The organism is Pseudomonas peli (assembly GCF_050563605.1).
Taxonomy (GTDB): Bacteria; Pseudomonadota; Gammaproteobacteria; order Pseudomonadales; family Pseudomonadaceae; genus Aquipseudomonas; species Aquipseudomonas peli_A.
The window spans coordinates 113,407-167,760 of sequence record NZ_JBNXUH010000006.1 but is presented as its reverse complement, the minus strand read 5'-3'; the positions used below and the strand labels follow the sequence as shown (position 1 = coordinate 167,760).

Genomic DNA, 54,354 nt, shown 5'->3' with positions numbered 1-54,354 from the left:
ACCGCTGGAGAACATCGGGATGCCGGCGCCCAACAGATAGGGCACCAGGCTGACGATCAGCTCGTCGAGCAGACCGGCGGCGAAGCAGTTACCGGCCAGCGAACCACCGCCTACCAGCCAGATGCGTTGATGGCCTTGTTCGGCCAGCTCCATCAGGGCTTCGATTGGCGTGCAGTGGCGCATGTTCACACCCTGCGGCAATTGCTCGTGCGGGTTGCGGGTCAATACCAGGCAGGGCTTGCCGGGGTAGGGCCAATCCACCTCGGAATCCATCAGCGCGTCGAAGGTCATGCGGCCCATTAGCAGGGCATCGATGCCGTCATAGAAGGCGTGGTAACCATGGTCGTCCCCGGTGGTCTGGATCGATTCCAGCCAATCGACTCGGCCATCCGGGCGGGCGATATAGCCGTCCAGACTGGCGGCGACGTAGTAGATCAGGGTGGGTTTCATGCGATGCCCCCAGTCACAAACACAGGGCTCGGCTGAGGCCCTGATCAGTTGAGTGGCAATAGGGGGCAAAGTTTCCTGGCGGGCTTTAGTCCAGCACGTTCTGCAGAATCTCGTAGATCAGTCCCGTAGCCAAGGTGACGAGCACCACGTCGGTGCCTACTTGCTGCCATTCGTAGCCTTCGTAGCGCGGCAGTTGGTCGAGCAGGCGATTGTCGAAGCGCTTGGCAATGCCCGGCGGCAGGGGCTTACCGCGCGCCAGGTTCTTGCGGATGCCCGGCGGCAAAGACTGGGCTGGGCCGATCAGCGCTCGGTTGTCGCCAAGAATGATGCGCACTCGGCCGATATCGATGCTCGGGCCGCGCATATCAACCTGTATATCGTCATCGCCACCGTGCTTGTCATGCTTGTCGTGTTTGGGGGCGGCGCTGGCACTGTTCAAGGCAACTGCCAGGGCCAGGCTGGTGACGGTTAGCAACAAGGAGCGGTACATGGCGGTACTCCGCGAGAGGGAGGGTTAAACAACTCGCGCAGCCATCGGCTGCGCTCTCTTCAGTGTGGCCCAGAATTGGCCGGCGTGGCGGGTGGGGTACTGTCATCGCGCCCAGCCAACATGCGCAGAATGGCATTGAGCAGCATGCCGTAGAGCGGTACGAACAGCAGCAGGCTGACGACCAGCTTGACCCCGTAATCGACAGTGGCGATTTCCACCCAGTGCTCGGCCATAAACGGGTTGCTGCTATTCCAGAACGCCACGGAGAAGAATGCGTAGGTGTCCAGCAGGTTGCCGAAGATAGTCGACACCGTCGGCGCCACCCACCACAGCGACAACTGGCGCAGGCGGTCAAATACCTGGATATCGAGAATCTGCCCCAGCACGTAGGCGAGGAAGCTGGCGATGGAGATGCGCAGCACGAACTCGTTGAACTCCAGCAGTGCGCCGAAGCCGCGAAAGCTGGCCTCCTGGAACAATACCGAGACGATGTAGGAAATCAGTAGCGCCGGCAGCATTACCCGGGCGATCACCAGGCGCGCCGTGCGTTTGCCGAGCAGGCGCACGGTCAGGTCGGTGGCCAGGAAAATAAACGGGAAGCTGAACGCGCCCCAAGTGGTGTGCCAGCCGAACAGGGTGATTGGCAGCTGCACCAAGTAGTTGCTGGCGATGATGATCAGGATATGGAACAGCACCAGGGCCATAAGCGCATTGCGCAGGCGCTGAGGGGCGGTAATGAGCATGACGGAACCTTTTTGCTGAATGGGGTTAGGGAACCCATGCCATCCGGAATTGAATGGCGGCGCGCATTCTACCGGCGCGACGCGGCGCTTGCGTAGTGGCCTGACGGGAGGCCTCGATCTGCGCCGTTTTAGTGTCCTGCTGCCGGGCTGCCAACTAGGCTACAGACGCCGTTGGCCAGGCCGTTCGGGCTTTTAGCCGGCAGAACCGGTAATCTATGCCGCTGTATTGCTGATTTTTTGTCGAGGTATACCCGTGTTTTCCCAATTCGCCCTGCATGAACGCCTGCTCAAAGCCGTGGCCGAGCTTAACTTTGTCGAGCCCACCCCGGTGCAGTTGGCGGCCATTCCGCTGGCGCTGCAAGGAAAAGATCTGCGGGTTACCGCACAAACCGGCAGCGGCAAGACCGCGGCCTTTGTGCTGCCAATGCTCAATCGCCTGCTCGGCGATGGCGCTTCTCAGCCACGCATGAGCGTGCGCGCGATGATCCTGCTGCCAACCCGCGAGCTGGCGCAGCAGACCCTCAAGGAAGTCGAGCGCTTCGCTCAGTTCACCTTCCTCAAGGGCGGTCTGATCACCGGTGGTGAAGACTTCAAGGTGCAGGCCGCCATGCTGCGCAAGGTCGACATCCTGATCGGCACGCCTGGCCGTCTGATCGAACACGCCAACGCCGGCAATCTGCTGCTCGATGAAGTTGAAGTGCTGGTGCTCGATGAAGCCGACCGCATGCTCGACATGGGCTTTGCCGAGGACGTGCAGCGTTTGTCCGAGCTGTGCAACGCCGACCGTCAGACCCTGCTGTTCTCCGCCACCAGTGGCGGCGCAGTGCTGCGTGAAGTGGTCGGCAAGGTGCTGAAAGAGCCTGAGCACCTGCAGCTCAACCGCGTCAGCCAGCTCAACGAAGGCACCCGTCAGCAGATCATCACCGCTGACCATAACCACCATAAAGAGCGTCTGGTCGAGTGGCTGCTGAAGAACGAGACCTACGACAAGGCGATCATCTTCACCAATACCCGCGTCCAGGCCGACCGCCTGTATGGCAAATTGGTCGCTCACGACTTCAAGACCTTTGTTTTGCACGGCGAGAAGGACCAGAAGGATCGCAAGCTGGCCATCGACCGCCTCAAGCAGGGTGCGGTGAAGATTCTGGTGGCTACCGACGTGGCCGCCCGTGGCCTGGACGTCGACGGCCTGGATCTGGTGATCAACTTCGATATGCCGCGTTCCGGCGACGAGTACGTGCACCGCATCGGCCGCACCGGCCGTGCTGGCGCTGAAGGTCTGGCGATCTCGCTGATCTGCCATAACGACTGGGCGCTGATGTCGAGCATCGAGCGCTACCTCAAGCAGCGTTTCGAGCGCCGCAATATCAAGGACCTCAAGGGCATCTACCAAGGCCCGAAAAACCTCAAGGCGTCCGGCAAAGCAGTTGGCCCGAAGAAGAAAAAGGTCGACCCGAAAACCGGCAAGAAGCTCGCCACGAAAAAGCCGGCCGCCAAAGCGCCGAAGCGCAACACCATCAACCGGCCGAAACCCGATGCGCCGGTGCTGGTCAGCCAGGACGGCCTGGCGCCGCTGAAGCGCCGTACGCCAGCTGCCGAGTAACGTCGTGGGCCGCTGGGTCTGCTGGATTGCTGCATTGTTAATCACCGCGCAGGCCCAGGGCGCGGTGCACAAATGCGTGCAGCTTGACGGTGTGGTGCTCTACAGCGATCAGCCCTGCAGCATCGCCCACAGCAACCTGGCCTTGAGTGTCAGCAATTACGCCAGCTACCCGCCGCTGCTGCAGGGTGTGGCGCAGCTCTGGCACGAACGGCTGCAACCGCTGCTGGTTGGGGTCGATGTGCTGGCCGTGCTGGCGCTGGTTTACGGGCTGATGAGCCTGATCTGCTTTATCGCCTACTACCGCGACAAACAATTCGCCATCAAGGGCCAGCAACGCACGCCCGAGGCGCGCCTGCACCTGTATGAGTTGTTGGGTGGCTGGCCGGGCGGCTTGCTGGCGCAGCGGCTGATTCGCCACAAGAACCGCAAGTTGAGCTATCAGCTGTTGTTCTGGTTGATCGTCTTGCTGCACCTGTCCCTGGCGGGGTTGGTGCTGTGGTTGAGCGATACGCCTGCTGGCGGCTGAAGACGGCGGGCCAGCCGCCGTCTTCAGATTAGCCGTTACTTCGGTACGATCAGGATCTTGCCGTCACGCTCGCCACTGGCGGCGGCCGCCACGGCCTGCTTGATATCGCTGACGTCATAGGTGGCGGCCACGCGGGTGTGCAACTTGCCGCTGGCGATCAGCTGCACCAGTTCGCCAAATACCTTCATCTGCTCGGCCTGGCTGGCGTTCTGGAACCATTTGGCCAACCAGAAACCGCGCAGGCTGACATCGCGAAACACAAACGACGCGGGCGATACCTGGCACGGTTGGCGGCTCATCATGCCGTAGTTAACCAGCACGCCGCCTTCGCAGAGGCTGGCAGCCAGGTGATCGGTCGACTCGCCGCCTACAGCATCGATACCCAAACGCACGTTTGCACCGCCAGTGGCTGCGCGCACGCGCTTGGCCAGGTCCGGGCCATCGACCAGCACCACATCACCGCCTTCTGCTTCAACGCCGGCTACCGCTGATTCGCGGCGTACCACGTTGATGGTCTTGAAACCGCGCAGCTTGGCCAGCTGGATCAGGTAGCTGCCGACGCCGGAGTTGGCGGCGTTCTGGATCACCCAATCGCCGGGCTTGAGGTCGACAAATTCACTGAGCATCAGGGATGCGGTCGGCGGGTTTACCGTGAGCATGGCCAGTTGTTGCGGGTCAGCTTCCGGCAGCGGGATCAATTTGTTCGCCGGCGCATTCAAATGGCTGACCCAGGTACCGCAGCCAACCGGCAACAGCACCATCTGGCCGACCTTCAGGTTGCCGACCTCGGCGCCGAGCGCTTCTACCCGGCCAACCCCTTCGTTGCCGCCAATCGCTGGCAGCGGCGGCAGCATGCCGTATTCGCCGGTCAGGGTCAGCACATCGGACGGGTTGATCGGCGCAGCCAGCACCTTGATACGCACTTGGCCGGCGCCTGGCTCCGCTAGCTGCAGCGCAACGGCGGCGATTGCTTCCTGAGGAACGGGCCCGCGGGTTTGATACTCGGCTTTAAGCATGGGAATTCTCCGGTAGAGGCTGAACAAAGTGGCTGAAGTCTAGACCGGAGTGGCCAAGGTGCGACGAATCCTCCGTTATCGATCCGGGTGATCGGCAGCGGTTGAGCAAGCCGGGTGGCGGCTAGTTTGGGTCGTCTAGCATCTCATCGCCGGCTTCTTCCAACTCCTTGAGGCGCTGGTCGTAGCCTTCGCAAGCGTTTTCCAGCTCGTCAGAAGATGTCTCGGGTGAGGTTTCCTTCAGTTCTGCGCGCAGCTGTTCCGCGCGGGCAGGATCCTTTTTGGTGATCTCGGCGACTTTGGCTGCGAGTTGCCCGGCTTTAGCGATCGCCTCCTCGGAACTACAGGATGCGTAGGCCGTGCTCTGGGCAAATAGAGCGAAGGCAGCGCAAAGGCTCAGAGCGGTTTTACTGGGCAGAGTGATCTTCATGGCAATGTCCTCGCTGGCGAACAGGCTGACGTGTTCGGTTGAGTACGACTGGGTGGGGAAAGTTCAGGTCGAACCTAAGCGGGCATGGGTGGGTCGGAACTTAACAGGGCGGCGTGCAATGCAGCCCTCGCGCTTGCCACTGGGTTGAGCGCAACGCGAATGGGAGAAAGCGATATGTCTTATAACTGGGATCTTATCGAGCGCTTGCTGCATGAAGTGCAAAGTTCTGCCGGTAAAAACTTCGCGCCCCGTGCTTATGCCGAGGAGCTCGCGCAGGAGCTTGAACGTGCAGGTGAGCACACCGATAACTTGGATGCGTTGAAGGCACAGGCGGCGGAGTATGAGTCGCAGTTGCTCGGCGCTGGCTTTATCGAACCACGGCCGGAAGAAGAGGGCGGTAACGGCGAGAATTTCGTGCTGACGCCACGAGGCTTGCAACTGCTCAGCATGATCGACAGCAGCATTCCTGGGGGGGAGCATTCCCGTGAGTTGCTTGACGACCAGGGCCCGGCCGCGTTGTCGCCGGAGGTGTTTGCCGATACGGCGGCTAGAGCCAACCTCGTTTAACGACTGTTGGCAATGCGTGCTCAGCGGTTAGGTCACGGCTTGTCGGTCATGCTTTCAGCCTTGCGCTGAAAGCTGCTGATGCGTGGCGTATGTCCGATTCGGAATAATCGATCTCAGCGATAGAGCAATGCAGAGCCATGCCATAGCCGGCTATGCTGGACACTTGTCCAACTCGGGTATCGCTATGAAGTGGTTGTGGGTCTGTTGTTTGCTGTCATGCAGCCTGACCGTGTCGGCGCAAGCTCTGCGCGTAGGCTTTGGCACGCACAAACCGCCCTATATCTTCGAGAACGAGGCCCGTGGCCTGGAGCACGACATCGTGATGACTGCCGCGCAGCGCGGCGGGCTAGAACCGGTGGCGTACTACGCGCCGATGGAACGTTTGAACCTGATGCTGAGCAAGGGTCAGATCGACGTTATTGCCACCACCAATGAGCGCAGCGGCGGTTCTATTTTTTATTCGGAACCCTATATCCGCTACCAGAATGTCGCGGTGGCCCTGCGCTCGCGAAACCTGGATATCCAGCGCATCAGCGACCTGGTGGGCTACTCGGTAAATGCCTTTCAGCGCGCGCGCTTTCTGCTCGGCAGTGAGTACCAGGCCATGGCCGAAAACAATCCGCGCTACCGCGAGGAGGCGTTTCAGATTGCCCGCAATCGCATGCTCTACAGCGGCCGAGTGGATGTAGTGGTGACGGACATGCGCATCCTGCGTTACTTCAACCGTGAGGTGTACACCCAGGTTGATGTGACCCAGCCGCTGACCCTTTATCCGATTTTCGCGGCTACCGACTACAAGCTAGGTTGCCGCCAACAGGCCCATTGCGAGCGCTTCAATCAGGGCTTGGCAGCGATTCGGGAAAGTGGCGAGTACACGACTATCGAGCGTCGCTACGCCATGCACTGACGGCAACTGGTGCCGTCAGCGCCTCAGCGGTCTATTGCGTGGGTGCGACCTCGTCGAGGCCCTCTTGCGCGGCCAGCAGTTCTTCCTCGGTCTGTAGCGGCGTGCTGCTGACGCTGAAATCAACAATCTCGATGGAGCCTTGACCCTGACCCAGCAGGTGGAAGGAAAACGCCTTGCGCGCTTGCGGGTTGTCGAAGGTGAAGCTGACTTCGACGGGCTTGTTACGGGTTAGCAGTGGCAGCTCGGGGATCGGCAAGGCTACGTTGCGGTCGTATTCCTTGGTTTTCAATTGCAGCGTGGCGCCCTTTTTATCCATGCGCAGGGCGCGGATTTTCAGGGTCACGGTGGTTTGCGTAGCGGCACCCAAGGTCAGGTATTGCGCGCCCACCAAGTTGTCTGCCCAGTCATCACTGACGCTGGGTTTGAGCTTGATTGGCTGCTGGTTTGCGAACTGGTAGCGCTGCTCGGTCTGGCCGCCGTTGCTCAGTGATTGGTCGAGCAGGGCCGCTTGCTGGCTGATCAGGCGTGCCGGTTTGCCGCTGAAGCGGCCCAGGTAGCGCGCGCTGTCGGCAATAAAACCAGGGCTGGCGTAGCGCCGGCAGACATTCTGGAAATCGCATTCGGTCAGCGTGCCCTGGCCGTCATGCTGGCGCAGCAGGCCATTGGTGTAGGAGATGATCTCGCGGCCCGTGGCGTAATCGCGCAGCAATGAGCGCCCGGCAATATTGGCTGGCACCGGGAAGGCGAAGTAATCGAGTACCGAAGCGGTCAGGTCGACATGGCCATACACACCTTGCTTGAGTGCCGGCAGTTGCGCCTGTTCGGGAGCCAACAGCAGGTTGAAGCCCCAGGCCGAAGCCAGGCGTACGTTCTCCAGGCCGTGGGACTCATCCGAGGTGACGATCACCAGGGTGTCTTTCATCACCCCCTGTTTTTCCAGCGCCGCGAGGAAGTCGGCGACGGCATCGTCCAGGTAGGCAATCGCTGCCAGTTTGGCGTTGGGGTGACGGTCCAGGTAGTTCTGCGGAGCGGAGTAGGGCTGGTGAGTGCCCACGGTCAACAAGGTCAGCATCCAGGGTTGGCGCTTCTTGCGCAGCTGTTTCACGTAACCCAGGGCGCCTTCGAAGTAGGCCTTGTCGTCCATGCCCCAGGGGAATTCGAGATAGGGCTTGTTCTTGAACCAGTCACGGCCCAGGGTCTTGTCGAAACCCATCTGCGGCATGATCTGGTCTTTGGCCATAAAGCGCAGCCCGGCACCTTGCAGGAAGTGCGTGCTAAGGCCGCGCTCGCGCAATTGCGCAGGCAGGCATTGCTCGCTGCGCGCCGGGTTGTTGAGCAGTTCAACGCCCTTCGGCGTGCCCGAGTCGAGTTTTTCGTAATCACCGCAAAGCATGGCGTAGAGCCCGCGGATGGTTTGATGGTTATGCAGCACGTAATCGGTAGTGAGCATGCCGCGTTCGGCCCACTGGCTCAGGCGCGGCATCGGGTCTTGCGCGTAGCTGCTGCCGATGGCCTGACGGCTGGCTTGCAGGTAGGCGCCTGTCACGCCTTCCAGCGTGATGATCAGGACGTTGCGGGCGCTGCCGGCTTGCTTGAGCAGCGGCGTGCCGCTTAGGTCGAGTTGGTTCAGGCCGCTGATGTCGGGTGGGCTGCTGGGCTCATCACCCGCCAGCCAGTCGGCCAGGTATTGCTGGCTGCTATTGTTGCTCTCCGCCAGCAGCTTGTGCGGCAGATTGAACTGCAGCCATTGGTCGGCTTCGCTGGGTTTGAATTGCTGGCCGACACTGTGCACGGCAAACAGCGCCAGCGGTAGCAGCAGCCAGGTGCGTGCAAACGGCGCGGCGCGGCGTGGTATCTGCAAGCTGCGCAGGCCCAGGTAAAGCGCCACCAGCACGGCCATGGCTATCGCCAATAGCGGCTGACTTAAGCCGCTGCCCTGGGTCGAATGACTGACGAACTGCGCATCGCCCAGATATTGCAAGTCAGCCGGTTCCGGCATACGCCCCACCGCATTGACCAGCTCGGCGGTGCTCAGGGTAAAGATGCACCAAGTCAGCAGCAGAGGAATGCTCAGCAGCCAGGAACGTTGGTATAGAACAACCAGCAGCAGACTGCCGATTGCCAGGTCAGACAGGTAGCCATAGGCGTGCGACCAGCCCAGCGCGTAGCGGCTGAGCAACGGCAGGGCGAGTAATAACAAACCGAGGGTAAGCAGGGTGCTGGAAGGGTGTCGCAGCCAATTGCAGGTAACGCGCACGGGTACTCCTGGGGCGATTGCCATCTTCAGCAGCGGCAATGCCGAAATCAGCCGCAAGATGCGGACTGACATGATTCTGAAACAAGGTTGTGCTAAGCGCCAGTGGCTGGGGCGCAAAAGGGTAAAAACAACTTATGTCGTGATGAGGAGGGAAGCGGGGGATGGAGAGGGGTTATGCACTGGCCAGCGCCTTGTCATTGCGAGCAAAGCGCTGCATGGCCAGAAAGCGTTATTTTTTGCCGATGGTGATCTGCTTGGTGGTGCCGTACACCTGGCCGCTGACGCCTTTGGCAATTTGCTGAATTTCCCCGCCGGATTTCAGGAAGGCTTCGATCTGTGCGTCGATCGAGGCGCTGGTTTCCACGGCAGGAGCCGGCTTGGGTTTGCTGTTGGATGCTTTTACGCGCATGACGGCCATTAACCTACTCAAAAATTAATTTGGCCGCGCATAATACTCGAAATGCTTGACAATTGCTTGATAAATAAAGCTCGGATGTAGCGATATGCAGAGAGGTTATTCTGTAAATAGTCCGAGTAATTAGCAGATACGCCAGTAAGTGATTGTTTTAATAAGAATAGATAATTCGTGTTGAGGCCGCTTCTCGCGATCTGGACCATCGGTCGGATTGCCCGCAGGTCATCAGGCTGGCGCCGTGCGATGGCCGGTAGGCCGAGAAATTAACAGGCGAGTCGGCTAGAATGCCGGCCTGGTAATGAGGGTAGGGCACCATGGCTGTAATTGGACGAATGAATAGTTTGCAGGTCGTGAAGCACACCGACTTCGGCCTGTATCTGGATGGCGGCGCGGATGGAGAGATTCTATTGCCCAAGCGCTATATCCCGAGCGATACCCCAAGTGAAGTGGAAGACTGGTTGAACGTCTTTATTTACTTGGACAGTGAAGACAAGTTGATTGCCACCACGGAAAAGCCAAAAGTTCAGGTGGGTGAATTTGCCAGTTTGAAAGTTGTGGATATAAACCGGGTGGGCTTATTCCTTAATTGGGGTTTGCCAAAAGATTTGTTGCTGCCGCACTCCGAAGAAAAACGTCCGCTGCAGGTCGGTGATTATTGTGTAGTGCATGTGTTTCTCGACAAACGCAGCAAGCGCATCACTGCCACCGCGCGTCTGGATCGTTACCTGGACATCGCGCCGGCGAACTACAAGGCGGGTGAAGAAGTCGACCTGCTTGTGGTCGAGTCCACCGATATGGGCTTCAAGGCCATTATCAATGGCAAGCACTGGGGCCTGATCCACAAGAATGAGCTGTTCAAGTTCGTGCGCAGCGGCATGCAGGAAAAAGGTTTTATCAAGGAAGTGCGCGCCGACGGCAAGATCAGCCTGAGCCTGCAACCGGTTGGTCAGGAAGCCGCCAGCAGCCTTGGCGAGCAGATTCTGGCCAAGTTGCGCGAGCACGATGGTGTACTCAAGGTGAACGACAAAAGCTCGCCTGAAGAAATTGCCGGGCTGTTTCGCGTCAGCAAGGGCAACTTCAAGAAGGCCATCGGCGGTTTGTACAAGCAGGGTCGCATCGTGATCCACGAAGACCGTATCGAACTGCCCGACAAGTAACCGCCGTTACGCGTCACTGAAGCGCAAAGTCAGTGAGGCGTGCGGCCTTCAGCTAGGCTTGGGATGACAGCTTGAGTTGCGTTGCAGTTGGTGTGCTTCGCGGCTTAAGCAACATCTTGCCGGTGTAGCTCAGTCGGTAGAGCAGCGCACTCGTAACGCGAAGGTCGCAGGTTCGATTCCTGTCTCCGGCACCATCTAAGCTAATCCGTTAACCGCCACCAAACTGGGAGAACGACGCGGTTCGGCCTGGTTTGCTTTTTTGCGGTGCCTCGATTCTGCCGGCGTAGCGCCAGTCCCAGGGCGCGACTATGTCTTCGGCGGGAAGCTGCCAGAGGCCTTTGCCCATATTTCTGGCCAGGGTCTCTGCATCCTTGAGTCGATGGTCCTTCAGCTGTTTGGTATAGGCCCAGGCTGCGCCCTCTGCGACCAGGGTGTAATTCACATCAACGCCGTCGACATAGGCCCGAGCCAGCGTTCTGCCGTAGCGGTCGACTTCTTGCACATGCAGAACCACCTGCTTTTCTAGCACCAGATCAGACAGGGCCTGCTTGGCTTCGGCGCCATAGGGCTGTTTTCTTTCCGGCGCGTCGATTTCCGCCAGGCGCACCCGCAGCCGTTTGTTCTCGGTGGTCAGGCAGCTAAAGGTGTCGCCTTCGCTGATGGTCATCACCTGGCAGATGAATTGGTCAGCAAGAGCCAGGCCGGGCAGGCAGGCGAGAAGGAGTAGAGCGATACGGATAGTCATCTGGTTGGCGATGCTCAGGCGAATGCATAGCCGTTGATAGTAATAAATGCCCACCGGATTAAGCGGGACGGGTATCGCGAAACAGCACAGCGGGTTTTACGAAGTGCTTATCCTGCGTTGGGCGCTGGGGTTGCTTGTGCTTTCCAGCAAACCGAGGATGATTGCTCATTATTTGAGCAGTTAAGCGGCGTGCGTATGCGCTGTCTGGATCAATGGTCGGAACCGCAGGCGTGCTGGTGTTGCCAAACCTTCAAGTTCATTTCGCGCCGATGGCGCAGAGGTTGTAATGACGATGTGCAGATATGTGGTCAGTCTGGTGGGGTTGCTGCTGGTGACTCCGCTGTATGCCGAGCCGCAAGCGCCGCAGACGCTGCGGGTCATTCCGAAAACCTATATCAGCCCCGGTGCCAGCGGCAGCATAGGTAGCTCGCAGACCATCGAAAGTCATAACCTCTATGGCGGGCAGCGCCTACCCGATGGCCTGCAGCGCCATGAACAGCGCTACGGCAGTCAATCGATAGAAAACCGCGGGACGATCAAGCAAACGATCGAGTACCCCAATGGCTATCGGGTGCAGCAGTATCCTGGGCAGAGCACTGAATACTATGAGCGCAGCCGCTAACTCAGGCCGCCATCACCAAGCCGCAGCGCAAGCCTAGAAACGCCAGCAGGCCCAGTGGGCCGAACATCAGGGTCAGTACATAACAGGGCAGCAGTGCCCAGTGGCTGATGCCGGCGATGGCGCCTTCGTGGCGGATATACAGCCCAACCATCAGATCGAACGCCAGGATATGAACCCAGGCTGCCAGCGCGGCCGTGGGTTGGCGCAGCAGTGAGAGCACCCCGCCGAGGCTGAAGAAACCGGGCCTGCCGCTACCCGGTTCGGGCCGCTGGCGCATGGCGACAAACAGCAGCCAGCTATAGACGATGGCCAGCAGGACCACGCTGAGGCCTAGTACCAGCTCATCGGTATAGGGCCAGAACGGCAGGCAGACCAGCATCAGCCAGCCGCCTAGGGCGATCAGCGAGGTGAGTTTGAACAAGGGTTTCAACGGGGCCATGGCGCGCTCACTGGGCAAGGTGTGGGCTCAACCATAGCGGATACGACGATTGTTGCAGCCTGGTATCAGCAGCTGAATACAAGGCCATCAGCTGGCGCGAGGGCCAGCTGATGGGCGTGTTGTATTACTTCTTGCCCCATAGCTCTTCTAGCCGTTGGTCGCGGCCGCAGCCGTTGCGGTAGTAGTTGTAGCGCAGCGGATTACGTTGGTAGTAGTCCTGGTGATAGTCCTCGGCCGGGTAGAAGGTGCTGGCGGCGAGGATTTCCGTGACCACTGGGGCCGGTAGGCGCCCGGATTTCTCCAAAGTGGCTTTGGAGGCTTCGGCCAGTTGCTGCTCTTCGGCGCTGCTGTAGAAGATCGCGCTGCGGTACTGCGGGCCACGGTCGCAGAACTGGGCGTTGGCGGTCACCGGGTCGATAGTGGGCCAGAAGGCTTCCAGCAGTTTGGCGTAGCTGGTCTTGCTCGGATCGAAGCGCACCTGAACAGCTTCGATATGGCCACTGGTGCCGGCTGACACCTGCTCGTAGGTGGGATTGTCGACATGCCCGGCGATATAGCCGGAGGTGGTTTCAATCACGCCGGGCACTTTGTCGAAGTCCGATTCGGTGCACCAGAAGCAGCCGCCGGCAAAGATTGCAACGCCAGGGTTTTCCACCGTTGGCGCATTGGCTTGTGGCTGCGGCGCCTGCGCGGCGGTGGGTTCACAGGCAGCCAGCAGGCCACCCAGAGCGAGGATGCTGCTGGCCAGCAGACGGCTGCGCCAGGTAGAGGTGATGGCAGTCATGTTCAGCTCCGCAGCTCAGGTAAGGCTTCGCCTTGAGGGATAAAGCGCAAGGCCACGCCGTTGTTGCACCAGCGTTCGCCGCGAGGTTTCGGGCCGTCGTCGAAGACATGGCCCTGATGTCCGCCGCAGCGCGCACAGTGGTATTCGGTGCGCGGGAAGAACAGTTTGAAGTCGCGCTTGGTGGCCATGTGGCCGGCAATTGGCTGGGTAAAGCTGGGCCAGCCAGTGCCGCTTTCATATTTGTCCTGGCTGGCGAACAGCGGCAGGTAGCAGGCGGCGCAGAGGTAGGTGCCGTCGCGTTTTTCCTGATTCAGCGGGCTGCTGCCGGGGGCTTCGGTGTCTTCTTCGAAGAGTACGGCATAGGCTTCGGGCGTCAGTAGTGCGCGCCAGTCGCCATGGGGTTTATCCAAGGGTGTCACGCTACTGGCGATGGCTTGCGCCAGGCTGAATGGGGCGTGACCGAGCAGGGGCAGGGCTGGCAACAGGGCCATCCCCTTGAGCAGGGAGCGTCTTTTCATGGCGGTGCTCTGTATGAGGTGTGGCCAATAGACAGAGGTAAAACCGAGTTGTTACAGCCGTGCCGGCAGCGCGCGATAATTTTCTCGCGGTAAGTTGTAAGCAAAGATAAATCGCACGCTCAGGCGATAGGCAGGCTGCTGGTGGTATCGACGCCGTCATCGATGATGATGCAGTTACGCCCGGCATTCTTGGCGCGATACAGGCGTTCGTCGGCGCGCTGCAGCATGCTTTCCCAATGCTCGTCGCGGCGCAGGATGGCCCCGCCGACCGACATGGTCACCGCCCCGCCAGGCCCGCGCAGATGCTGCGCCACTTGCTGCTGCAGATGTTGTGCGGCCGCCAGCAGGCCGGTGCGCTCGGTGTTGGGCAGCAGCAGGAGAAACTCCTCGCCGCCGAAGCGGAACAGCCGGTCTTCCTTGCGCGAGGAGCTTTTGATCAGCTTTACGAAGTCCACCAGCACCTGGTCGCCGGCCTGATGGCCATGGTTGTCGTTGATCCGTTTGAAATGGTCCAGGTCCATCACCAGAACGCCGTAACTGTTGCCGTGGCGGCGGTAGATGGAGGCGGCGATCTTCAGCTCTTCATTCATCGCCCGGCGGTTGCGTGCGCCGGTCAGCGGGTCGTGGATGGCCAGTTGTTGCAGCTGATCGCGTTGGCTGCTGGTGCGGTAGGCAAACACGAAGCTGAGGATGCTGGCCATCATGCTGGTGACCAGAAATGAAACCATCTGGTAGTCGCTTTCGAATACTGCCCCAGGGTTCAGCTGGCCGTAACCGACCAGGGTGGTGAGCACCAGAATGGTGGCAATCAAGGCCTTGGTGGGCGACACCATATAGAAGTTGAAGAGGATCAGCGGGTAGATCCAGAACAGGCCGTTGACGCCCAGGTTGATGGCGATCAGGGTCGAGCCGATAGAGAAGATACTGGCCAGGTAAATGCCGGGCTTGACGGTGTCCCCGGTGCGCCAGGCATAGAGCACCGCGAGCACGGTGGAAACCACAATTACGGTGTCGGCGGTACCTACCAGGTAGTTACCGGTGGCTAGCCGGTATACGGCATAGGGGGTAATGCCAATCACGCCAAACAGGCCCATCAGCGTAATGATGGACAACTGAAAGTCGTTACGCAGACGCCTGAGCAGCCGCGATATCCGCATAGTGAATAACCATTGTTGTAGTTGTTATGAGCTAAGCATGCAGAGCTTGCCTTGGCGATGGCAATAGTAAAATCCAGCAAAGTGCCAGTATGGGTCTCTATCTGCCGAATGGCGCCCGAGTTGCCTGGTACTAAGGTTCTAGCCCTTGTGCCGCAAGGCTTGCGCAAGGTGCACGGGAAAATGCCAGTAGATTTTTGCTGCGCTGATAGCGGGCCAGGCGTTCAGCCAACGGCTGAGGCAGATCGGTGCAGGGGATAAAGCCCAGGCGCTGGTAAAAGTCGCTCAGCTGCGGGTGACAGAACAGCCAGACCGGCGTGGTGCAATCGGCCAGCGCAGCTTCGATCAACTGACGGGCCACACCTTGCCCACGCAGCGCCGTGGCGACCAGCAGGCTGGTCAGCCAGTGGCCATGCGCGATCTTGTGCAGGCACAGCGAGGCGACGATTTCCTGATCTTCTGCCACCCATAGCTGGGCGTCGGCAGTGGCGCGCATGGCTGAGCGTTGGCTGCGGTAGAACTTGTCGGCAAGTGGTTTGAGCGAGGCGGGGAGTAGGCGGTAGTGCATAGCGGGTAGTGGTCACGCGGCTGATTGAATGTCTGAGCGCAAGCGCGATGCTTGCCTCAGACCGGTGGCTCAGACGTTGGTGGCGTGGCTGCCGAGCAGGGTTTTCGCACCTTGCTTGTCTTTCTTGTCCATGCGCTTTTCGCTGGCGGTTTTCAGCGGCTTTTTCTTCACTTGTTTCTTCGAATCCATACCTTTGCTCATGATCTTCACCTCTGACAATGTCGTGGTTGAACATTCTGGAGCGGGCCATCCCCTCGCGGTGAGGCGAGGCTGGTGTTATGAGTCTACGCCCATGCTGGGCGAATAGCTGGGGAGTTATCCGGCCAGGCAGAAGGCCCGTCTGGGTTCGACTGGTTAACAGTTCACCGGCAAAATCGGCGGCTGGCGGTGACAGTTTGAGTTTGCCGCCGCATCATGGACGCACCTTGCGCACCTTGCGCACCTTGCGCCGCTTGCAGCCTGGCTGCTGTGTGACTGTTGAACCCCTATGTCGAGACGTTGATGGAACAAGCGCTGATTTACGCCGGCCACAGCGTGCCTGGACGGGTGCGTGGGCACAATGAAGATGCCCTGTTGTGCTGCCCACAGCTGAATCTGTGGGCGATTGCTGACGGCATGGGCGGCCATCAATGTGGCGAAGTGGCCAGCGCCCTGGCGCTGCAGACCCTGCAGGCGGCCTGCGCCGATGGCCAGGAATTGGTCGAAGCGGTGCATGCAGCCAATCGGGAGATTCTCGCTGTGGCGCGCGCCGATGAGCAGCGCGGCATGGGCACAACCCTGGTGGCGGTGCGCTTTGTTGGCGCCGCATTCAGCATTGCCTGGGTCGGCGACAGCCGTGCTTATCGGGTCAGTGCCGGGCATATCGAGCGCCTGACCCACGACCACAGCTGGGTGCAGACGATGATCGATGCCGGACAGATGAGCGCCGAAGCGGCGCGTAGCCATCCGCAGCGCAATGTCATTCTGCAGTGCCTGGGCCGCGATGATCAGCCGTTGCAGGTGGGTTTGCAGCAGGGCTCGCTAGGTGAGCATGAGTTGCTGCTGCTCTGCAGCGACGGCCTGACCGGCGAGCTGGAAGACGCGCAGATCCAACAGCTGTGCAGCAACGCCCAGACCCTCGATGAGCTGGTGGACCAGCTGCTGGCGCAGGCCAACGAAATGGGTGGCAAGGATAATATCTCCTGTATCGTGCTCGGCCTTGATGCGGCTGCGCCCAGCGTTGAGGCCAAACCGCGCGGTTTGCTCAGCCGCCTGTTTACCTCCCGCAAGCCCTAATCTGCCGGTGTGCACTGACTCCCATGACTGAACAATTGCTCGAAATCCCCGGTTATCAGGTGCATGGTCGCCTGGGCAAAGGCGGCATGGCCGAGGTGTACCTGGCCACCCAGGCGTCGCTGCAGCGCAAGGTGGCGATCAAGGTACTGCTGAGCGCGGATGATCAGGCGTTCAGCCAGCGCTTTCTCAAGGAAGGCCACATCGTGGCGTCCCTGCATCACCCCTCGATCATCACCATCTATGACATCGACCAACTGGTCGATGGTCGCCACTACCTGACCATGGAATTCGTCCCGGGTGGCGATCTGGCGCAGCACAAGGGCGAGGTGTTCGACCTGCCGCGTGCCTTGCGTATCGTTCAGCAGGTGGCCAGCGGCCTGGCCGTGGTGCATGACAAGGGCCTGGTACACCGCGATATCAAACCGGCCAACATCCTCTTTCGTAGCGACGGCACGGCGGTAATCACCGATTTCGGCGTGGCCAAGGAAGTCGAGCTGGACCATGACCTGACCCAGTTCGGCATCGCCGTTGGCAGCCCGTCCTACAGCAGCCCTGAGCAGGCGCAGTGCCAGGCGCTGGATGCGCGCAGTGATATCTACAGCCTGGGGGTGATCCTGCTGGAGATGCTCACTGGCAGTAATCCTTATCGCGCCGCCAACTACACCCAGACCGTGATGAACCACCTGCAGATGGACGTGCCGCAACTGCCGGCGCATTTGCAGAACTACCAGTGGTTGCTCGATCGCATGCTGGCGAAAGAGCCGGATGAGCGATTTGCCGACTGCAAGGTGCTGCTGGCCAGCCTGGATGAGCTGACCCGCGATGATCCGGACAGCACGCGCATCGCCCCGGCGCTGAGCCTGGGCAAACCGGCCAGAAGCCAATCTGCGCGCAGTACGCTGTGGGTCTGGCTGCTGGTCGGCATCGTGTTGCTGGCTGGGGCGGCCGGCGGCGGTTATTACCTGTATCAGCAGAAGCAGATCAGCGAATACCTGGCGCGAGCTGAGCTGCGCCTGCAAAACGGCAGTCTGCTGGAGCCGCCGCAGGACAACGCCGACTACCTGTTCCGCCAGGTGCTGGCGCTCGATGCGGACAACTCTGCGGCTCTGGATGGCCTGGCGCGGGTGCTGCAGGCGCGGATCAATCAGTACCTGCAGCTGGCCGAACAGCGTCTGGCTGATCAGCAGTTGCTACTGCCGGAAGATGACAGTGCCACCCACTACTTCCGCCAAGTGCTGGCCTGGGAGCCGGACAACCTGCTGGCGCTGGCCGGGATCAATCGGGTGGCGCAGCGCTATATCGAGCAAAGTGAAGACGCCTACAAGCGCCGCGAGTTTGCTCTGGCCTTGGCGCTGGTGCAGCAGGGCCTGGAAGTGGAGCCGGCCAACGAGCAGTTATTGCAGCTGCTGGATGGCCACGAACAGCGCGTACGCCTGGCCCAGACGCCTCGGCGGCGGCCTGCGGCGGCCGAACAGTCGGCACCGGTTAACCCGGTCAAGCGGCTGTGGAACAACCTATTTGATTAAGTCGTCATGCTGGCGTATTGCTACCGGGCTGATTGGCAGGCAGCATGCGCGCCTCGCTCATTACGCCGGCAGTTGATGCCGAGTTGTGGCGAGTCCTTGGTGGTTGGCTAACTGATTTTGCCGGAGTACGCAGATGCTCAGAATTCACTTCAGTGATAATCGTCAGGCGCCGATCTGGCTGGTCGACGAGCGTTTCACCATCGGCCAGGACAGCCGCAACAGCCTGGTGTTGGTGGACCCGAGCATCGCTCCGTTTCACGCGGAAATTCGCCAGGACCATGGCTTCTACTACCTGACCGATGTCGGCAGCCCGAGCGGCTCCTTCGTCAATGACGAGCGGATCAATACGCGCTTCCAGCTGCGCGCCGCCGACCGCGTGCGCCTGGGCTCGGTGGAGCTGCTGCTGGTCGACCCGGCGCGCAGCAAGACCAAGGCCGAACAGGCTGCGCGCTGGTATTTGCAGGTGATCCAGGGCGAGCACGAAGGCAAGAAATTCCATATCAACGGCTCCATGACCTTTGGCCGCTCGGTGAAGTGCGAGCTGTGCTTCAGCGACCAGGAATTGTCGCGTCGGCATTGCGAGTTCTACCTCAAGGATGACGTGCTTGAGGTCAAGGACCTGGCGTCGGCCAATGGCCTGCTGGTCAACCAGCAGAAGGTCGCGACGGCGGTGTTGCAACCTGGCGACCAGTTGAAGATGGGCTCGGTCAGCCTGCTGGTGATCGGCCCGAAAAGCACCGTGGCGCCGAGCGAGGATGAAGATGCCACGCTGTTTATGCGTGCGGTGGATCTGCCCAAACCGCTCAGGCCGGCGCCTCTGTCCAGCTCGCCGAGCAGCCAGGCCAACCCGCTGCGCACAGTCGCGCAGGCTAATCCGATGCGCGCTGCGGTCGCGCCCGTCAGTGCGCCCAGCGGCCTGAACAAACCCCTGCTGGCCCTGGCGTTGCTGCTGGTGACTGGGCTGTTGGTAGCGGCTGCGGTGTTTGCGCTTTAGCCCAACCTGGCTGGGCATGCAGCGTGCTGCTCGATTAGTGAATGGACTGACTTGATACGACAGTGCCAGATGGCTGCTTTGGCGTTAGGCTACGCCTCTTTGCACTGCCATCTGCTGTCGGAGTCTCCGTGAAGCCATTGCTCCTGTTGCTATCTGCCTGTTGCCTGGCGTACCAGCCATTAAGCGCGCTGGCCTGGTCCAATCATTCGCTGGGTAGTCAGCTGGCGTTGCAGGCAGTGCCCGAGCTGCAGCGCACCTTGAGCTACGAGCCGCTGGAGGCTTTTCTCGATGCGCAGGCTCCGGCCATCGAGCAGCTGCTGGACCAGCAGGAAACCTTTGCCCGCGCGCATTTTGCGGATTACCCGGCGCGTCCGGATGCCTTGCGCTTTAGCGCTTCGACAACAGCTGCGGTCGACAGGCGCAGCGCGTTTCTGCAGGCGCTGCGGGTCAATCCGCAGATTCGCCTGGCTGGTTTCGTTCAGCAATTGCCGGGGCAGGCCGATGATGGCCGGCCGCGTCTGGCCGCCGAGCAGGTGCTGGTGTTTCGCAAGATCGGCCCCTGGAGCCACTGGCGTTACCTGGCCTTGCAGCGGGGTGAGGCGGTGAGTGCTGTGCAGGTGCTCAGCAGTGCGGCCGATGAGCCGGACTATGGCCATGACATCAACTTGTTCAGCGACAACCCGGGCGAAGTTGGCGCGCACTACAACTTCGGCGCGCAGCCCTTTGGCGATGCGCGCTTCGAGTATTCCTCCCAGGCGCCATTCCATATCGGCTATTACCACGAGCCGGAGCTGGTGTTGCAGGCGGCGCCCTATCTGCGCCGCACTCTGCCGCACTGGCGCATCTACCAGTACACCAGCCTGGCGCGGCTGGCCCTGGAAAGCGGTCACGATTACTGGGGTTATCGTTTTCTCGGCTGGGCGCTGCACTACATGCAGGACCTGACCCAGCCCTACCACGCCAAGACCGTGCCGGGCGTCGCCACGGCCGAGCTGATGCTGATTGCCCTCAAGGCGGCCAGCGGTTATCCCGAAGATCGTCTGGCGACCATTGCCCGAGTGGCGGACCGGCACACGGCGATTGAGGAATATCAGCTGGAGCGTATGCAGCAGCTGATGGATGAGCAGGCGGCCTCGCCTCTGTTGCAGGCCTATACGCAGAACCCGCAGGACAGCTATCCAGCCTATTCGGTGGACTATGCGCAGCAGGTGGTGGCGGCTGAGTCCTATGCCAGTGCCGATGCCTTTGATGAGTTGATTGGCCAGTGGCTGGCGCGCAAACCGTCGGCGGCTCCGGGTTTTAGCGGTGGTAATCAGCTGGCCCAGGCGCAAGCCGACCCGCTGCTGGAGCAGTTGCTGGTGGAGCTGTTCAAGCGCTTCGGTGCGCACACCCGCAACGTGGTGCAAACCACCCTGGCGCAGCCAGCGCCTAGCGTACCGGTGGCGCAGTGAACCACAGCTCGCGCCGCTGCAAAGGCGTGGCGCTGGGCAGCAGCGGGTTATGCAGCTCGATCAGCTGACGCTGGCCAAGTTGCGCACGCTGCAGGCTGGCGGCGAAGTGCTGCTGGAATAGACGCTCGAAGGAGCCATCGGCAATGGCTTTCTCCATGCCTATGCGCACGTTTTCCGCCAGCTCCGGGCGTTTGCGCGAGAAGAAGAAATACATCGCCGTGGGGTAGTGCAGCAGCACATGCGGATCGACGACCAGTTGCTTCGCGCGCGGGTGCTCCAGCTCATCCCAGATCTCGATCACCGAGCGCGGAAAGTAGTCGAAGCGCTGCGCTTGCAGCATGCGAAACAGACTGCCGTAACTGGATGAAACCCTGACCGGCAAACCGTGGCCGCGGAGGATTTCGCTGTCCGGCCAGTCGTGGCCTTGGCCTGCGGAAAACTGGCGCAGCTGCTCAAGGTTGCGCACATCCTTGAGCAGCTGCGCGCGGTCTTTGGGCAGCAGGGCGATGCGCCAGCCGAACAGGCCTTTATCCAGCGGAATACGTACCGGCAGCAGGCGTTGCTCGCGCTCATGGCTGGTCATGCTCCAGGCCACGTCGAGGCGGTCGTTGTGCTCCAGATTAACCAGCGCGCGCTCTTGCTCCATGCTGTAGTGCGAAGGCTCCAGGCGCAGCGCGCTGCCGGCTTTATCCAGCGCCAGTTGCAGCTGCGCCAGGGCATAGATGGAGCGAAACTCATCGCCATCGGCCCGGCGGGGGTAGCGCAGGGTTCCGCTGTCATCGGCCTGCAGTGGTGGGGTTAGCAGGCTGACCAGCAGCAGGCCGCAAAGCCAGCGCCAGGCCGCCTGCGAAAGCGTGCGGGGCATTTCGGTTAGAGTCCTTTCAATACCGGCCCGTAGTTACGTGATCGGGCTGTGCGGCGCGCATTATGCCAGCCCGGCGCGCCGCTGTTATGCCTTAGGTCGCATGCCCTGACGCCAGGCTAGGCGTTGCTGCGCAGAAACTGCCCGTAGCCGCGTGCCTGTCCCAGTTCGCTGGCGAATTCGCCCTGCTGAAAGGCAATGCGCCCGTTGATTAGCACGGCCTCCACCGCTGCGCCGCGGTTGACCATGCGCTGCAGACCACCGAAGGCGTCCATCGGTGCCTCCTGGTAGCTGGCCAGGGATTCATCCAATGCGCTCGGGTCGATGATTACCAGGTCGGCACGAGCGCCTTCATAGAGCCTGCCGGCATCGATATCGAACCACTCGCCCAGCTCGCCGGTCAGGCGCCAGATTGCGGTTTCAATCGGCATCACTGGTTGGCCGCGTAGCTCGGCATCGCGCACCAGTTTGAGCAAGCGCACGCCGAAGTTGTAGAAGGCCATATTGCGGATATGTGCGCCGGAGTCGGCAAAGCCGATCAGGGTGCTGGGTTCGCACACCAGTTTTTCCACTACCTCGGGGCGATGGTTGGCGATCAGCGTGCGCCAGCGCAAACGCGGGCCGTGGGCCACCAGCAGGTCGAGGAATAGATCGGCGGGGTGTTCGTCGCGGGCCTTGGCCAGTTCGCCGACGCTTTTGCCGACCACGCTGGCGTCCGGGCAATCGACAATCCAGGCGTCGTCGAAGTCGCGGTGCCAGACCCGTGGGCCGAATTTCTTCTCCACGTCCTGGCGAAAACGCAGGCGGTAGGCCGGGTCCTGGAACAGTTGACTGCGCATGTCGTGGTTGGCCAGGTGCAGTGCGGCTTGACCGGCGGGAAACTCCTCGAAAACCACAAACTCCATGCCGTCGGCGTAGGTTTCAAACGGCACCGGCAGGGTTTGCCAACGGAAGTCGGCGTGGGTCAGGCGATTGATCCAGCGGGTCAGCGGGCCGAGGATCGGCGCCAGCCAAGGGTCGGCTTTGACGTCCATCAGGGTAATCAGGGTGGTCTTCAGCGGCTTGCGCCACCAACCGCCGATGCTGTCCCAGAGAAAGGCCAGCACATTCAGCTTGGTCACCAGGTTCGGCGCGCCCTGATGAATGCGCCCGCGCCGGCGCAGGATTTTGTTCAGTCGCGCGTACTCTGCCCAGGGCGCATACACCGAGGGCAGGGATTTCGAGCGCTGGCGGTCGCCATCGAGTTTGTCCCAGGGATTGGTCATGCTCGACAGGCCGAGCAGGCCGGCGTCCAGCGCATCTTCCAGCAGTCTTTCCATCTGCTGCAGCTCGTGTTCGCTGGGGCGTACCTTGGCGTCTACCGCGCGCTCGAGACCGAGCACGGCGACGCGCAGGTCGGAGTGGCCGAGGAAGGAGCAGATATTCGGCCCCAGCGCATGCTGATCGAGAAAGGCGGCAAATTCGCCGGCGCTGTTCCAGCTCTTGCGTGCCTGCAGCAGCGGCAGCACATGTTCACGCGGCACCGATTCGACGCGGGTAAACAGGTCCGAGCAGTCTTCCGCGCTGGACAACACCATGCTGATCGAGCAGCTGCCGATCATCACCGTGGTCACGCCATGACGCACCGATTCCTTGAGCGCAGGGGCGGCCACCAGTTCGGCGTCGTAATGGGTGTGCATGTCGATAAAACCGGGCGTCACCCAGCGGTTTTGCGCATCAATCACCTGAGCACAGCCGCTTTCATCCAGGACGCTGGCGCTGATGCAGGCCAGCTTGCCGTTGGCGATGCCGAGGTGACGCAGCACTCCTGGCGTGCCACTGCCATCGAAAAACAGCGCGTTTTTGATCAGCACATCGAACATCGGCAGGCTCCTGGGCGAATGAATTCGGCCAATCGAGCTTAGTCTGCTGCGCGCGGCGGCTGTGAGGGCGTAAGTGAACAAGCTGGGGCCTATTCGGCCATGGGCGCGTAAACCCACCAGCCGCTCAAGCGTTAAGGCGACGGCGCTCGGCGCTGATCTCCGGCATATCGGTGCGGCGTACATAGACCCGCAGCGGTTCGCTGATAGCAAGGCGGTCATCAATGTTCTGTTCCAGCAGCAATTGCAGACGCGCACGGTCGAGGTTCATCAGTTCGCCGTCAAAAGCGCGCCAGACGAATTCGCAGGTAGGCGTGATGCTTTTTTCCAGCACGTCGAGGCCGAAGGAATCTTCGGAGAAGCGCACGATATAGCGCCCGGTCTTGGCATTGAAGCCGACAAAACCCTGCAGTTGGTCGGCAGCCGCGCAGATGCTGGCTGAGGTGATGCTCATGGAAACCTCGTCGATGGCAGTGGAAGTCATCGGCATAGGCTAAGGCTCCAGGCGTAGAGCGTCTTGCGGTGGATCAATAAGTGGGCGGGTGGGCTCTACTGATCTGTTGTTTGGCGATTTATTGCTCAAGAAACGCGCGGCGCAGGCGCTGGAGAGCCGCGACCTGTTGCTCAAGTATTGCCAGCTGGGTGGTTGCCGGTTGGTGGCTCTGCGGGTTATCCGGGTTAAAGCATGTGGCGGGCTGGGCGGCATAAAAAGCCTCCCAGCTGCGAGTCGGCGCGTGGCCCTGGGTGCTCAGCAATCGCGCCAGGCTACCGTCATTCAGCCAGCTGGCGCTTAGCCACAGGTTGTCCGCTGTCTGGTCCGCACAACCGCTGGCCGAATGGTTGTGCTCCATTTCCACCAATTGCCCATCAGCGAACAACGCGTCATAGCTCAGGCCGCGTTGGCACTCGGCGGAAACCTCGCGGGTGGCGTAGAGCGATAGGCGTTCAACCTGCGTGTCGCCGACCTGCAATTGCAGCAGGTGATGGCGCGACAGCTGCCAGCCTTGCAGATCGACGGGTAAGGGCGGCCTCAGCTGCAGGCTGCGTTGGCCGGCAACGGCTGTGCTTGGTGGATCGCTTTGTACGGCCGATGCCAGCTCGCGATACAGGCCGGCATGGCTGTGGCTGGGACGAAAACGGTAGTGATCGGCATCGATGATCTGCACTTGTTCGTCGCAGTCGGCAGTTTGCTGCTGCATGGCTCCGCGCGCGTCGCTCCAGCGGTAGCGCAGGCGGATACCCAGCTCCACCGAGCCCTGACGCGACAGCAGGCCGTATTGCTGCGCCAGGCCGGTTTCCGGCACAGCCGGCAGAATCAGCTCCAGCGTTGGCTGCGGCCGGCCAAATCCGCCAACAATCGGCAGAAACAGTTGCAGCGTACTCAGGGTGTAGCCCCGGTGCTCGGGGTTCTTTTCGTTGACGCTAAAGCTCAGGGTGCGGCCATGGCGGGCAATCTGCTGCTCGGTCAATTCAATCTGCTGAAGGATGGGCAACAGCTTGCTGCCGATTGGCAGGGTGCGTTCACGTCTGGCGGTCAGGCCGGGGATCAGCCAGCGCGGCTCGTAGGTGGCGTCGACTCGCAGCTGTGCCGAGGCGAGCATGCTGTCCAATTCGGCGGCCGGCAGCAGGCCGCCAATATGCTGAAAATCCAGCTCGACCTGCAGCGTGCGGGCGCTTGCCGGTGCGACCTGCAGGCCAATCATCAAACCCAGGGTGGTCAGCCAGCGAAGTGGCATGCGCGGGGCTCCGTCAGCGAGTCAAAGCGGGGGCGTTGTTCATACCATAGGCCGTTGTGGCCGCTTGGCAATTTGCTGGGGAGGTGGCGGGGCGGGAGTTTCTGTATGTGTGTGGGAGGGGGAGAACCTGGCGCGCCATTGCGGCTCGCCAGGGAGGTGTGTTCAGTTTTTGCTGGTGCTGGAGAATGCGCTGATCTTGCCGAACGGTGCGCTTTGCATGTCAACCTTGACCGCCATCAACGGCGAGTTATTGACCCACACATCGTCGATCACGATGGTTTCGCCGAGGTCGTCGTTATCGGCGGCCACCAGCAGGTAATAGGTGCCATCTTCTGCGGCTTCACCATCCCAGCTCAGGCTGATCTGGCCGACCACGGCTTCGGCATGCGAGGGCTTGTCGGCAATCACCGCGCCGTAGGCATCCAGCAGCATGGCGCGTGGCTTCAGGGCGTATTTGCTGACGCCCATGCACGGCTCATTGCACAGCGAATGCACATTGAGGGTGTAACGCTCACCCTTTTTCAGCTGCAGGGAAAAGATCCGGTAGTTGGAGATCGAGCTGCCGAAGTCCAGACGCGGCTCGTCGGCGCTGATTGGCCATTGCGGGGCCAGCAGGCCGGTATCGAGCGGCAGCGGGATGGCCTGGGTGTTGTGGATGGCTTCCAGGGCGCTCTTGGCCATCGGGCTTTTGCCCGCTTTGACCTCTTGCTGGTAGGTCGTCTGCGGGTTGTTGGCGCAGGCGCCAAGCAGCAGGCAGGCGGCCAGAATCAGAAACTTGTGCACGGTAAAACTCCTGTGTGACAACGTCCTTGTGTACACGTCGGGCGCTGGTGGCGCGGCGGGCGGCGATTCTACTCGCTTTGCGCGATGCGCGGAGTGGTCAATCTGCCGGTACGACGAACTGCGCACATTAATCTGTGCCGCTCGTGGGCCCGCGGCGCATCCTGCGCGGCGGGCCTGGTCAGCCGGTATTTAGCCGGAAAGCCCGACATAGACGTTCTGCACGTCATCGTGAGCGTCGAGCGCTTCGAGGAAGGCTTCGACTTCTTCCAATTGCTCGGCAGTCAGGCTGCTCACCGGGTTTTTCGGGATATAGCCGATCTTCGCCGAGTTGACGCTGAAACCCTGCTCCGGCAGCGCGCGGCATACGGCGTCGAGGTCGGTCGGCTCGGTGATAAACAGGGTGTTGCCGTCTTCGGCAGGCTCGAAATCCTGAGCGCCGGCTTCGATGGCGGCCATTTCCGGGTCGGCATCACTTTCGGTGCTGGCTTCGATCATGCCCACATGGTCGAAATCCCAGGTTACTGAGCCGGAAGCGCCCATCTGACCCTTGCGGAACAGCACGCGGACTTCCGCCACGGTGCGGTTGATGTTGTCGGTTAGGCACTCGATGATCACCGGCACCTGATGCGGGGCGAAGCCCTCATAGGTGGCGGAGTGGAAGGTCACGGTGTCGCCCAAAAGGCCAGCGCCTTTCTTGATCGCCCGGTCGAGGGTTTCCTTTGGCATCGAGGCTTTTTTCGCCTGATGGATCGCCAGGCGCAGCTTGGGGTTCAGGTCCGGATCGGCGCCGTTGCGGGCGGAGATCATGATTTCCTTGACCAGCCGGCCGAAGATCTTGCCTCTGGCGTTGGCGGCGGCTTCTTTAGGTTTGGCTTTCCACTGGGCGCCCATGGGTTATCTCGTCGTTGCGGGTTAATGGGTAAGGGCTGCGATTCTAGCCCTTCGAGGCGCTGGCGGCACCTGTGGCGCTGCAATCTGCCGATCAGTGATGCGCTGTACGGCTTATTTGCCGGGTTTCTGTATGGGCGCTATGACGCTGCTGGCCGCTTTAATAAGTGCTGATTGATTAATCCGGAGCGCCCATGCAACCCAAGGATTTACTGCTGGCCCTGGTGGTGATCATCGTCTGGGGCATGAATTTTGTGGTGATCAAGATCGGCCTGCACGAGATGCCGCCGATGCTGCTGGGCGCGCTGCGTTTTCTTCTGGCGGCCTTTCCTGCCGTGCTGTTTATCAAGCGCCCGCAGATTCCGCTGCGCTGGCTGCTGGCCTATGGCTTGACCATCTCGCTGGGGCAGTTCGCCTTTCTCTTCTCTGCCATGTCCGTCGGCATGCCGGCCGGCCTGGCGTCGCTGGTGCTGCAATCGCAGGCGCTGTTTACCCTGCTATTTGCCGTGCTGTTGCTGGGGGAGCGCTTTCGCCTGGCCAACCTGTTCGGGTTACTGGTGGCGGCCGGCGGTTTGCTGCTGATTGGCTCACAGGGCAATGGCCTGATGACGCTGGCTGGCTTTCTTCTGACACTCTGCGCTGCCGCCATGTGGGCGCTGGGCAATATCGCCACGCGCAAGTTGGGCAAGGTGAATCTGGTGGGGCTGGTGGTGTGGGGCAGCCTGGTGCCGCCGTTGCCGTTCTTTGCGTTGTCCTGGCTGCTGGAGGGCCCCGAGGTGATCGAGTCAGCGCTGCGCGGCTTTACCCTGGATACGCTGCTGGTGCTGGTCTACCTGGCATTCGGCGCGACCATCCTCGGCTATGGCCTGTGGAGCCGCTTGCTGTCGCGTTACCCGGCTAGCCAGGTAGCGCCGTTCTCGCTGTTGGTGCCGGTGGTTGGGCTGACTTCTTCGGCATTGCTGCTCGATGAACGCCTGAGCAGCCTGCAGCTAGTCGGTGCGCTACTGGTGATGCTTGGCTTGCTGCTGAATTTTTGCGGCGGCTGGTTGCAGGAGCGTTTGCGCGCACGTTTGGCTTAACGTTTACCCATGGCGCGGCGAGTACCGCTCGGCGCTGGACCGATCTTCTTTTCGTGGCTCGACTTGTTGCCCTTCTGGTGCCAGGGCTGGTCGTCCTGTTTGCCGGAGGCGGCCTTGGCGGCGCCGAACAGCGAGGCAAAGCCACTGGCTTTAGGCGGACTTACAGGCGCAGCCTGGTCATTGAGTGGCGCGGCGCTGTCGGCAGACTGAACGGCGAGGGTGGGTTCAGCTGCTGGAGTCTGGGTCATGGCGAGGTCCGCGGGTGCGAGAAGAAAAGGCCGGCGAGTATACCTGGCTATTGCCCGAGGTCTTGCACTGTTGGTCAGTGGCGTGGTGCCCGATGGGCGCTGCGCGAAAAAATTGGATTCGCCGGGCCGGGCGGCCCAGCGAACAGGCAGGATCAGTCCTGGCGGCTGGTCACTTCCAGCAGGTGATAACCGAACTGGGTCTTTACCGGGCCTTGCACCACGTTGATCGGTGCGCTGAATACTACGGTGTCGAATTCTTTGACCATCTGGCCTGGGCCGAACGAGCCAAGGTCACCGCCGCTGCGGCTGGACGGGCAGCTGGAGTTGTCTTTGGCGACTTGGGCGAAGTCGGCACCGCCTTCGATTGCGGCTTTCAGTTCGTTGCACTTGTCTTCGCTGGCAACCAGGATGTGACGGGCAGTGGCGCGGGCCATGGGAATTACTCCTTATAAAGAAGCGGCAAAGCCTACCGGAATCGTTCGGCTATTCAAACGCTGGGCGTGCGACGTTTATCGGTTGGCCAATAAATAAGTGCCTGGAGCACTTATTAACGCTGCGCTGCGACGGCCGCCAGGGATGGCGGGCATAAAAAAGGCTTACCCATGGGTAAGCCTTTTGTTGTTTCGGCAAGCGTTTAGCTGCGTTGTTGCTCAGCCTGGCAGGCGGCTGCAGTGAACAGTACGTCGGTGGAGGAGTTCAGCGCGGTTTCCGCAGAGTCCTGCACGATGCCGATGATAAAGCCGACAGCGACCACCTGCATGGCCACATCATTGGGGATGCCAAACAGGCTGCACGCCAGCGGAATCAGCAGCAGCGAGCCGCCGGCCACGCCCGACGCACCGCAAGCGCTGATCGAGGCGAGCAGGCTGAGCAGCAAGGCTGTCGGCAGATCTACGGCGATGCCCAGGGTGTGCACCGCGGCCATGGTCAGTACCGTTATGGTGATCGCCGCGCCGGCCATGTTGATGGTCGCGCCCAGTGGGATCGACACCGAGTAGGTTTCCTCATGCAGGCCCAGACGCTGGCAGAGCTGCAGGTTGACCGGGATATTGGCCGCCGAGCTACGGGTAAAGAACGCCGTCAGGCCACTTTCGCGCAGGCAGGTCAGCACCAGCGGGTAGGGGTTGCGACGGGTCTTGAAATAGACAATCGCCGGGTTGGTCACCAGGGCGACAAACAGCATGCAACCGACCAGTACCAGCAGCAGGTGCAGGTAATCGAGCAGGGCGGACATGCCCGACTCGGCCAGCGTGGCCGCAACCAGGCCGAAAACCCCCAGTGGCGCCAGGCGAATCACCAGTTTGACGATGCTGGTTACCGCGTCGGAGAGGTCAGCGAGCATTTGCTTGCTGCTGGGGCTGGCGTGGCGGAAGGCAAAGCCCAGTGCGATGGCCCAGGCCAGGATGCCGATAAAGTTGCCTTTGAGCAGGGCGTTGATCGGGTTATCCACCACATTCAGCAGCAGAGTTTTCAGCACTTCGCTGATGCCGCCGGGTGGCGACAGCTCGGCGCTGTTGCTCACCAGGGTCAGGCTGGACGGGAAGGCAAAGCTGGCGGCCACCGCGATCAGCGCCGCGCTGAAGGTGCCGATCAGGTACAGCAGCAGAATCGGTTTGATATGGGTCTGCTGACCTTGCTGATGGTTGGCAATCGACGCCGCCACCAGTACGAATACCAGCACCGGAGCCACGGCCTTCAGCGCCGAGACAAACACCGTACCGAGGAAGCTGACGCTTGCCGCGGCTTCAGGCAGGAACAGCGCCAGGGCGATACCAGCCACCAGGCCGATGGCGATTTGCAGCACCAGGCTGGTGCGGTTGAGTAGTTGCAGAAGCGGGTGTTGGGCAGTGGTCATGACATGCATCTCTACTTTGGCGGGCAGGCCTGCGATCTCTTTCTATTGCCTGCCGGGCTCGGGGCGCCGGGGCTGGATGCATGGCTGCAGTACGCGTTATGAGGCTTTTCGCGGGGGATGAAACAAGGCCACGCTGAAAAATAGCGCGCGACTCTACCACAGTGACCCGCTGTTACGCGCTGGCGCAGTGCCAGCCCGCCCAGCGGCGGTTATGCCTATCAACCGGTCGTCAGGCGGGCTAGGCTAGGGCCTTTGCGAGGCCCTGAGGTTGTTATGTCCAATGAAGATGCGAACGCTATGGCGGTTGAAACCCTGACGATCGTCGAAGCGCGGGTACTGGGTTGCTTGATCGAAAAGCAGCTGACCACCCCCGAAGCCTATCCCCTGACGCTGAACGCCCTGGTGCTGGCCTGCAATCAGAAAACCAGCCGTGAACCGGTGCTCAACCTTACAGCTGGCCAGGTCGGCCAGGCACTACGTAGTCTGGAAGGGCGAGAAATGGCGCGCCTGGTGATGGGCAGCCGAGCGGATCGCTGGGAACATCGTACCGACAAAGCGCTGGAGCTGGTGGCGGCGCAGGTGGTGCTGCTCGGTCTGTTGCTGCTACGTGGCCCGCAGACCATCAACGAACTGCTGACGCGCAGCAGCCGCATGCATGATTTTGATGATGCCGAGCAGGTGCAGCATAACCTTGAACGCCTGATCAGCCGCGAACTGGCCTGCCTGTTGCCACGTCAGTCGGGGCAGCGTGAAGACCGTTATATGCACGTGCTGGGTGACCCGGCGGATTTGCAGGCGGCATTGGCGGCCAGAGCCAGTGAGCCGCAGCACGCGACAGCGGGCGGTCAGCAGGATGAGCGCCTGGACGCTCTGGAGGCGCGGATTGCGGTGCTGGAAGAGCGCTTGGCGCAGTTGGAATCGCCTGCGCAATAAACAAAAAAGGTGCTCGATTGAGCACCTTTTTTGTGTTGCCTATCAGCTGTGATCAGCTAAAGCGCAGGCCTGGTGTGCGTTCAGCGCCACCTTCGGCGACACGGTTAGCGCCAGTACGGTCAGCACCGTCTTCGGCTACACGCAGACGCTCTTGCAAGCGATCAGCGCCACCTTCAGCGACGCGGTTAGCGCCAGTGCGGTCGGCACCGTCTTCAGCTACACGCAGACGCTCTTGCAGGCGATCAGCGCCACCTTCAGCGACGCGGTTAGCGCCAGTACGGTCGGCACCGTCTTCGGCTACACGCAGACGCTCTTGCAAGCGATCAGCGCCACCTTCAGCGACACGGTTAGCGCCAGTACGGTCGGCACCGTCTTCAGCTACACGCAGGCGCTCTTGCAGGCGATCAGCGCCACCTTCAGCGACGCGGTTAGCGCCAGTACGGGCGGCACCGTCTTCCGCTACACGCAGACGCTCTTGCAAGCGATCAGCACCACCTTCAGCGACGCGGTTTGCGCCAGTGCGGTCGGCACCGTCTTCTGCTACACGCAGACGCTCTTGCAGACGATCAGCGCCACCTTCAGTTTGCAGGTTGCTACCAAAGCCCATCAGGGTTCTGACGCTGCTGTCCTGCTTTTCACCTAGCAGCGGCTGCGGGTTGCTGGATGGCAAGGCGAAGGCGCTGATGGACAGGCTGCTCAGGATTACGGCGGTGAGAATTTGCTTTTTCATGTTCAGGCTCCTCGTAAGGGCGGATGTAAGTGAGTACGGAGCCAATAATACGGATGAAAATTTGATGAAGAAGTGCAGGCTGGGCATGGTAATCATCGACGGTATCGATAGTTGAATTAATTTTTTATTTATCATGCAGTTATATTTATTTTTGAACATCTAATAGGTGATTTTTGGAGCGATTGTGCATGATCATTAATATCTAATTAATCGATATATTTTGAAGCGGAACCTGCTGTGCAGATATCTGGCATGGCTTTGCTTGAAATATCGAACGGCTGGTGCGTATTTTGTACGCCTCGCCGTTCGGCTACGGCCTCTTGCATCAATAAGGACAACAGCAAATGAGTACCCTCGACCGCACCGCCCTGGCTGAACTGCTGCGTGGTGTTGATGAAATCGAATGCGTGACACCCGATCTCAATGGCGTGCCGCGCGGCAAGGTGATGACGGCTGAGGGGTTTCTGGAGGGGCGGCGTTTGCAGTTGGCACGCGGGGTGTTGCTGCAATGCATCATGGGTGGCTATCCGGCGCCGTGTTATTACGGCAGTGATGACGGTGACCTGGCCTTGAATGCCGAACCGACGCAGATTCATCGGCTGCCCTGGAGTGAAACGCCGCGCGCGCTGGCCATCTGTGATGCCGATGAGTTCGATGGACGCAGCTCCGGATTGTCGACCCGCGGCCTGCTCAAGCAGGTTATTGCGCGTTACGCCAGCCATGGCTGGCAGCCGGTGGTGGCGACCGAACTGGAGTTTTTCGTGTTTGCCCGCAATGCCGACCCACTGCAGCCGTTTCAGCCGCCGCTGGGCCTGGATGGCCGGCGTGAAGACGGCGGTTCGGCCTTTAGCGTGAGTTCCAACAACGGCCTGCGTCCGTTCTTTCGTGAGGTCTATCAGTGCATGGCGGCGCTGGGTATACCGCGCGATACCTTTATGCACGAGATGGGCGTGAGCCAGTTCGAGATCAACCTGCTGCACGGCGACCCACTGCTGCTGGCCGATCAGACTTTTCTGTTCAAGCACCTGCTCAAGGAGGTCGCACTCAAGCATGGGCTTACTGTGGTGTGCATGGCCAAACCATTGGCGCATACGCCGGGCAGCTCCATGCATATTCATCAGAGCGTGGTGGAGCAGGGCAGTGGGCAGAATATCTTCAGCGCGGCCGATGGCCAGGCAACGCCGGCGTTTTACCAATTTATCGCCGGGCAGCAGGCGGCCATGGCCGATTTCACTCTGCTATTTGCCCCGCATGTGAATTCCTATCAGCGCCTTTGCCATCCTTATGCGTCGCCGAACAACGCCTGCTGGTCCGAGGATAATCGCGCTGCCGGCCTGCGTATCCCGGCCAGTGCACCGGTCGCGCGGCGAGTAGAGAACCGCTTGCCGGGCGCCGATGCCAATCCTTATCTGGCGCTGGCGGCGAGTCTTGCAGCGGGTTTGTACGGGATTGAACAGCAGCTGCAGCCCAGTGCGCCGATCCAGGGTGAGTTCGAAGTGCCGGATGAATTGGCGCTACCCTGTACCATGCATGCTGCAATCGAGCGGCTCAAGCGCAGTACTTTGGCGCTGGAACTGTTCGGCAAAGAGTTCATCGAAGGCTACATTGCCAGCAAGACGCTGGAGCTCACCAGCTTCTTTGATGAAATTACCCCGTGGGAGCGCCGCGTACTGGCGGCCCACGCTTAGAGTCTGACCGCCGAACATGCTTTCGGCGGCCTTTATGGAGCCATGTGCTGTCCCATGTCTGTGATCCTCAAGTCATTTAGTTCGCTGTATTTCGCCACCCTGTTGATGCTGTTGGGCTCGGGTCTGTTGAGCACTTACCTTGCGCTGCGGCTGGCGGAAACAGCCGATGGTTTGTGGGTCGGTGCGCTGATGGCGGCCAACTACCTGGGCTTGGTGCTGGGCGGCAAGATCGGGCATCGGTTGATTGCCCGCGTCGGCCATATCCGCGCCTATGTCGCCTGCGCTGGTGTGGTGACGGCAGCGGTGCTTGGCCATGGCTTAAGCGATTGGTTGCCCAGCTGGTTGCTGCTGCGGATGCTGGTTGGTCTGGGCATGATGTGCCAGTACATGGTGATCGAGAGCTGGCTCAATGAGCAGGCGGAAACCAGCCAGCGCGGCCAGGTGTTTGCCGGCTATATGGGGGCTTCCTACCTGGGCTTGATCCTCGGTCAGCTGGTGCTGGTGGTGCACCCGGCGCTCGGCCTTGAGCTGCTGATGCTGGTGGCGCTGTGCTTTGCCCTGTGCCTGGTGCCGGTGGCATTGACCCGCAAACTGCATCCTGCGCCCTTGCATCCAGCGCCGCTGGAAATGCGCTTCTTTATTGACCGTGTGCCGTTGTCGCTGACCACTATTGTGGTCTCGGGTTTGCTGATCGGCTCCTTCTATGGCCTGGCGCCGCTGTATGGCACGCGCATGGGTTTGTCCACCGAGCAGATCGGTCTGTTTATGGGGTGCTGCATTATCGCCGGCCTGGTGGTGCAGTGGCCGTTGGGCTGGTTGTCTGATCGGCATGACCGCGTGCAGCTGATCCGTGGCTGTGCCGCGTTGCTGGCGCTGGCTGCGCTGCCTTTGGCGATTCTGCCGCAGGCCAGTTTGCCGCTGTTATTTGCCGGCGGCTTTGCGGTGTGCGCCTTGCAATTCAGCCTCTACCCGCTGGCGGTGGCGCTGGCCAATGACCATGTCGAGGCCGAACGACGGGTATCGCTGACGGCCATGCTGTTGGTGACCTTTGGCGTCGGCGCCAGTATCGGGCCGTTGTTGGCCGGTGTGCTGATGCGCTTTCTCGGCGCGAACATGCTGTATGCCTTTGTCTGCGGCTGCGCCTTGATTCTGGTGCTGCGTATCCGGCCGGAGCGCGTTACCCATCTGCATCAGGTCGACGACGCGCCGCTGCACCATATCCCCATGCCGGACAGCACCACCAGCTCGCCGCTGACGGCGGCCCTTGATCCGCGTGTCGATGAGCAGGTGGTGCATGAGCAGATGCACGACAACAGCGCAGTGCAGGAGCCGAGCACCGAGCCTGCAACCGAGCCGCCCACTCAGGCAGAGACGCGCGGATGACGCCGCTGCTCAGCGTGGTGATCCCGGTGCGCAATGAGGCCCAAGCGTTGCCGTATTTGCTGGGTGATCTGGCGGATCTGCGCGCCGCCGGTGCCGAATTGATCCTGGTCGATGGCGGCAGCACTGATGGCACCTGCGAGCTGGCGCTGGGGCGGGTTGATCAATTACTGAGAACCGCCCTTGGCCGTGCGCTGCAGATGAATGCTGGCGCGGCGGTGGCGCGTGGTGAATACCTGTGGTTCGTGCATGCCGATACGCGGGTCAGCGTTGAGTCACTAGAGAGCCTGCAGGGCGCGCTGAAAGAGCGCCCGTTGTGGGGGCGCTTTGATGTGCGCCTGTCCGGGCCTGGCCTGGCACTGCGAGTGATTGGCGCGATGATCAACCTGCGTTCGCGCCTTAGCGGTATTGCCTCGGGTGACCAGGGAATTTTTGTCGCCCGGCAACGGTTCGAGGCGCTGGGCGGTTATGCGCCGATTCCGCTGATGGAGGATTTGCAACTTTGCCGCCGCTTGAATGCGCTGGCTCGTCCGCGCTGTTTGCGCCCGCCATTGTCGACCTCCAGCCGGCGCTGGGAGCAGCACGGAATCTGGCGTACCGTGGTGCTTATGTGGTGCCTGCGGCTGGCCTATTACTGTGGCGCCAGCCCGGAAAAACTAGCTCGTCAGTATCGTCGAGGGTCGCTGCTATGAACCTGTCGATCTCATTGCATATGCTCGCGCGCGCACCTGTTGCCGGGCGGGTGAAGACGCGCCTGATCGCGGCGCTGGGCGCTCAGGGCGCCTGTGATTTGCAACAGTTGCTGCTGGAGCGCGCCTTGCAGTTACCGGCCCATGGCTTTAGTGAGCGCTTTCTGTGGCTGGACGATTTGCCCGGTGCTGATTTGCAGCAGCTGGCGCAAAGCCTTGGCTGGACGCTGGTCGAGCAACCGGCTGGCGATCTGGGTGAGCGCATGCGCCGTATTGCTACCCTGGGGCTGGCGGAAAGCGATGCGGTGATCCTGATCGGCAATGATTGCCCGGCGCTCGACGGCGACTATCTACAGGCGGCTTGCGGCGCGCTGCAGGAGCAGTCCGTGGTGATCGGCCCGGCAGAGGATGGCGGTTACGTGTTGCTGGGACTGCGCAGCATGGTCGCCAGCCTGTTCAGCGATATGCCGTGGGGTACGGAGCAGGTCTTTGATCTGACGCTACAGCGCTTGCAGCAGCTGGACTGGCATCCAGCGCTGCTGCCTGCATTGTGGGATGTGGATCGGCCAGAGGATCTATCGCGCCTGGCTGCGCTGAATATCCTTATCTGACGCTAGAACAGGCCGTCGCTTTCGACGCGGCGCGCTTCACGTTGCAACTGGTAGACGAAGCGTTCGACCAGGCGCTGTTCCTGGCCGTTGATGCGGTGGAAGCGTGCACCGACAAAGGTGGTGTCCACCTTCTCCTCGTACTGCACATGACGCATCTCAATGGCGGTGGTCATGGCCCCGAAAGGAAACTTCGCGGTAAAGCGTTCGTATACCTGGCCAGATTGCAAGCTGCTGCTGATATTGCCGGGAAAGCGCAATTTGCAGCCGGTTGCCGAAATGTCCAGCAATAGCCCAGGTAGGGCGGTGCGCAGCTTATCGCCGGCGAGCTCGACTTTGATCAGCTCAGCTTGTTTAAGCGGGGCGCGGAAGGCGCTACGCCGTTGGTGATAGGTCACCTCAAGTGGCATCGGGCTGAAGTAGCAGCGCGCGCCTTCATGCTCGGCGATACGCACGTTCTCTTCGCATTTCCAGGCTACGCGCACACCTTCGTGGAAGGCCTCGACATTGAAGGCTTCGCCGTTGGCCAGGTAGCGCTCGCCGTCGCTCGGCATCAGTTCATCGAGAATCAGCAGCTTCTTGTCGCGATCAACTTCGATCACATAGCTCTGGAAGCGTTGGTTGCGTTCGTGGAAGGTGATGATCAGCGGGTCATGGTTTTGTTGCAGTTGGCGCAGGTTGGCAACTATTTCCACCGGTGCCTTGAGCACCTTGGGTGGCTGCGGGCCATCTTCCTGGCTAAAAGGACTGGACACGGTCCATAACTCTCCGAGCAAATGCTATGGCACTAGCATACTGGCAATATGACAGTATGTCCCCTGTGCCTTTTATAGGTTTCAGGCCTGGCTGAGCGGGCGCTGCTGGCCGATTCTAGCGGCACTGCCGCGGCTGTCATAGAGGCTCGGCGTCTCGTTACCGCGCAGAATGCCGAGCATGCTGTGGGCCGAGGCCTGGCTGGAGCGAATCAACCGGCCATTACGCAGATTGGCTGCCTGGCAGCGTTCGAGCAGGGCGTTGAGTTGGTCGCCACGCTCAAGCAGCAGTTCGCCCTGGCGGGATTGGCCGGCAAGTGCTTGCAGGCCAGCGCGGTCAGGGCTGAGGTTGAGGCTGGCGAGTAGTTGACTGCGCTCTTTGCCGTGCTGGTCGAGCAGGCTCAGCAGCGGCAGCTTGTCAGCCAGAATGCTCTGCAAGCGGGGGAGGTCGCGATCACTGAGGGCTTGGAATTCGGTGTCGATCAATTCAAGCAACTGCTCGGCGGTGCCGATATCGTTGGTGAACAGTTCAAGCAGGCTGGTGTCGTGCATTGCGGGCTCTTCGGGGTAACAGACACTGCAGTGCGTTGCTGCAGTGTCTATTGGGCGACCAATTACCCCAGCGTAGCCCGGTGACTAGCGCTGGGATTCGAAATTAAGCAGTTTGCTGGCGACGCGCTGGCTATCGACTTGGTAGCTGCCGTCTTCGACCGCCTGTTTCAGCTGGGCGACGCGCTCTTTATTGACGGTAGGCTGATCGCGCAGCTTTTCGCTGACTTTCTGCAACTGTTGGGCCTCACGGCTCAGCTGTACCGACTCGCCGCTCTTGCCGGCTTGTTGCGCCTGCTCGACGGGGCTGGGTACGTTGCCAGGTTGTTTGCTGCCGATGGCTTCGTTCTGGCCACCTGCCTGCGCACTGCCGGTCCGCCCCGAATTGGCTGGCGTTGCGGCATTGTTGAGCCGGTTGATGTCAATGACCATGATGCAAAACCTCGAACAGTGTTTGGACGCTTGCCTAGCTTGTCGGCATTGCCCTGAAAAACTTTAGGGCAAAAAAGTGTGCGTCAGGTAACAGTCTAAACACAGTGTGGATAATCGTCAGCCCACTGATTACATAAAGCTAAAACAAGAATCATGCCTACATCGCCACTTCAACCTGCCCCGGGCCGACTACCCGAGCTCTGATCACCCGGTTGGAGCGTTGGTTGCGTACGCTGATCTGCCGGCCAATAGTGCCGTCTGACAGGGCTTCACCGGGCATACGTACACTTATTCCACCGCTACGGGCGCTGATCACCACCTGATCACCCTTGCGTATGGCTTCGGCTAATTGCACATGAATCGGCGCAAGTACCTGGTCTGGTAGCAGTGCGCGCGTCAATTTTTTGCCGAGTGCCTGCTGCAATGTTGTGAGATAGCCCTGATTGAGCAGACCGACATCGCGCTCGGCCAGTACAACATCCATATCCGTCACCAGATTGTCGCGTTTGAGCGGGCGACTGGCGATCACCACTTCACGGTACAGCCGCACCTGCCCCGGCACAAACACCGTCCATGGCGCAGCGCCGTCACAGCGTACGCGCAGGGTCACGCGACCAATAGGTTCGGCAGGGCTTTCCAAGGTAGTGGTCAATGGCTGTTGGCACAGCGGCAGGCGCAGGCGTGGGTCGAGCCGGTTGATTTGAATCTCATGGCGACCGGCGATGTTGCTACGCTGTAAATATTCGCTCACCGCTTGCTCAAGAAAAACTTCGCCAGCGCCGATAAGTTGTTCAGGCCGTGTGGCGTTGGCTGTAGCCAAGGTGCTATAGCCGAGTACCAGCAAAGCGGGTACAACTGCCAGCCAGTAGCGGCATTTTGCCAGTGTGCGTCGGTTAGTTGTCGTTTCAGTGTTCATATGGGTTGGATAGCAAGGCGCGTGCCGCCTGCTACGCTGACAGCAATCTGTTACTCAAATAAGGAGTTTGGGTATGGCCGGTGTGATGGATTCGGTTAACCAGCGAACTCAGTTGGTTGGACAGAATCGTTTGGAGCTGTTGCTGTTTCGTTTGAACAGCAATCAGCTGTATGGAATCAACGTGTTCAAGGTGAAAGAGGTGCTGCAATGCCCGAAGCTCACCATCATGCCGAAATCCAGTCCGGTCGTTCGCGGTGTCGCCAATATCAGGGGCGGCACTATCCCGATTCTTGATTTGTCCATGGCTACCGGCAGCGCGCCGCTGGCCAATATCGACAACAGCTTTGTCATCATCACCGAATACAACACCAAGGTTCAGGGCTTTCTGGTGCACTCGGTCGAGCGCATCGTCAACATGAACTGGGAGTCGATTCATCCGCCACCCAAGGGCACCGGGCGCGATCACTACCTGACGGCGGTGACGCATCTGGACGACAAGATGGTCGAGATCATCGACGTCGAAAAGATTCTCGCCGAGGTGGCACCGACATCCGAAGTTATTTCCGAAGGCGTTCTTAGTGCCGAGACCCAGGCGCGTGCGGTGAGTATGCGCGTGCTGACCTGCGACGACTCCTCGGTGGCGCGTAAGCAGGTAACCCGCTGCCTGGAGACTGTCGGCGTAGAGGTAGTGGCGTTGAATGACGGGCGTCAGGCGTTGGATTATCTGAAGGCGATGGTGGAAGAGGGCAAAAATCCCGCAGATGAATTTTTGATGTTGATTTCCGACATCGAGATGCCGGAAATGGATGGCTATACGCTGACCGCAGAGATCCGCGCCGATCCGCGCATGCAAAAGCTGCACATCATCCTGCATACTTCGTTATCGGGTGTGTTCAACCAGGCCATGGTGAAGAAGGTGGGCGCGGATGATTTTCTCGCCAAGTTTCGCCCGGATGACCTGGCGGCACGGGTAGCTGACCGTATCAACATTGCGGCAGGGGACTAAGGGCCTGGCCCTTAGTGAATCATATGTTCGTCGAGGCCTCGCGAGTGTCTACAGGTAATTTGGATTTCGAGCAGTTCCGGACTTTCCTGGAAAAAGCCTGCGGCATCCTGCTTGGCACCAACAAGCAGTATCTGGTTTCCAGTCGGCTCAACAAGTTGATGGAGCAGAACAGCATCAAGACCCTGGGTGAGCTGGTGCAGCGCATGCAGACCCAGCCGCGTAGTGGTTTGCGCGAGCAAGTGGTCGATGCCATGACCACCAACGAAACCCTGTGGTTTCGCGACACCTATCCGTTCGAGGTGCTGAAGAACCGCGTGCTGCCGGAGATGATCAAGGCCAGCCCTGGTCAGCGCCTGCGCATTTGGTCGGCTGCTTGTTCCTCGGGGCAGGAACCTTATTCACTGTCGATGACCATCGACGAGTTCGAGAAGACCAATATCGGTCAGCTCAAAGGCGGCTTGCAGATTGTTGCCACCGACCTTTCGCCGACCATGTTGATCAACTGTAAATCCGGTGAATACGACAGTTTGGCGATGGGCCGTGGGCTTTCCCAGGAGCGCCTGCAGCGTTATTTCGACCCCAAGGGGCCGGGGCGCTGGGTGGTCAAGCCGGCCATTCGCAGCCGCATTGAGTTCCGTCCGCTGAACCTGCTGGATAGTTACGCCAGCCTGGGCAAGTTCGATGTGGTGTTCTGCCGTAACGTGCTGATCTACTTCTCGGCCGAGGTGAAGAAGGACATCCTCACGCGCATTCATGCCATGTTGAAGCCGGGCGGTTATCTGTTCCTGGGGGCTTCTGAAGCGCTCAACGGTCTGCCTAACCATTATCAGATGGTGCAATGCAGCCCTGGGATCATCTACAAGGCTAAATAATTGCGGCAAGGTTCAATAAAAACGGGAGGCCATCGGTCTCCCGTTTTTGTTGCGGGTAGTTTTTTGCTCAGGGTCTACAAGGTTCTGGCCTGAGCCGCCGGCATAGGTGGCAAGCACTGGCTGTGGGTGTCCGGTTGAAGGTAGGGCAGCAGAATCGGGGCCATGCCTTTAAGCACCTGCACCGGCAGCGCTGAGGTGAAGCGGAAGCTTTCTGCCGCGCGGCCAGGGACAAAGGCGGTGAGGGTGCCGTAGTGGCGTGGGCCGAGGTAGAACACAAAGGTTGCGGTGCGATTCATCGCCCGTGAACTGAGCACCCGGCCTCCTGCGCCGACGGTTTCAATGCGGTTATCGCCTGTGCCGGTTTTACCGCCGACCTTGAGGGGCTGGCCATCAGCTTGGGTAAAACTGCCGAGTAGACGCCGCGCGGTGCCGGCTTCCACCACATCGGCGAGGGCGCTGCGCAGCGCCGCCGCGACTTCCGAGACCATCACTCGCTTGCCTTCGGCATGGTCGCGTACCGCCAGGGTGTCGTAGGGCGTATCGGCGGCGAAATGCAGGCTGTCGATGCGTGCGGTGGGCTGGCGAATCCCGTCGTTCTGGATAATCCCGACCAGTTCGGCCAACGCCGCTGGGCGATCACCAGAGCTGCCGATGGCGGTGGCCAGTGACGGCACCAGATGGGCGAAGGGGTAGCCGAGGTTTTGCCAGCGCCGGTGAATATCGAGGAAGGCCTCTACCTCCAGCATGATGCGGATGCGGCTGTCGCGCGCGCTCTTGTGGCGACTGCGGAACAGCCAGCCGTAAACTTCCTGGCGCTCATCCTGGCTGGCGGTCACGGCATTGCTGAAGGTGGCTTGCGGTTGTTCGATCAGGTAGCCCAGGAGCCACAGTTCAAGCGGGTGGACGCGGGCGATATAGCCCTGGTCCGGTAGGCTGTAAGCGCCGGGGCCATAGTTTTTATACAGCTCGGCAATGCGCTTATCGCTGAGTTTTTCCTGGGGCAGGTACTTGCGCAGGAAGGCGGCGAAGCTGGCTTCGTCTGCATGCGGCATCAGGTAGCGGTGCACGGCGGCAAGGCGTACCGAGGTGTGGCGCAGGCCGTTGAGGAAGGTGTCCAGGCGCTGTTGCTCGGGCTGGCCCTGGTATTTACGCCAGAAACGCAGCAGGAAGGTGGTGCCTTCGCGGTCGGCGAAGTCTTGCAGGTAGGCTTGGCGGCGCGGGTCCTTGTCGTCCTTGAGCAGTTCGGCGCTGTTGTTCGGGCCCTGGTAGGTGCTGTAGCGCACCAGGTCGCGCATCAGGCGGATAAATGGCAGGTTGAGCGACTCGCGCAGGGCTTCGCGCATGCTGGCGATGCGCTGGTTATCTTCGCGGCGGAAGTTGGCGAAGGTGTGAATGCCGCCGCCAGTGAAGAAACGCTCGCCCGGGCTGGCGGAGTATTTGCGCTCCAGCGCGGCATCAAGCATGGCCGGTAGGCTGGCGTTGGGGGTGCTCTGCAGATAGCCGATGGCCCAGCGGGTGAGGTTGTCCTGAGCGTTGACTGCGCGCAATTCGCTGGCGCTTTGGCCGGCATGGCGCTGGTGCAGCTCGGCGATGATTTCCAGGTAGGTGGCCAGCACCCGGAGTTTGGCGGTGGAGCCCAGTTCCAGCTTGCTGCCTTCGTTGATATCGAACGGCTGGTCGGTGCTGTCGGTCTGTACCCGCACCACGCTGCCGTTACTGGTGCGTTCGAACAGGGTGAAGCTGTAGCGCACGTCGGCGGTCTTTTCCGGCGACAGCAGGCGCTCGCCAAACAGCCCGATCTGCCCGGCAAACTCCGGGTCGGCCAATTGCTGCAGGTAGTGGCTGGCGGCTTGCTGCAGCTCGTTGTTCAGCGTGCTGGTGGCGCTCAGGTCGAGGCGATCCAGGTCATACAGTGGCATGTTGAGCATGGCTGACAGGCGTGCCCGCGAAACGCTGATGCCCTTGTTGCCGTCCACCACCTGCAGGTTGGGCTCCAGGGCCCAGTCGCGGTAGACCAGTGGTTGGTTCAGCGCTGCATCACGCAGTGGTGCGTCAATCAGGCCGCCGCCAGCCAGCAGGCGGATATGGCTATCGGTCAGTTCGGCCAGGTCATTACGGCCCTGAGCCAGGTAATAGGACGGGCGGCGCTGGGCAATCATCAGGGCCAGCACCTGGCGCAGGGCCAGACCGCGCTCGGCCAGACTGGCATCCGGTGAACGTGCGGGGTCGAGCAGCAGATTGACCTGGGCGAAGTCCGCGCCAAACCAGATGCGCAGGCCATCGGCCAAGCCATGTACTTCTCCATGCCCGGGGGCAGCGGAGAGCGGCACGCTGTTGAGGTAGTCGCGCACGATATTTTCCCGTGCGGCCAGTGTCTGCGGGCCGCTCTGGTAGGCGCGCACGCTGGCGGAAAGCATCTGCCGCAGTTTCTCCGTGGCCGACAAGGTCAGGCCATCCGGGGAGTGGCGGTACTTCTCCAGCTGGGTGGCCAGGGTGCTGCCGCCGGCCGATTGGTCCTGCATATCCAGCAGCTTGCCGACCTGGGAGATGGCCGCCATGACGAAGCGTGGCCAGTCCACCGCCGGGTTGGCCAGCGGCTGCTCGGGGTCGAGCAGTTTGCGGTTTTCGATAAACAGCAGACTGCCGGCTACCAGCGGCGGGATGGCGTTGAAGCTCGGGTAGCGCTGCTGCGGGTAGCGGAATTCATAGAAGGGCGTGCCGCTGCAGTCACTGATGCGCAGGCCGCTCTGGATCTTCTCCGGGTAGGGTACAAACAGGCCGCGCTGGGCATAGTCGAGCAGAGCGGGGGAAAACTGCGCCTGTTGCTGCACAACAAAATTGCGCTGGTTGAGCCGCTCCAGCATCAAGGGCAGGTAGGTGTAGCCCTGGCGCTTATCGAAAGGGCCTTCCTTGGGGTAGATGATCGACGGGCTGGGGCCCGGCTTGACCCGATAACTGAGGGTTTGTGCGTAGCGGCTGAGCTCCTGGGCTTGAAAGCGCGAGGTGCGCACCTCCTCGACAAGCAAAAAACCGACAGCGATGCCCAGCAGCAGAACGAACAGCCAGAAAGTGACCTTCAGCTTACTGGTGCGCTTGCGCCGTTTGGGTTGCTCGCCGGCTGGCAGGGTGGTGATGTCGAGTTGCCAAGGTGCGCCCATATTCATTTAGCCTGATGTACTCATCCATAGGTTTGACAGGTTGCTGAATAACATCAGCGGGCTTGAACACTGAGTTCCTCTCAGCTGGCCACTGACTGCAGTTTAGCCGCTGGCGCACCGGGAAGGCCGGGATGGGCTTGGCAGACAGAGGTTTTTTCACTGTTTTTTATGCGTCGGCACCTGGATTAAGTGATCAGCGGCAACACATATGCGCTGCAACTGGCGCAGGATTGCCCCTGGCGCTGCGTGCAACTGCAGATTGCTAGAATTTTGCCGTGACGGAACAGGCGACGAGTGAGCTATGCAACGCGACCATCGGGAGCAACTCAACCTCAGTTGGCAGGCTAATGCCGATGCCTGGACGGCGGCCGTGCGCGAGCAGCGCATCGAAAGCCGCCGACTGGTGACGGATGCAGCCATCGTTCAGGCGATTTTGGCTCTGGCGCCCAAACGCGTGCTTGATCTGGGCTGTGGCGAGGGCTGGTTGTGCCGTGGGCTGGTCGAACATGGCATTGAGGCGGTCGGTGTGGATGCCTCCGCGCCGCTGATTGCTGTGGCACAGCAGGCGGCGACAGGCACTTCGCAGTACCGCGTATGCGGTTATGCCGAGCTGGAAAGCCAGGCCGCGCAGTTGGGGCGTTTCGATACGCTGGTGTGTAACTTTGCCCTGCTGGAAGAGCCGCTGGCGCCGACCTTGAATGCCCTGCATGGCTTGTTGTCAGACGATGGCCGGCTGCTGATCCAGACCCTGCACCCTTGGCGCGCCTGCAACGATGCGAGCTATCGCGACGGCTGGCGGGTGGAAACCTTTGCCGGCTTCGGCGAAGGCTTTGCTCAGCCGATGCCCTGGTTTTTTCGCACGCTGGAGTCCTGGTTGGGCCTGTTCAGCGACACTGGCTGGCGCCTGCAATGGCTGCAGGAGCCGTTGCACCCGGAGAGCGAGCAGCCGGTGTCGCTGTTGATGCTGCTGAGTTCCGAGCGCAACTGATCAGGCCTGATAAAGCCTTCAGTCGACGATAAACAGCCGCGCCCCGCTGGCGGTGGATGAGCGGTGCGCCTCGGCCTGGTCGGCGACCTGATAGCTCATGCCCGCAGTCATCACAAAACGCCGGCCATCCTCCAGTTCGGTGTGCAGTTCGCCTTCCAGGCACAGCAGAATATGGCCCTTCTGGCACCAGTGATCGGCCAGGTAGCCGGCGCTGTACTCGACCATGCGCACGCGGATGCTGCCGAAAACCTGGGTGCGCCAATAGGCCATGCCGGTTTCGCCAGCATGTTCGCTACGCTCGACCTGGCTCCAGTCGGTGATGCCAAAGGGAATATCGCTGATGTTCATGGGCTCATCCTTTAATCGGGTCAATCAGTTGCGGCGCTGACGGTCTTCGGCATAGCGGCGCAGGACCCACTGGCCGGCCGGGTGGGCGTGCAGCTCATCGAGAAAGGCCTGGGTCTTGGCGTCATGCCCGGCAATGCCTTCCCATGGTGTACCGGCTGGCGTGAATAGCGGGGCGAACAGCGCGGCGGCGCTGATATCGGCCAGAGTCAGTTGTTCACCCACCAGATAGCGTGATGGATCGCCGTGGATGCGCGATTCGATCAGCGCCAGGCCTTCAAGCAGTTCGGCCTGGGATTTCGCCACGCGTGGCGGAGTTACCCCATACAGGCGCTGCACACCGTTGATCAGCACCGGTTTCATCAGGTCGCGCAGGCCCAGCAGCGGCCGGTAGACCTTGAGCATGGCGTGCATCACCGAGTCCCACTGCTTGATCTGGCCATACAGCCAGCGGCGTACGTGCACGCCCAGGCGGTCGAACTGCTCTTCCAGCTCCAGTACCTCGGCGCGTTGCGCGGCATCGGCGGGAAGTAGCGGCTTGTCCGGATAGCGCTGTTCCAGGTAGAGGGCGATTTGCGTGGAGTCGCCGATTACCTGCTCGCCATCCTTGAGGATCGGCAGGGTGACGATGTCCGCCAGGCGCTTGCTCTTTAGCCGATGCAGGCCGGGAAAGAGGTTGTCGACCTGAAAGTCGAGGCCCTTGTGATCCAGGTGCCAGCGGGTTTTTTCGCAATAGTGGGAAATCGGAAACTGATAAAGCGTGCGCATGGTCGGCCCTCGGCAATGGTGCGCCGAGTGTACGGGCTGTTGCGCCGACTACCCAGTCGTAACCGGTAGTCCAGGCTTTCGTTGGTGGAGGGCGTGCGCCCAGGCCATTGCTGACCTGAGCGTACGGGTTATGGCGTGCGTTGCAGCTCGGTCTTGCCGGTGGCGCTAGCCAGCAGGTGTTCCGGCAAGTCGAGCAGGTCGTCGTCGAAGGTCTCCAGTGGTGGCGGGCGGCGTTCGAAGCGCGAGCCGAGTACCAGCAGGCAAGGCGTCAGCAACAGGGTCAGTACGGTGGCGAAGCTCAGGCCGCCAGCGATGGCGCTGGACAGCTGGGTCCACCACTGGGTCGACGGCGCGCCAAAACCCAGGCTTGGGGTGAGCAGGTCGACGTTAACCCCGATCACCATCGGCACCAGGCCGAGCACCGTGGTCACGGCAGTCAGCAGTACCGGGCGCAGACGCAGACTGCCGGTCTCCAGCGCCGCTTCACGCGGTTCCAAACCCTGGCGGCGCAGCTGGTTGTAGGTGTCGATCAGGATGATGTTGTTGTTCACCACGATGCCCGCCAGGGCGATCAGGCCCATGCCGACCATCACGATGCCGAACGACTGGCCGTTGACCAGCAGGCCCATCAGCACTCCCGCGGTGGACAGCACGATGGCCGAGAGCACCAGCAGCGACTGATAGATGCTGTTGAACTGGGTCACCAGGATGATAAACATCAGGAAGATTGCCACCGCAAAGGCGGTGCCGAGGAAGGTCGCCGCTTCGCGCTGGTCGGCATCCTCGCCGGCGAACTTCACCTGTACATCGCTGGACACCTCGCCCATGGCTTCACGCAGGGCTTGCAGGCGTTCGTCCAGGCGCGCCCCTTCGGCTATGTCAGCCTGCAGGGTGATGGTGCGGTTGCCGTCGACCCGGCGCAGGGTGCCGACCTTCGGCGCCTGTTGCAGCGAGACGAAGTTGCTCAGCGGGATCTGCCCGGCCGGGGTGTTCAGGGTCAGCCGGCCGAGCTGGTCGAGGGAGCGCCAATTAGCTGGCAGGCGCACGCGGATGTCCACTTCGTCGGTGGCGTCTTCCGGGCGGTAGGTGGCCAGTTTCAGGCCGTTGGTGACCATCTGCACGGCATTGCCCACGCTCAGCACGTCTGCGCCGAAACGCGCCGCCGCCTCGCGGTCGACCTTGACCCGCCACTCGATACCCGGCAGGGCGCGATCATCCTCGATGTCCTTGAAACCGCCTAGGCGCTGCATATTGGCGCGCACCTGTTCGATCAGCTGATCGGCCTTGGCCGGGTCCAGCGAGCTGACCTGCAGTTTCACCGGCTTGCCGCTGCTCGGGCCTTCCTCCTGTTTGCGGAATTCCAGGACGATGCCAGGGATATCCGCAGTACGGCTGCTCATGTCCTCAAGAATCTTGCCGGCCGAGCGCCGTTCGTGCCATTCGACGAACTGGAACTGCAGGGTGCCGATCACATCCGCACCAAGCTGGCCATCCGGTTGCGCCAGGGAGCGGGCGTACAGCGCCTTGACCTCGCTCATGCCGAGCAGGCGTTTCTCCACTTGCTGCAGCAGAGCGTCTTTTTCCTGCACCGACAGGTCGCCACGGGCGCGCAGCCAGATCTGCGCGTTTTCCGGCTCGACTTCGGGGAAGAACTCCACACCATGGTTGAAGCGGCCATAGGCGGTGTAGATCAGCGCAATCACCGCGAGGATGCCCAGCAGAGTCAGACCGGGGCGCTTCAGCAACGTAGCGAGCAGGCGGCGATAACCGACGGCGCCACGGCCTGGTTGGGTGGCTTGCGGCAACGGTTGGCCACCGGTGACGGCGCCGAGCACCGGCAGAAACACCAGAGCCATGGCCAGGGAGGCGAGCAGGCAGACGATCACCGTGGCCGGCAGGTATTTCATAAATTGCCCGACCACCCCCGGCCAGAACAGCAGCGGCAGAAACACCACCAGGGTGGTAGCGGTGGAGGCGATCACCGGCCAGGCCATTCGTGTGGCGGCATTGGCCCAGGCCTGGCGCGGCGTCTGCCCCTGGTGCAGGTAGCGGTCGGCCAGCTCAGACACCACGATGGCGCCGTCCACCAGCATGCCGGCCACCAGAATCAGGCTGAACAGCACGACGATATTCAGGGTAAAACCGAGCATCCAGATCAGCAGGATGCCGGTGAGAAAGGCCCCTGGAATGGTCAGTCCAACTAATAGCGCCGAGCGCATGCCCATGCTTGCCACCACCAGAATCAGCACCAGCACGATGGCGGTCATCACGTTGTTGAGCAGGTCGCTGAGCATGCTCTGCACCTGCTGCGACTGATCCATGATGTAGCTGACCTTGAGGCCTTCGGGCAGCAGCGGCTGGGCCTTGATCATCAACGCCTTGACCTGCTCGATGGTGTCAATGATGTTCGCGCCGCTACGCTTGGACACCTCCAGCACTACCGCCGGTTGACCATTGATCCGCGCGTAGCCGGTGGGGTCCTTGAAGGTGCGGTGGATAGTGGCGACGTCGCCGAAGGTCACCACGCTGTTGCCGACCACCTTGATCGGCATGGTTAGCACGTCTTCGAGGTCTTCGATTACCCCGGGCACTTTCATGCTCATGCGCCCGGCGCCGGTGTCCAGGCTGCCGGCGGCGACCAGGCGGTTGTTGCGGCTGACCAGGTTGAACAGCTCGTTGTAATCGATGCCGTAGCTGTCGAGCACCTGCGGGTCGACGACGATTTCCAGCAGGTCTTCGCGGTCGCCGCCGATTTCCACCGAGAGCACCTCGGCGATGCCTTCGACGTTTTCCTTCAAGCGACGGGCGATATACACCAGTTCGGTTTCGGCAATCGGCCCGGACAGGCCAATCGACAGCACCGGAAACAGCGCCACGTTGACTTCATTGACCGTGGGTTCCTCGGCTTCTTCCGGCAGTTTGCTGCGGGCGGTGTCGACCTTTTCACGCACATCGGCTAGGGCCAGTTTGGCGTTGAAGCCGGCATCGAACTCCATGGTTACCGAGGCATGGCCTTCGCTGGCCATGGAGCGCATTTCCTTGACCCCTTCGAGGCTGCGCAGCTCCTGCTCCAGGGGCCTTACCAGCAGGCGTTCGGCGTCTTCCGGGCTGATACCTTCGAGGGTTACCGAGACATAGATGATCGGGATGCTGACATCCGGGTTGGCTTCCTTGGGGATGGCGAAATACGCCGCCAGGCCGCCGAGCATAAGAAACAGCAGCAACAACAGGCTGGTGCGGCTGCGATCCAGCGCCGCAGCGATCAGGCCATGCATATCAGCTACCCCCTTTGGCCAGCTGGCTGATGACCTGCTGGCCCGGTTCGACAAAGCCCTGGCCGAGAGTAATCAAGGCCACTTTGTTTGGCAGGCCGCTGACCCAGGCGCCCTGGTTGTCGACGCTGATCAGCTGCACCGGTGTGAACTCCACCTGCTGCTGCTCGTTGACCCACTTGACGCCATGCCGGCCGGCTTTATCCAGGCTCAGCAGGGCAGGCGACAGGCGATGGGCCAGGGCTTCGCCGGTCTGTACATGTAGGGTCGCGCTGGCGCCCGCCAGGCGCAGGGCCTGTGGGTTGGCAACCTTGACTTCGATACGGAAGCTGCGTGAGCCGGGGTCAGCGGCGGCGGCGATAAAGTGCAGCTCGCCTTGCAGTTCGCGGCCATCGAGCAACTCGACGCGCACGCTCTGGCCCAGGGTTAGTTGAGTGACTTCCTGCTGGGCGATCTGCGCACTGACCTTGAGCTGGCTGATGTCCACCAGGGTCAGCAGGCTCTGCCCCGGCTGGACGAAATCGCCCAGTTCGACCATGCGCTGGTCATACACCCCGGCAAAGGGTGCGCTGATCTGGGTGTTGCCCAGCTGAATTCGCGCCAGATCGAGCTCGGCGCGGGCTTTGGCTAACTCGCTTTGCAGGCGGATCAGCTCGTTGGTGGAAACCAGGTTGCGTTTGCGCAGGCTTTCGGCGGCGCTGGCATCGGCGGCGCGCTGGCGTACGTCGGCTTCACCCTTGGCTACCTGGGCCGGGCGGTTGTCCGTGGACAGGCTGAGCAGCAGCTGGCCTTGCTTGACCGGGTTGCCCTTGTCCTGATCCAGACGAATCACCGTGCCGCTGATCTGCGAGCGTAGTTCGACTCGGCGCCAGGCTTCGATCTGCCCCTGCACCACATGCTGGCGCTGCATCGGGCTGGCCTCCAGCCACTGCACTTCAACCTTAGTCAGGCTCTTTTTCTCTGCCGGCGCATCGGCCGTGGCCGCTTCCTGAGTCTTGAACAGCGAGCCGCTAATCAGCCAGAGCACGAGCAGCAGACTGATGGCGACGGCGATCAACCAGGGGCGTTTGGACAACTGACTGAACATGGTGGCTACTCGTGGCGATGGGGTTGAGCAAGCAAGTCGGCGGCCTGGGTGCGCAGGCCGGCAATGATGAAATCGGTGACGCGGGCGAAATACTCATCCAGGGCAATTGGCTCGGCCCAGTGGGCAAAGCCACCGGAGGCGATGCGCGCCATCACCCCGTTGACGCAGGCTTCGACGCCCCACAACAGGTTCTGGCAGTCGCTTTGACTTAGCGCCTGGTTGTTCAGGGCAACGCCGAGCATGTCGCCGAAGAACAGCTGGTATTCGCGCTCCATATCGAGGAACTGCTGGCGGTATGGGGTTTCCAGGCGCTCCTGAAACTCCGGGCGGTCGCAGTGCAAGCACAGCTGCGCCTGGATCGGATTGGCCAGCATCTGCTGGAAGGCGCGGTGGATCACCCGGCGCATGGCGTCCTGCGCTGGGCTGTCGGCATGCAGCTCACGCAGTTCCAGCAGGTTGGCGCGGCTCAGATCAAGTACCAGGCGCGCATACAGTGCTTCCTTGCTGGGGAAGTGCTTGTACACCGTGCCTTTGCCGATACCGGCGGCAATCGCCACTTCGGCAATGGTTACGCGGTCCCAGGGCTGCTCGGCAAACAGCTGACGGGCGGCATCGAGGAGGGCAGTTTCGCGTTGTTCGAACAGCTGATCTTGGTAGCGCATGGGCATTTATCGGAAGTCGTGACCGGTGGTCATGCTATGACTGTTGGTCACAATGAACAAGTCGGCAGATGTAACAGGCTTTGCCGGGGCTCGATCCGATAGGGTTTCAGGGGGTGGTGGGCGAGTTGAACTGTTGCCAGAGTTGCGCGTAACGGCCGCTGTCCTTGAGCTCACGCAGGCCCTGGTCGAACAGTTGCTGCAGGCGTTCGCTCTCGGGCAACTGGCGGGAGAAGATCAGGTGGTAGTCCCAGGTTTCATAGGTTTGCGTGGTGGTCAGGCGCGCCCGCTCCTTGGCGCTGAGCTGGCTGAGCACATGGCTGCCCGAGCCTTTGACGATGTCCACTGCATCGATGCGCCCGGCGGCCAGTTTGCGCAGGTTGATCAGCTCATCTCCGCTGGCTTCGTACTCTACCCAGCCACGCTGTTCGGCTTGTTCCAGCATCGGCATCTTCGCCGAGCCCAGCGGAATGCCGATGCGCAGACCATTGAGCTGCTCGGCCCCGGCCAGGCTGCCGTCCCAGCTGATGGGTTTGTCGCGGCGGTAGAACAGCACCACTTCATCGCGATAGACCACCGCGGAAAACAGGCAGTCGGCCTCGCGCTCCGGCGTACGGCCCCAGATGGCCGAGGCTTGCCAGCGACCCTGCTTAACCTCGGTGTAGGCGCGCTTCCACGGGAAGAAGCCGTATTCCACGCTGACGCTCTGGGTGGCGAAGGCTTCGTTGATCAGCTGCGGCACCACGCCATAGTGCGGTAGTGCTTCACCGATAAAGGGCGGCCATTCGCCGATGGCGATGCGGATCTGTTCCTGGCTATGTGCGGGCTGGCAGAGACCGGCACAGAGCAGCAGAGCGGTGAGCAAACGGCGCATGCGGTGCTCGATATTCAGGCGGCGGGTTATTCAAGCTAAGCACACTCGCCTTAGCTGCGCGCCACGCTGACGCCCTCCAGGTTGGCGAAGGAGGTGTCCTTGGCCGTCAGCAGGAAGTCGCGCATAAAGGGCGCGTCGAGCATATCGGTACGGATGCCGGCATACAGGGTGGCAAACAGCCCCTTGTCGCCCAGGCGTTTGGCGGTCACATAACCGCGCGAGCTGTATTCGTGCAGCGCCCAGTTGGGCAGGCCGCACACGCCACGGCCGCTGGCCACCAGCTGCATCATCATCACCGTCAGCTCGGAGGTGCGCACCTGGGCGGGTTCGACATCCGCCGGCTCGAGGAAACGGGTGAAGATATCCAGGCGATCGCGTTCCACCGGGTAGGTGATCAGGGTTTCCGTGGACAGGTCCTGCGGCTTGATGCACGGTTTGCTGGCCAGCGGATGTTGGTTGGCCACCGCCAGCATGGCTTCGTAGGTAAACAGCGGCACATAGGTGATGCCGGCCAGCTCCAGCGGATCGCTGGTTACTACTAGATCCAGATCGCCACGCGCCAAGGCCGGCAGCGGGGCGAAGGAGAAACCCGAGGCCAGGTCCAGCTCCACTTCCGGCCAGGCATCGCGAAACTGGTCGATGGTTGGCATCAGCCACTGGAAGCAGCTGTGGCATTCGATGGCCATATGCAGACGGCCGGCAGTGCCGCCGGCCAGGCGCGCCAGGTCACGCTCGGCGCCGCGCAGCAGCGGCAATACCGCATCGCTCAGCTGCAGCAGGCGCAACCCGGCACTGGTAAAGCGCACTGGCTTGGTTTTGCGCACAAACAGCGGCATGCCCAGGCGCTCTTCCAGCTCTTTGAACTGGTGCGACAGCGCTGATTGCGTCAGGTGCAGGCGCTCGGCGGCGTCCACCAGGCTTTCGCTTTCGCGCAGGGCATGCAGGGTTTTCAGGTGGCGCAATTCGAGCATGGCGGGCCTCGGTGTTTGGCAGGTCGGCTTTCTGGCGACAAGCAGAACATGAGTAAAACTATAGATCAAGGCGAGTAGATTGAGTTTGTCTCACTTAGGCAGGGTGCCGAGAATAGCCAGCATCTTATTGATCTGCTGGAGCGTTCTGACATGGCCCTGTCCCATTCCCTTGGTTTTCCGCGTATCGGTCGCGACCGCGAACTGAAAAAAGCCCTGGAGGCTTACTGGAAAGGCGAGCTGGACGAGGCCGGTCTACAGGCGGTGGGTCGTGAACTGCGCGCCGCCCACTGGCAGCTGCAGAAGGACGCTGGCATCGATCTGCTACCGGTCGGCGACTTTGCCTGGTACGACCAGGTGCTCACCCACTCGCTGACCTTCGGCGTAATCCCCGAGCGTTTCCGCCCGGCAGACTGCAAGCCAACCCTGGATACCTTGTTTGGCATGGCGCGTGGTGCCGTTGGAAACAAGAGCAGCCAGAACGCCTGCTGCGCTGCTTATGCGCAAGAGATGACCAAGTGGTTTGATACCAACTACCACTACCTGGTCCCCGAGTTCACCGCCGATCAGCAGTTCCAGCTGAGCTGGGAGCAATTGTTCGATGAAGTAGAAGAAGCACGCGCCTTGGGCCACAAGGTCAAACCGGTGCTGATCGGCCCGCTGACCTACCTGTGGTTAGGCAAAGCCAAGGGCAGCGATTTCGACAAGCTCGATTTGCTCGAGCGGCTGCTGCCGGTCTACGGCGAGATTCTTCAGCGTCTGGCCGCTCAGGGTGTGGAGTGGGTGCAGATCGATGAGCCGATTCTGGTGCTGGACCTGCCGCAAGCCTGGAAGAACGCTTTCGAACGCGCCTACAACCTGCTGCAACGCGAGCCGGGCAAGAAGTTGATCGCCACCTATTTCGCCGGCCTGGAAGACAACCTCGGCCTGGCCGCCAGCCTGCCGGTGGATGGTCTGCATATCGACCTGGTGCGTGCCCCTGAGCAGTTCCCGACCATCCTCGACCGTTTGCCGGCCTACAAGGTGCTGTCGCTGGGCGTGGTCAACGGTCGCAATGTCTGGCGCACTGATCTGCAGCAGACTCTGGATATCCTGCAACAGGCCCAGGAGCGTTTGGGCGAGCGCCTGTGGGTGGCGCCAAGCTGTTCGCTGCTGCACAGCCCGGTCGATCTGAGCCGTGAGGACAAGCTGGATGCCGAGTTGAAAAGCTGGCTGGCCTTTGCCGTGCAGAAGTGCGAGGAAGTCGCGCTGCTGACCACGGCCCTGAATAACCCGCAGGATGCTCAGGTGCAGGCCGCGCTGGCTGCAAGCCGCGCCGTGCAGGCCAGCCGCGCGCAGTCGCCGCGTATCCACAAGCCGGCGGTGCAGGTGCGTTTGGCGGCCATTACCGCCGCCGATAGCCAGCGCCAGTCGCCATTCGCTGCACGTATCGAGCAGCAGCGGGCGCGCCTGCAGTTGCCGGCGTTCCCGACAACGACCATCGGCTCCTTTCCGCAGACCGCTGAGATCCGCCTGGCCCGTCAGTCATTCAAGGCCGGCAAGCTGTCGGCCGCCGACTACACCGAGGCCATGTACAGCGAGATTCGCCATGCCGTCGAGGTGCAGGAAAACCTTGGCCTGGATGTGCTGGTGCACGGTGAGGCCGAGCGTAACGACATGGTCGAATACTTCGCCGAGCAGCTCAATGGCTATGCCTTTACCCGTTTCGGCTGGGTGCAGAGCTACGGATCGCGCTG

At 61.2% G+C, this 54,354-nt stretch carries 55 protein-coding genes, 1 tRNA gene and 1 pseudogene (2 of these 57 cut by a window edge); 21 read left to right on the top strand and 36 right to left on the bottom strand.

The features are described 5' to 3' along the window. The 3 genes from ACQ4LH_RS09320 to ACQ4LH_RS09310 form a co-directional block, all read right to left on the bottom strand. A protein-coding gene (locus tag ACQ4LH_RS09320) for a dihydrofolate reductase family protein (RefSeq protein WP_430696913.1) crosses the window boundary here: on the bottom strand, positions 1–450 show its 5' portion. 105 nt of this gene lie to the left of the window's left edge; 450 of the gene's 555 nt are visible here — the first part of the coding sequence; it begins with the start codon at positions 448–450; the stop codon falls past the left edge of the window. Positions 451–535: 85 nt separating this feature from the next. Next, entirely contained in the window at positions 536–940 is a 405-nt protein-coding gene (locus tag ACQ4LH_RS09315) for an anti-virulence regulator CigR family protein (protein ID WP_430696912.1), read from the bottom strand. Positions 941–999: 59 nt separating this feature from the next. Further along, positions 1,000–1,683: a 7-cyano-7-deazaguanine/7-aminomethyl-7-deazaguanine transporter gene (locus tag ACQ4LH_RS09310; protein WP_430696911.1), complete on the bottom strand. Its 684-nt coding sequence runs from the start codon at positions 1,681–1,683 to the stop codon at positions 1,000–1,002. A 253-nt stretch (positions 1,684–1,936) separates the two neighbouring features. On the opposite strand from ACQ4LH_RS09310, the gene ACQ4LH_RS09305 reads away from it, so the two are divergent. Both ACQ4LH_RS09305 and ACQ4LH_RS09300 read left to right on the top strand, forming a co-directional pair. Then, positions 1,937–3,286 (top strand): DEAD/DEAH box helicase, encoded by a 1,350-nt coding sequence (locus ACQ4LH_RS09305; RefSeq protein ID WP_430696910.1) that lies wholly within the window; start codon positions 1,937–1,939, stop codon positions 3,284–3,286. Between the two features lie 256 nt (positions 3,287–3,542). After that, positions 3,543–3,812, top strand: a pseudogene (locus ACQ4LH_RS09300) (DUF1294 domain-containing protein); the annotation flags it as partial. A 35-nt stretch (positions 3,813–3,847) separates the two neighbouring features. Here ACQ4LH_RS09300 and ACQ4LH_RS09295 read toward each other — a convergent pair. Both ACQ4LH_RS09295 and ACQ4LH_RS09290 read right to left on the bottom strand, forming a co-directional pair. Continuing rightward, positions 3,848–4,828, bottom strand: coding sequence for a zinc-dependent alcohol dehydrogenase family protein (locus tag ACQ4LH_RS09295; RefSeq protein ID WP_430696909.1), 981 nt, complete (start codon positions 4,826–4,828; stop codon positions 3,848–3,850). 121 nt (positions 4,829–4,949) lie between these two features. Continuing rightward, a complete protein-coding gene (locus tag ACQ4LH_RS09290; protein ID WP_430696908.1) occupies positions 4,950–5,255 on the bottom strand; it encodes a hypothetical protein in 306 nt (101 codons plus the stop codon). 174 nt (positions 5,256–5,429) lie between these two features. Between ACQ4LH_RS09290 and ACQ4LH_RS09285 the strand changes: the two genes are divergently transcribed. After that, the gene (locus tag ACQ4LH_RS09285; RefSeq protein WP_430696907.1) at positions 5,430–5,822 is read left to right on the top strand and encodes a transcriptional regulator; all 393 of its coding nucleotides are present in this window, start codon (positions 5,430–5,432) and stop codon (positions 5,820–5,822) included. A 229-nt stretch (positions 5,823–6,051) separates the two neighbouring features. After that, on the top strand, positions 6,052–6,729 hold the full coding sequence (locus ACQ4LH_RS09280; protein WP_430696906.1) for a substrate-binding periplasmic protein: 678 nt from the start codon (positions 6,052–6,054) through the stop codon (positions 6,727–6,729). 31 nt (positions 6,730–6,760) lie between these two features. Here the strand turns inward: ACQ4LH_RS09280 and ACQ4LH_RS09275 are convergent, their stop codons facing one another. Both ACQ4LH_RS09275 and ACQ4LH_RS09270 read right to left on the bottom strand, forming a co-directional pair. Then, entirely contained in the window at positions 6,761–8,986 is a 2,226-nt protein-coding gene (locus tag ACQ4LH_RS09275; protein ID WP_430696905.1) for an LTA synthase family protein, read from the bottom strand. Between the two features lie 229 nt (positions 8,987–9,215). Beyond that, a complete protein-coding gene (locus ACQ4LH_RS09270; RefSeq protein ID WP_169852821.1) occupies positions 9,216–9,404 on the bottom strand; it encodes a hypothetical protein in 189 nt (62 codons plus the stop codon). A gap of 311 nt (positions 9,405–9,715) precedes the next feature. Here ACQ4LH_RS09270 and ACQ4LH_RS09265 point away from each other — a divergent pair, with 311 nt between their 5' ends. After that, positions 9,716–10,558 carry a CvfB family protein gene (locus ACQ4LH_RS09265; protein ID WP_430696904.1) on the top strand — a complete coding sequence of 281 codons (843 nt, stop codon included), beginning with the start codon at positions 9,716–9,718 and terminating at the stop codon, positions 10,556–10,558. A gap of 118 nt (positions 10,559–10,676) precedes the next feature. Beyond that, a tRNA-Thr gene (locus ACQ4LH_RS09260) sits at positions 10,677–10,752 on the top strand. A 14-nt stretch (positions 10,753–10,766) separates the two neighbouring features. Here the strand turns inward: ACQ4LH_RS09260 and ACQ4LH_RS09255 are convergent. Continuing rightward, positions 10,767–11,303 (bottom strand): thermonuclease family protein, encoded by a 537-nt coding sequence (locus ACQ4LH_RS09255; protein WP_430696902.1) that lies wholly within the window; start codon positions 11,301–11,303, stop codon positions 10,767–10,769. Between the two features lie 286 nt (positions 11,304–11,589). Here ACQ4LH_RS09255 and ACQ4LH_RS09250 point away from each other — a divergent pair, with 286 nt between their 5' ends. After that, on the top strand, positions 11,590–11,925 hold the full coding sequence (locus tag ACQ4LH_RS09250; protein ID WP_430696900.1) for a hypothetical protein: 336 nt from the start codon (positions 11,590–11,592) through the stop codon (positions 11,923–11,925). 1 nt (position 11,926) lies between these two features. Here the strand turns inward: ACQ4LH_RS09250 and ACQ4LH_RS09245 are convergent, their stop codons facing one another. The 6 genes from ACQ4LH_RS09245 to ACQ4LH_RS09220 form a co-directional block, all read right to left on the bottom strand. Beyond that, positions 11,927–12,364, bottom strand: coding sequence for an ABA4-like family protein (locus tag ACQ4LH_RS09245; RefSeq protein ID WP_430696899.1), 438 nt, complete (start codon positions 12,362–12,364; stop codon positions 11,927–11,929). A gap of 124 nt (positions 12,365–12,488) precedes the next feature. Then, the gene (msrA, locus tag ACQ4LH_RS09240; protein WP_430696897.1) at positions 12,489–13,148 is read right to left on the bottom strand and encodes a peptide-methionine (S)-S-oxide reductase MsrA; all 660 of its coding nucleotides are present in this window, start codon (positions 13,146–13,148) and stop codon (positions 12,489–12,491) included. Between the two features lie 2 nt (positions 13,149–13,150). After that, the gene (gene msrB / locus ACQ4LH_RS09235) at positions 13,151–13,666 is read right to left on the bottom strand and encodes a peptide-methionine (R)-S-oxide reductase MsrB (protein ID WP_430696896.1); all 516 of its coding nucleotides are present in this window, start codon (positions 13,664–13,666) and stop codon (positions 13,151–13,153) included. 119 nt (positions 13,667–13,785) lie between these two features. After that, the gene (locus ACQ4LH_RS09230) at positions 13,786–14,823 is read right to left on the bottom strand and encodes a GGDEF domain-containing protein (protein WP_430696895.1); all 1,038 of its coding nucleotides are present in this window, start codon (positions 14,821–14,823) and stop codon (positions 13,786–13,788) included. A gap of 130 nt (positions 14,824–14,953) precedes the next feature. Continuing rightward, entirely contained in the window at positions 14,954–15,388 is a 435-nt protein-coding gene (locus ACQ4LH_RS09225; protein WP_430696894.1) for a GNAT family N-acetyltransferase, read from the bottom strand. 69 nt (positions 15,389–15,457) lie between these two features. After that, positions 15,458–15,589: a hypothetical protein gene (locus ACQ4LH_RS09220; RefSeq protein ID WP_430696893.1), complete on the bottom strand. Its 132-nt coding sequence runs from the start codon at positions 15,587–15,589 to the stop codon at positions 15,458–15,460. A gap of 300 nt (positions 15,590–15,889) precedes the next feature. On the opposite strand from ACQ4LH_RS09220, the gene ACQ4LH_RS09215 reads away from it, so the two are divergent. From ACQ4LH_RS09215 to ACQ4LH_RS09200, 4 genes are all read left to right on the top strand, one after another. Then, entirely contained in the window at positions 15,890–16,663 is a 774-nt protein-coding gene (locus tag ACQ4LH_RS09215; RefSeq protein ID WP_430696892.1) for a PP2C family protein-serine/threonine phosphatase, read from the top strand. A 23-nt stretch (positions 16,664–16,686) separates the two neighbouring features. After that, positions 16,687–18,189, top strand: a complete 1,503-nt coding sequence (locus ACQ4LH_RS09210; protein WP_430696891.1) for a protein kinase domain-containing protein — start codon at positions 16,687–16,689, stop codon at positions 18,187–18,189. Positions 18,190–18,322: 133 nt separating this feature from the next. Continuing rightward, positions 18,323–19,183, top strand: a complete 861-nt coding sequence (locus tag ACQ4LH_RS09205) for an FHA domain-containing protein (protein WP_430696890.1) — start codon at positions 18,323–18,325, stop codon at positions 19,181–19,183. Between the two features lie 128 nt (positions 19,184–19,311). After that, a complete protein-coding gene (locus ACQ4LH_RS09200; RefSeq protein WP_430696889.1) occupies positions 19,312–20,634 on the top strand; it encodes a phospholipase in 1,323 nt (440 codons plus the stop codon). On the opposite strand, the gene ACQ4LH_RS09195 is transcribed toward ACQ4LH_RS09200, so the two are convergent. From ACQ4LH_RS09195 to ACQ4LH_RS09170, 6 genes are all read right to left on the bottom strand, one after another. Further along, complete coding sequence (locus ACQ4LH_RS09195; protein WP_430696888.1) at positions 20,612–21,499, bottom strand: hypothetical protein; 888 nt, start codon at positions 21,497–21,499, stop codon at positions 20,612–20,614. The genes ACQ4LH_RS09200 and ACQ4LH_RS09195 overlap by 23 nt on opposite strands. A 116-nt stretch (positions 21,500–21,615) precedes the next feature. Continuing rightward, a complete protein-coding gene (locus ACQ4LH_RS09190; protein ID WP_430696887.1) occupies positions 21,616–23,358 on the bottom strand; it encodes an N-acyl-D-amino-acid deacylase family protein in 1,743 nt (580 codons plus the stop codon). A 124-nt stretch (positions 23,359–23,482) separates the two neighbouring features. Beyond that, positions 23,483–23,809, bottom strand: a complete 327-nt coding sequence (locus ACQ4LH_RS09185; protein ID WP_430697033.1) for a DUF2025 family protein — start codon at positions 23,807–23,809, stop codon at positions 23,483–23,485. A 118-nt stretch (positions 23,810–23,927) separates the two neighbouring features. Next, complete coding sequence (locus ACQ4LH_RS09180; protein WP_430696886.1) at positions 23,928–25,091, bottom strand: hypothetical protein; 1,164 nt, start codon at positions 25,089–25,091, stop codon at positions 23,928–23,930. Positions 25,092–25,253: 162 nt separating this feature from the next. Next, positions 25,254–25,874, bottom strand: a complete 621-nt coding sequence (locus tag ACQ4LH_RS09175; protein ID WP_430696885.1) for a hypothetical protein — start codon at positions 25,872–25,874, stop codon at positions 25,254–25,256. A 189-nt stretch (positions 25,875–26,063) separates the two neighbouring features. Further along, complete coding sequence (locus ACQ4LH_RS09170; RefSeq protein WP_397494565.1) at positions 26,064–26,765, bottom strand: YebC/PmpR family DNA-binding transcriptional regulator; 702 nt, start codon at positions 26,763–26,765, stop codon at positions 26,064–26,066. Between the two features lie 191 nt (positions 26,766–26,956). Between ACQ4LH_RS09170 and ACQ4LH_RS09165 the strand changes: the two genes are divergently transcribed. Continuing rightward, on the top strand, positions 26,957–27,841 hold the full coding sequence (locus ACQ4LH_RS09165) for an EamA family transporter (protein WP_430696884.1): 885 nt from the start codon (positions 26,957–26,959) through the stop codon (positions 27,839–27,841). Here ACQ4LH_RS09165 and ACQ4LH_RS09160 read toward each other — a convergent pair. From ACQ4LH_RS09160 to sstT, 3 genes are all read right to left on the bottom strand, one after another. Continuing rightward, the gene (locus ACQ4LH_RS09160) at positions 27,838–28,089 is read right to left on the bottom strand and encodes a hypothetical protein (RefSeq protein WP_430696883.1); all 252 of its coding nucleotides are present in this window, start codon (positions 28,087–28,089) and stop codon (positions 27,838–27,840) included. The two genes, ACQ4LH_RS09165 and ACQ4LH_RS09160, sit on opposite strands and share 4 nt — an antisense overlap. A 152-nt stretch (positions 28,090–28,241) precedes the next feature. Then, complete coding sequence (locus ACQ4LH_RS09155; protein ID WP_090248458.1) at positions 28,242–28,523, bottom strand: peptidylprolyl isomerase; 282 nt, start codon at positions 28,521–28,523, stop codon at positions 28,242–28,244. A 200-nt stretch (positions 28,524–28,723) separates the two neighbouring features. Further along, on the bottom strand, positions 28,724–29,944 hold the full coding sequence (gene sstT / locus ACQ4LH_RS09150; RefSeq protein ID WP_430696882.1) for a serine/threonine transporter SstT: 1,221 nt from the start codon (positions 29,942–29,944) through the stop codon (positions 28,724–28,726). A gap of 273 nt (positions 29,945–30,217) precedes the next feature. Here sstT and ACQ4LH_RS09145 point away from each other — a divergent pair, with 273 nt between their 5' ends. Beyond that, on the top strand, positions 30,218–30,877 hold the full coding sequence (locus ACQ4LH_RS09145) for a YceH family protein (RefSeq protein WP_430696881.1): 660 nt from the start codon (positions 30,218–30,220) through the stop codon (positions 30,875–30,877). Between the two features lie 52 nt (positions 30,878–30,929). On the opposite strand, the gene ACQ4LH_RS09140 is transcribed toward ACQ4LH_RS09145, so the two are convergent. Next, complete coding sequence (locus ACQ4LH_RS09140; RefSeq protein WP_430696880.1) at positions 30,930–31,607, bottom strand: phage infection protein; 678 nt, start codon at positions 31,605–31,607, stop codon at positions 30,930–30,932. A 446-nt stretch (positions 31,608–32,053) separates the two neighbouring features. Here ACQ4LH_RS09140 and ACQ4LH_RS09135 point away from each other — a divergent pair, with 446 nt between their 5' ends. From ACQ4LH_RS09135 to ACQ4LH_RS09120, 4 genes are read left to right on the top strand one after another with little or no spacing between them, the layout of a single operon-like run. Continuing rightward, positions 32,054–33,295 (top strand): glutamine synthetase family protein, encoded by a 1,242-nt coding sequence (locus tag ACQ4LH_RS09135; protein WP_430697032.1) that lies wholly within the window; start codon positions 32,054–32,056, stop codon positions 33,293–33,295. 54 nt (positions 33,296–33,349) lie between these two features. After that, positions 33,350–34,678 (top strand): MFS transporter, encoded by a 1,329-nt coding sequence (locus ACQ4LH_RS09130; RefSeq protein ID WP_430696879.1) that lies wholly within the window; start codon positions 33,350–33,352, stop codon positions 34,676–34,678. Continuing rightward, the gene (locus tag ACQ4LH_RS09125) at positions 34,675–35,367 is read left to right on the top strand and encodes a TIGR04283 family arsenosugar biosynthesis glycosyltransferase (RefSeq protein ID WP_430696878.1); all 693 of its coding nucleotides are present in this window, start codon (positions 34,675–34,677) and stop codon (positions 35,365–35,367) included. Before ACQ4LH_RS09130 ends, ACQ4LH_RS09125 begins: the two co-directional genes overlap by 4 nt. Further along, the gene (locus ACQ4LH_RS09120) at positions 35,364–35,975 is read left to right on the top strand and encodes a TIGR04282 family arsenosugar biosynthesis glycosyltransferase (RefSeq protein ID WP_430696877.1); all 612 of its coding nucleotides are present in this window, start codon (positions 35,364–35,366) and stop codon (positions 35,973–35,975) included. The genes ACQ4LH_RS09125 and ACQ4LH_RS09120 overlap by 4 nt, the downstream gene beginning before the upstream one ends. Before the next feature lie 2 nt (positions 35,976–35,977). On the opposite strand, the gene ACQ4LH_RS09115 is transcribed toward ACQ4LH_RS09120, so the two are convergent. The 4 genes from ACQ4LH_RS09115 to flgA all read right to left on the bottom strand — a co-directional run bounded on the left by ACQ4LH_RS09115 (position 35,978) and on the right by flgA (position 38,621). Next, positions 35,978–36,727, bottom strand: coding sequence for a flagellar brake protein (locus ACQ4LH_RS09115; RefSeq protein WP_430696876.1), 750 nt, complete (start codon positions 36,725–36,727; stop codon positions 35,978–35,980). An 81-nt stretch (positions 36,728–36,808) separates the two neighbouring features. Next, positions 36,809–37,276: a flagella synthesis protein FlgN gene (locus ACQ4LH_RS09110; RefSeq protein ID WP_430696875.1), complete on the bottom strand. Its 468-nt coding sequence runs from the start codon at positions 37,274–37,276 to the stop codon at positions 36,809–36,811. 84 nt (positions 37,277–37,360) lie between these two features. After that, entirely contained in the window at positions 37,361–37,705 is a 345-nt protein-coding gene (gene flgM, locus ACQ4LH_RS09105) for a flagellar biosynthesis anti-sigma factor FlgM (protein ID WP_430696874.1), read from the bottom strand. Between the two features lie 157 nt (positions 37,706–37,862). Continuing rightward, entirely contained in the window at positions 37,863–38,621 is a 759-nt protein-coding gene (flgA, locus tag ACQ4LH_RS09100; protein ID WP_430696873.1) for a flagellar basal body P-ring formation chaperone FlgA, read from the bottom strand. A gap of 73 nt (positions 38,622–38,694) precedes the next feature. Between flgA and ACQ4LH_RS09095 the strand changes: the two genes are divergently transcribed. Together ACQ4LH_RS09095 and cheR are read left to right on the top strand one after the other, a co-directional pair. Further along, positions 38,695–39,627: a chemotaxis protein CheV gene (locus tag ACQ4LH_RS09095; RefSeq protein ID WP_430696872.1), complete on the top strand. Its 933-nt coding sequence runs from the start codon at positions 38,695–38,697 to the stop codon at positions 39,625–39,627. A 44-nt stretch (positions 39,628–39,671) separates the two neighbouring features. After that, complete coding sequence (gene cheR / locus ACQ4LH_RS09090) at positions 39,672–40,499, top strand: protein-glutamate O-methyltransferase CheR (protein WP_167354419.1); 828 nt, start codon at positions 39,672–39,674, stop codon at positions 40,497–40,499. Positions 40,500–40,573: 74 nt separating this feature from the next. Here the strand turns inward: cheR and ACQ4LH_RS09085 are convergent, their stop codons facing one another. Further along, positions 40,574–43,657: a transglycosylase domain-containing protein gene (locus tag ACQ4LH_RS09085; protein ID WP_430697031.1), complete on the bottom strand. Its 3,084-nt coding sequence runs from the start codon at positions 43,655–43,657 to the stop codon at positions 40,574–40,576. Positions 43,658–43,958: 301 nt separating this feature from the next. Here ACQ4LH_RS09085 and ACQ4LH_RS09080 point away from each other — a divergent pair, with 301 nt between their 5' ends. After that, positions 43,959–44,645 (top strand): class I SAM-dependent methyltransferase, encoded by a 687-nt coding sequence (locus ACQ4LH_RS09080; protein ID WP_430696871.1) that lies wholly within the window; start codon positions 43,959–43,961, stop codon positions 44,643–44,645. A gap of 18 nt (positions 44,646–44,663) precedes the next feature. Here the strand turns inward: ACQ4LH_RS09080 and ACQ4LH_RS09075 are convergent, their stop codons facing one another. The 7 genes from ACQ4LH_RS09075 to metR all read right to left on the bottom strand — a co-directional run bounded on the left by ACQ4LH_RS09075 (position 44,664) and on the right by metR (position 52,621). Then, the gene (locus ACQ4LH_RS09075) at positions 44,664–44,993 is read right to left on the bottom strand and encodes a DHCW motif cupin fold protein (RefSeq protein WP_430696870.1); all 330 of its coding nucleotides are present in this window, start codon (positions 44,991–44,993) and stop codon (positions 44,664–44,666) included. Positions 44,994–45,017: 24 nt separating this feature from the next. Continuing rightward, the gene (locus ACQ4LH_RS09070) at positions 45,018–45,758 is read right to left on the bottom strand and encodes a glutathione S-transferase family protein (protein ID WP_430696869.1); all 741 of its coding nucleotides are present in this window, start codon (positions 45,756–45,758) and stop codon (positions 45,018–45,020) included. Between the two features lie 128 nt (positions 45,759–45,886). Beyond that, positions 45,887–49,033: an efflux RND transporter permease subunit gene (locus ACQ4LH_RS09065; RefSeq protein ID WP_430696868.1), complete on the bottom strand. Its 3,147-nt coding sequence runs from the start codon at positions 49,031–49,033 to the stop codon at positions 45,887–45,889. 1 nt (position 49,034) lies between these two features. Next, positions 49,035–50,117, bottom strand: coding sequence for an efflux RND transporter periplasmic adaptor subunit (locus ACQ4LH_RS09060; RefSeq protein WP_430696867.1), 1,083 nt, complete (start codon positions 50,115–50,117; stop codon positions 49,035–49,037). 5 nt (positions 50,118–50,122) lie between these two features. Continuing rightward, positions 50,123–50,779 carry a TetR/AcrR family transcriptional regulator gene (locus ACQ4LH_RS09055; protein ID WP_430696866.1) on the bottom strand — a complete coding sequence of 219 codons (657 nt, stop codon included), beginning with the start codon at positions 50,777–50,779 and terminating at the stop codon, positions 50,123–50,125. Positions 50,780–50,885: 106 nt separating this feature from the next. Next, a complete protein-coding gene (locus tag ACQ4LH_RS09050; protein ID WP_430696865.1) occupies positions 50,886–51,650 on the bottom strand; it encodes a substrate-binding periplasmic protein in 765 nt (254 codons plus the stop codon). A 50-nt stretch (positions 51,651–51,700) separates the two neighbouring features. Next, a complete protein-coding gene (metR, locus tag ACQ4LH_RS09045; RefSeq protein ID WP_430696864.1) occupies positions 51,701–52,621 on the bottom strand; it encodes a transcriptional regulator MetR in 921 nt (306 codons plus the stop codon). A 150-nt stretch (positions 52,622–52,771) separates the two neighbouring features. On the opposite strand from metR, the gene metE reads away from it, so the two are divergent. Next, on the top strand, positions 52,772–54,354 hold the 5' portion of the coding sequence (metE, locus tag ACQ4LH_RS09040; RefSeq protein ID WP_430696863.1) for a 5-methyltetrahydropteroyltriglutamate--homocysteine S-methyltransferase. It continues 721 nt past the right edge of the window; the window shows 1,583 of its 2,304 coding nt (coding positions 1–1,583); the start codon lies at positions 52,772–52,774; its stop codon lies off the right edge, out of view.

Bases quoted from the DNA above. Each gene is read 5' to 3' on its own strand.
- ACQ4LH_RS09315 (WP_430696912.1), bottom strand. From the start codon at position 940: ATGTACCGCTCCTTGTTGCTAACCGTCACCAGCCTGGCCCTGGCAGTT.
- ACQ4LH_RS09310 (WP_430696911.1), bottom strand. From the start codon at position 1,683: ATGCTCATTACCGCCCCTCAGCGCCTGCGCAATGCGCTTATGGCCCTG.
- ACQ4LH_RS09295 (WP_430696909.1), bottom strand. From the start codon at position 4,828: ATGCTTAAAGCCGAGTATCAAACCCGCGGGCCCGTTCCTCAGGAAGCA.
- ACQ4LH_RS09290 (WP_430696908.1), bottom strand. From the start codon at position 5,255: ATGAAGATCACTCTGCCCAGTAAAACCGCTCTGAGCCTTTGCGCTGCC.
- ACQ4LH_RS09285 (WP_430696907.1), top strand. From the start codon at position 5,430: ATGTCTTATAACTGGGATCTTATCGAGCGCTTGCTGCATGAAGTGCAA.
- ACQ4LH_RS09270 (WP_169852821.1), bottom strand. From the start codon at position 9,404: ATGGCCGTCATGCGCGTAAAAGCATCCAACAGCAAACCCAAGCCGGCT.
- ACQ4LH_RS09265 (WP_430696904.1), top strand. From the start codon at position 9,716: ATGGCTGTAATTGGACGAATGAATAGTTTGCAGGTCGTGAAGCACACC.
- ACQ4LH_RS09255 (WP_430696902.1), bottom strand. From the start codon at position 11,303: ATGACTATCCGTATCGCTCTACTCCTTCTCGCCTGCCTGCCCGGCCTG.
- ACQ4LH_RS09250 (WP_430696900.1), top strand. From the start codon at position 11,590: ATGACGATGTGCAGATATGTGGTCAGTCTGGTGGGGTTGCTGCTGGTG.
- ACQ4LH_RS09245 (WP_430696899.1), bottom strand. From the start codon at position 12,364: ATGGCCCCGTTGAAACCCTTGTTCAAACTCACCTCGCTGATCGCCCTA.
- msrA (WP_430696897.1), bottom strand. From the start codon at position 13,148: ATGACTGCCATCACCTCTACCTGGCGCAGCCGTCTGCTGGCCAGCAGC.
- msrB (WP_430696896.1), bottom strand. From the start codon at position 13,666: ATGAAAAGACGCTCCCTGCTCAAGGGGATGGCCCTGTTGCCAGCCCTG.
- ACQ4LH_RS09230 (WP_430696895.1), bottom strand. From the start codon at position 14,823: ATGCGGATATCGCGGCTGCTCAGGCGTCTGCGTAACGACTTTCAGTTG.
- ACQ4LH_RS09225 (WP_430696894.1), bottom strand. From the start codon at position 15,388: ATGCACTACCGCCTACTCCCCGCCTCGCTCAAACCACTTGCCGACAAG.
- ACQ4LH_RS09220 (WP_430696893.1), bottom strand. From the start codon at position 15,589: ATGAGCAAAGGTATGGATTCGAAGAAACAAGTGAAGAAAAAGCCGCTG.
- ACQ4LH_RS09215 (WP_430696892.1), top strand. From the start codon at position 15,890: ATGGAACAAGCGCTGATTTACGCCGGCCACAGCGTGCCTGGACGGGTG.
- ACQ4LH_RS09210 (WP_430696891.1), top strand. From the start codon at position 16,687: ATGACTGAACAATTGCTCGAAATCCCCGGTTATCAGGTGCATGGTCGC.
- ACQ4LH_RS09205 (WP_430696890.1), top strand. From the start codon at position 18,323: ATGCTCAGAATTCACTTCAGTGATAATCGTCAGGCGCCGATCTGGCTG.
- ACQ4LH_RS09195 (WP_430696888.1), bottom strand. From the start codon at position 21,499: ATGCCCCGCACGCTTTCGCAGGCGGCCTGGCGCTGGCTTTGCGGCCTG.
- ACQ4LH_RS09190 (WP_430696887.1), bottom strand. From the start codon at position 23,358: ATGTTCGATGTGCTGATCAAAAACGCGCTGTTTTTCGATGGCAGTGGC.
- ACQ4LH_RS09185 (WP_430697033.1), bottom strand. From the start codon at position 23,809: ATGAGCATCACCTCAGCCAGCATCTGCGCGGCTGCCGACCAACTGCAG.
- ACQ4LH_RS09180 (WP_430696886.1), bottom strand. From the start codon at position 25,091: ATGCCACTTCGCTGGCTGACCACCCTGGGTTTGATGATTGGCCTGCAG.
- ACQ4LH_RS09170 (WP_397494565.1), bottom strand. From the start codon at position 26,765: ATGGGCGCCCAGTGGAAAGCCAAACCTAAAGAAGCCGCCGCCAACGCC.
- ACQ4LH_RS09165 (WP_430696884.1), top strand. From the start codon at position 26,957: ATGCAACCCAAGGATTTACTGCTGGCCCTGGTGGTGATCATCGTCTGG.
- ACQ4LH_RS09160 (WP_430696883.1), bottom strand. From the start codon at position 28,089: ATGACCCAGACTCCAGCAGCTGAACCCACCCTCGCCGTTCAGTCTGCC.
- ACQ4LH_RS09155 (WP_090248458.1), bottom strand. From the start codon at position 28,523: ATGGCCCGCGCCACTGCCCGTCACATCCTGGTTGCCAGCGAAGACAAG.
- sstT (WP_430696882.1), bottom strand. From the start codon at position 29,944: ATGACCACTGCCCAACACCCGCTTCTGCAACTACTCAACCGCACCAGC.
- ACQ4LH_RS09145 (WP_430696881.1), top strand. From the start codon at position 30,218: ATGTCCAATGAAGATGCGAACGCTATGGCGGTTGAAACCCTGACGATC.
- ACQ4LH_RS09140 (WP_430696880.1), bottom strand. From the start codon at position 31,607: ATGAAAAAGCAAATTCTCACCGCCGTAATCCTGAGCAGCCTGTCCATC.
- ACQ4LH_RS09135 (WP_430697032.1), top strand. From the start codon at position 32,054: ATGACGGCTGAGGGGTTTCTGGAGGGGCGGCGTTTGCAGTTGGCACGC.
- ACQ4LH_RS09130 (WP_430696879.1), top strand. From the start codon at position 33,350: ATGTCTGTGATCCTCAAGTCATTTAGTTCGCTGTATTTCGCCACCCTG.
- ACQ4LH_RS09125 (WP_430696878.1), top strand. From the start codon at position 34,675: ATGACGCCGCTGCTCAGCGTGGTGATCCCGGTGCGCAATGAGGCCCAA.
- ACQ4LH_RS09120 (WP_430696877.1), top strand. From the start codon at position 35,364: ATGAACCTGTCGATCTCATTGCATATGCTCGCGCGCGCACCTGTTGCC.
- ACQ4LH_RS09110 (WP_430696875.1), bottom strand. From the start codon at position 37,276: ATGCACGACACCAGCCTGCTTGAACTGTTCACCAACGATATCGGCACC.
- flgM (WP_430696874.1), bottom strand. From the start codon at position 37,705: ATGGTCATTGACATCAACCGGCTCAACAATGCCGCAACGCCAGCCAAT.
- flgA (WP_430696873.1), bottom strand. From the start codon at position 38,621: ATGAACACTGAAACGACAACTAACCGACGCACACTGGCAAAATGCCGC.
- ACQ4LH_RS09095 (WP_430696872.1), top strand. From the start codon at position 38,695: ATGGCCGGTGTGATGGATTCGGTTAACCAGCGAACTCAGTTGGTTGGA.
- ACQ4LH_RS09085 (WP_430697031.1), bottom strand. From the start codon at position 43,657: ATGGGCGCACCTTGGCAACTCGACATCACCACCCTGCCAGCCGGCGAG.
- ACQ4LH_RS09080 (WP_430696871.1), top strand. From the start codon at position 43,959: ATGCAACGCGACCATCGGGAGCAACTCAACCTCAGTTGGCAGGCTAAT.
- ACQ4LH_RS09075 (WP_430696870.1), bottom strand. From the start codon at position 44,993: ATGAACATCAGCGATATTCCCTTTGGCATCACCGACTGGAGCCAGGTC.
- ACQ4LH_RS09070 (WP_430696869.1), bottom strand. From the start codon at position 45,758: ATGCGCACGCTTTATCAGTTTCCGATTTCCCACTATTGCGAAAAAACC.
- ACQ4LH_RS09065 (WP_430696868.1), bottom strand. From the start codon at position 49,033: ATGCATGGCCTGATCGCTGCGGCGCTGGATCGCAGCCGCACCAGCCTG.
- ACQ4LH_RS09060 (WP_430696867.1), bottom strand. From the start codon at position 50,117: ATGTTCAGTCAGTTGTCCAAACGCCCCTGGTTGATCGCCGTCGCCATC.
- ACQ4LH_RS09055 (WP_430696866.1), bottom strand. From the start codon at position 50,779: ATGCGCTACCAAGATCAGCTGTTCGAACAACGCGAAACTGCCCTCCTC.
- ACQ4LH_RS09050 (WP_430696865.1), bottom strand. From the start codon at position 51,650: ATGCGCCGTTTGCTCACCGCTCTGCTGCTCTGTGCCGGTCTCTGCCAG.
- metR (WP_430696864.1), bottom strand. From the start codon at position 52,621: ATGCTCGAATTGCGCCACCTGAAAACCCTGCATGCCCTGCGCGAAAGC.